Annotated in this window: 52 protein-coding genes (2 of these 52 cut by a window edge); 34 read left to right on the top strand and 18 right to left on the bottom strand. The window is 66.1% G+C overall.

Annotated features, from left to right (window positions below; translation table 11 throughout):
- From C6Y53_RS18560 to C6Y53_RS18495, 14 genes are all read left to right on the top strand, one after another.
- A protein-coding gene (locus C6Y53_RS18560; RefSeq protein WP_106473779.1) for an SDR family NAD(P)-dependent oxidoreductase crosses the window boundary here: on the top strand, positions 1-648 show its 3' portion. It extends 282 nt beyond the left edge of the window; only the last 648 of its 930 coding nucleotides appear in the window; the start codon falls outside the window, past its left edge; the stop codon is at positions 646-648.
- Positions 649-671: 23 nt separating this feature from the next.
- Positions 672-1,868: an acetyl-CoA C-acyltransferase gene (locus C6Y53_RS18555; RefSeq protein WP_106473778.1), complete on the top strand. Its 1,197-nt coding sequence runs from the start codon at positions 672-674 to the stop codon at positions 1,866-1,868.
- Positions 1,868-2,917 carry an NAD(P)H-dependent flavin oxidoreductase gene (locus C6Y53_RS18550; protein ID WP_106473777.1) on the top strand — a complete coding sequence of 350 codons (1,050 nt, stop codon included), beginning with the start codon at positions 1,868-1,870 and terminating at the stop codon, positions 2,915-2,917. The genes C6Y53_RS18555 and C6Y53_RS18550 overlap by 1 nt, the downstream gene beginning before the upstream one ends.
- Before the next feature lie 3 nt (positions 2,918-2,920).
- A complete protein-coding gene (locus C6Y53_RS18545) occupies positions 2,921-3,571 on the top strand; it encodes a histidine phosphatase family protein (protein ID WP_106473776.1) in 651 nt (216 codons plus the stop codon).
- Positions 3,572-3,583: 12 nt separating this feature from the next.
- The gene (locus C6Y53_RS18540; protein WP_106473775.1) at positions 3,584-4,609 is read left to right on the top strand and encodes a phosphotransferase family protein; all 1,026 of its coding nucleotides are present in this window, start codon (positions 3,584-3,586) and stop codon (positions 4,607-4,609) included.
- A 332-nt stretch (positions 4,610-4,941) separates the two neighbouring features.
- Complete coding sequence (locus tag C6Y53_RS18535) at positions 4,942-6,186, top strand: branched-chain amino acid ABC transporter substrate-binding protein (protein ID WP_106473774.1); 1,245 nt, start codon at positions 4,942-4,944, stop codon at positions 6,184-6,186.
- Between the two features lie 82 nt (positions 6,187-6,268).
- Positions 6,269-7,225, top strand: a complete 957-nt coding sequence (locus C6Y53_RS18530) for a branched-chain amino acid ABC transporter permease (RefSeq protein WP_106473773.1) — start codon at positions 6,269-6,271, stop codon at positions 7,223-7,225.
- Positions 7,222-8,511 carry a branched-chain amino acid ABC transporter permease gene (locus C6Y53_RS18525; RefSeq protein ID WP_106473772.1) on the top strand — a complete coding sequence of 430 codons (1,290 nt, stop codon included), beginning with the start codon at positions 7,222-7,224 and terminating at the stop codon, positions 8,509-8,511. The genes C6Y53_RS18530 and C6Y53_RS18525 overlap by 4 nt, the downstream gene beginning before the upstream one ends.
- Entirely contained in the window at positions 8,508-9,266 is a 759-nt protein-coding gene (locus C6Y53_RS18520) for an ABC transporter ATP-binding protein (protein ID WP_106473771.1), read from the top strand. Before C6Y53_RS18525 ends, C6Y53_RS18520 begins: the two co-directional genes overlap by 4 nt.
- Positions 9,263-9,967 carry an ABC transporter ATP-binding protein gene (locus C6Y53_RS18515; protein ID WP_211299425.1) on the top strand — a complete coding sequence of 235 codons (705 nt, stop codon included), beginning with the start codon at positions 9,263-9,265 and terminating at the stop codon, positions 9,965-9,967. Before C6Y53_RS18520 ends, C6Y53_RS18515 begins: the two co-directional genes overlap by 4 nt.
- Positions 9,968-10,123: 156 nt before the next feature.
- On the top strand, positions 10,124-10,933 hold the full coding sequence (locus C6Y53_RS18510; RefSeq protein WP_106474200.1) for an enoyl-CoA hydratase/isomerase family protein: 810 nt from the start codon (positions 10,124-10,126) through the stop codon (positions 10,931-10,933).
- Positions 10,930-12,171, top strand: a complete 1,242-nt coding sequence (locus tag C6Y53_RS18505) for a serine hydrolase domain-containing protein (RefSeq protein WP_244614890.1) — start codon at positions 10,930-10,932, stop codon at positions 12,169-12,171. Before C6Y53_RS18510 ends, C6Y53_RS18505 begins: the two co-directional genes overlap by 4 nt.
- Positions 12,168-14,144, top strand: coding sequence for an acetoacetate--CoA ligase (locus tag C6Y53_RS18500; protein WP_106473769.1), 1,977 nt, complete (start codon positions 12,168-12,170; stop codon positions 14,142-14,144). The genes C6Y53_RS18505 and C6Y53_RS18500 overlap by 4 nt, the downstream gene beginning before the upstream one ends.
- Before the next feature lie 5 nt (positions 14,145-14,149).
- The gene (locus C6Y53_RS18495) at positions 14,150-15,022 is read left to right on the top strand and encodes an acyl-CoA thioesterase (RefSeq protein ID WP_106473768.1); all 873 of its coding nucleotides are present in this window, start codon (positions 14,150-14,152) and stop codon (positions 15,020-15,022) included.
- 9 nt (positions 15,023-15,031) lie between these two features.
- Here C6Y53_RS18495 and C6Y53_RS18490 read toward each other — a convergent pair whose 3' ends face one another.
- Both C6Y53_RS18490 and C6Y53_RS18485 read right to left on the bottom strand, forming a co-directional pair.
- Positions 15,032-15,802, bottom strand: a complete 771-nt coding sequence (locus C6Y53_RS18490) for an SDR family oxidoreductase (RefSeq protein ID WP_106473767.1) — start codon at positions 15,800-15,802, stop codon at positions 15,032-15,034.
- A 52-nt stretch (positions 15,803-15,854) separates the two neighbouring features.
- On the bottom strand, positions 15,855-17,567 hold the full coding sequence (locus C6Y53_RS18485) for a class I adenylate-forming enzyme family protein (protein ID WP_106473766.1): 1,713 nt from the start codon (positions 17,565-17,567) through the stop codon (positions 15,855-15,857).
- 274 nt (positions 17,568-17,841) lie between these two features.
- On the opposite strand from C6Y53_RS18485, the gene C6Y53_RS18480 reads away from it, so the two are divergent.
- From C6Y53_RS18480 to C6Y53_RS18450, 7 genes are all read left to right on the top strand, one after another.
- Entirely contained in the window at positions 17,842-18,333 is a 492-nt protein-coding gene (locus C6Y53_RS18480) for a DUF2244 domain-containing protein (protein ID WP_106473765.1), read from the top strand.
- Between the two features lie 78 nt (positions 18,334-18,411).
- Positions 18,412-19,731 (top strand): glutamine synthetase family protein, encoded by a 1,320-nt coding sequence (locus C6Y53_RS18475; protein WP_106473764.1) that lies wholly within the window; start codon positions 18,412-18,414, stop codon positions 19,729-19,731.
- Positions 19,732-19,804: 73 nt separating this feature from the next.
- Entirely contained in the window at positions 19,805-20,485 is a 681-nt protein-coding gene (locus C6Y53_RS18470; protein ID WP_106473763.1) for a type 1 glutamine amidotransferase, read from the top strand.
- Complete coding sequence (locus C6Y53_RS18465) at positions 20,485-21,843, top strand: glutamine synthetase family protein (RefSeq protein ID WP_106473762.1); 1,359 nt, start codon at positions 20,485-20,487, stop codon at positions 21,841-21,843. The genes C6Y53_RS18470 and C6Y53_RS18465 overlap by 1 nt, the downstream gene beginning before the upstream one ends.
- Before the next feature lie 15 nt (positions 21,844-21,858).
- A complete protein-coding gene (locus C6Y53_RS18460; protein ID WP_106473761.1) occupies positions 21,859-23,163 on the top strand; it encodes an NAD(P)/FAD-dependent oxidoreductase in 1,305 nt (434 codons plus the stop codon).
- A 102-nt stretch (positions 23,164-23,265) separates the two neighbouring features.
- Entirely contained in the window at positions 23,266-24,495 is a 1,230-nt protein-coding gene (locus C6Y53_RS18455) for a DegT/DnrJ/EryC1/StrS family aminotransferase (RefSeq protein ID WP_244614889.1), read from the top strand.
- 114 nt (positions 24,496-24,609) lie between these two features.
- Complete coding sequence (locus tag C6Y53_RS18450) at positions 24,610-25,185, top strand: lipid-binding SYLF domain-containing protein (RefSeq protein WP_106473760.1); 576 nt, start codon at positions 24,610-24,612, stop codon at positions 25,183-25,185.
- 64 nt (positions 25,186-25,249) lie between these two features.
- Here the strand turns inward: C6Y53_RS18450 and C6Y53_RS18445 are convergent, their stop codons facing one another.
- The gene (locus C6Y53_RS18445; protein WP_106473759.1) at positions 25,250-26,122 is read right to left on the bottom strand and encodes an NAD(P)-dependent oxidoreductase; all 873 of its coding nucleotides are present in this window, start codon (positions 26,120-26,122) and stop codon (positions 25,250-25,252) included.
- Between the two features lie 112 nt (positions 26,123-26,234).
- Here C6Y53_RS18445 and C6Y53_RS18440 point away from each other — a divergent pair, with 112 nt between their 5' ends.
- Entirely contained in the window at positions 26,235-28,703 is a 2,469-nt protein-coding gene (locus tag C6Y53_RS18440) for a penicillin acylase family protein (RefSeq protein ID WP_106473758.1), read from the top strand.
- 13 nt (positions 28,704-28,716) lie between these two features.
- Here C6Y53_RS18440 and hflX read toward each other — a convergent pair whose 3' ends face one another.
- The 4 genes from hflX to trkA form a co-directional block, all read right to left on the bottom strand.
- Positions 28,717-30,003: a GTPase HflX gene (gene hflX, locus C6Y53_RS18435; protein WP_106473757.1), complete on the bottom strand. Its 1,287-nt coding sequence runs from the start codon at positions 30,001-30,003 to the stop codon at positions 28,717-28,719.
- Positions 30,000-30,239: an RNA chaperone Hfq gene (gene hfq, locus C6Y53_RS18430; protein WP_106473756.1), complete on the bottom strand. Its 240-nt coding sequence runs from the start codon at positions 30,237-30,239 to the stop codon at positions 30,000-30,002. Before hfq ends, hflX begins: the two co-directional genes overlap by 4 nt.
- Positions 30,240-30,352: 113 nt before the next feature.
- Positions 30,353-31,885: a TrkH family potassium uptake protein gene (locus C6Y53_RS18425; protein ID WP_106473755.1), complete on the bottom strand. Its 1,533-nt coding sequence runs from the start codon at positions 31,883-31,885 to the stop codon at positions 30,353-30,355.
- Positions 31,885-33,264, bottom strand: coding sequence for a Trk system potassium transporter TrkA (gene trkA / locus C6Y53_RS18420; protein WP_106473754.1), 1,380 nt, complete (start codon positions 33,262-33,264; stop codon positions 31,885-31,887). The genes C6Y53_RS18425 and trkA overlap by 1 nt, the downstream gene beginning before the upstream one ends.
- Before the next feature lie 107 nt (positions 33,265-33,371).
- Between trkA and C6Y53_RS18415 the strand changes: the two genes are divergently transcribed.
- Complete coding sequence (locus C6Y53_RS18415; protein ID WP_106473753.1) at positions 33,372-33,869, top strand: hypothetical protein; 498 nt, start codon at positions 33,372-33,374, stop codon at positions 33,867-33,869.
- A 15-nt stretch (positions 33,870-33,884) separates the two neighbouring features.
- On the opposite strand, the gene ntrX is transcribed toward C6Y53_RS18415, so the two are convergent.
- From ntrX to dusB, 5 genes are all read right to left on the bottom strand, one after another.
- Complete coding sequence (gene ntrX, locus C6Y53_RS18410) at positions 33,885-35,300, bottom strand: nitrogen assimilation response regulator NtrX (RefSeq protein ID WP_106473752.1); 1,416 nt, start codon at positions 35,298-35,300, stop codon at positions 33,885-33,887.
- Entirely contained in the window at positions 35,293-37,647 is a 2,355-nt protein-coding gene (locus C6Y53_RS18405) for a sensor histidine kinase NtrY-like (RefSeq protein ID WP_106473751.1), read from the bottom strand. The genes ntrX and C6Y53_RS18405 overlap by 8 nt, the downstream gene beginning before the upstream one ends.
- Positions 37,648-37,728: 81 nt before the next feature.
- Positions 37,729-39,099, bottom strand: a complete 1,371-nt coding sequence (locus C6Y53_RS18400) for a response regulator (RefSeq protein ID WP_106473750.1) — start codon at positions 39,097-39,099, stop codon at positions 37,729-37,731.
- Positions 39,099-40,193, bottom strand: a complete 1,095-nt coding sequence (locus C6Y53_RS18395; protein ID WP_106473749.1) for a two-component system sensor histidine kinase NtrB — start codon at positions 40,191-40,193, stop codon at positions 39,099-39,101. Before C6Y53_RS18395 ends, C6Y53_RS18400 begins: the two co-directional genes overlap by 1 nt.
- Positions 40,190-41,173, bottom strand: coding sequence for a tRNA dihydrouridine synthase DusB (gene dusB, locus C6Y53_RS18390; protein ID WP_106473748.1), 984 nt, complete (start codon positions 41,171-41,173; stop codon positions 40,190-40,192). The genes C6Y53_RS18395 and dusB overlap by 4 nt, the downstream gene beginning before the upstream one ends.
- Positions 41,174-41,356: 183 nt before the next feature.
- Here dusB and C6Y53_RS18385 point away from each other — a divergent pair, with 183 nt between their 5' ends.
- The 3 genes from C6Y53_RS18385 to C6Y53_RS18375 are packed head-to-tail and all read left to right on the top strand — an operon-like array spanning position 41,357 to position 43,472.
- Positions 41,357-42,505: a bifunctional 2-C-methyl-D-erythritol 4-phosphate cytidylyltransferase/2-C-methyl-D-erythritol 2,4-cyclodiphosphate synthase gene (locus C6Y53_RS18385; RefSeq protein ID WP_106473747.1), complete on the top strand. Its 1,149-nt coding sequence runs from the start codon at positions 41,357-41,359 to the stop codon at positions 42,503-42,505.
- Positions 42,502-43,002, top strand: coding sequence for a phosphatidylglycerophosphatase A family protein (locus C6Y53_RS18380; RefSeq protein ID WP_106473746.1), 501 nt, complete (start codon positions 42,502-42,504; stop codon positions 43,000-43,002). The genes C6Y53_RS18385 and C6Y53_RS18380 overlap by 4 nt, the downstream gene beginning before the upstream one ends.
- A gap of 44 nt (positions 43,003-43,046) precedes the next feature.
- Entirely contained in the window at positions 43,047-43,472 is a 426-nt protein-coding gene (locus C6Y53_RS18375) for a CinA family protein (protein WP_244615023.1), read from the top strand.
- A gap of 24 nt (positions 43,473-43,496) precedes the next feature.
- Here the strand turns inward: C6Y53_RS18375 and C6Y53_RS18370 are convergent, their stop codons facing one another.
- Together C6Y53_RS18370 and C6Y53_RS18365 are read right to left on the bottom strand one after the other, a co-directional pair.
- Positions 43,497-44,798, bottom strand: a complete 1,302-nt coding sequence (locus C6Y53_RS18370) for an MmgE/PrpD family protein (protein WP_106473744.1) — start codon at positions 44,796-44,798, stop codon at positions 43,497-43,499.
- 44 nt (positions 44,799-44,842) lie between these two features.
- Complete coding sequence (locus tag C6Y53_RS18365; protein ID WP_106473743.1) at positions 44,843-45,289, bottom strand: type II toxin-antitoxin system RatA family toxin; 447 nt, start codon at positions 45,287-45,289, stop codon at positions 44,843-44,845.
- 92 nt (positions 45,290-45,381) lie between these two features.
- Between C6Y53_RS18365 and hpt the strand changes: the two genes are divergently transcribed.
- The 4 genes from hpt to C6Y53_RS18350 all read left to right on the top strand — a co-directional run bounded on the left by hpt (position 45,382) and on the right by C6Y53_RS18350 (position 47,629).
- Positions 45,382-45,930 (top strand): hypoxanthine phosphoribosyltransferase, encoded by a 549-nt coding sequence (gene hpt, locus C6Y53_RS18360; RefSeq protein ID WP_106473742.1) that lies wholly within the window; start codon positions 45,382-45,384, stop codon positions 45,928-45,930.
- Between the two features lie 4 nt (positions 45,931-45,934).
- The gene (locus C6Y53_RS21090; RefSeq protein WP_211299424.1) at positions 45,935-46,096 is read left to right on the top strand and encodes a hypothetical protein; all 162 of its coding nucleotides are present in this window, start codon (positions 45,935-45,937) and stop codon (positions 46,094-46,096) included.
- 135 nt (positions 46,097-46,231) lie between these two features.
- Positions 46,232-46,717: a c-type cytochrome gene (locus C6Y53_RS18355; RefSeq protein ID WP_106473741.1), complete on the top strand. Its 486-nt coding sequence runs from the start codon at positions 46,232-46,234 to the stop codon at positions 46,715-46,717.
- Between the two features lie 30 nt (positions 46,718-46,747).
- Entirely contained in the window at positions 46,748-47,629 is an 882-nt protein-coding gene (locus C6Y53_RS18350; protein ID WP_425300367.1) for a c-type cytochrome, read from the top strand.
- Positions 47,630-47,693: 64 nt separating this feature from the next.
- On the opposite strand, the gene lipA is transcribed toward C6Y53_RS18350, so the two are convergent.
- Positions 47,694-48,644 carry a lipoyl synthase gene (lipA, locus tag C6Y53_RS18345; protein WP_106473739.1) on the bottom strand — a complete coding sequence of 317 codons (951 nt, stop codon included), beginning with the start codon at positions 48,642-48,644 and terminating at the stop codon, positions 47,694-47,696.
- A gap of 256 nt (positions 48,645-48,900) precedes the next feature.
- Here lipA and C6Y53_RS18340 point away from each other — a divergent pair, with 256 nt between their 5' ends.
- The gene (locus C6Y53_RS18340; RefSeq protein WP_106473738.1) at positions 48,901-49,815 is read left to right on the top strand and encodes a hypothetical protein; all 915 of its coding nucleotides are present in this window, start codon (positions 48,901-48,903) and stop codon (positions 49,813-49,815) included.
- 54 nt (positions 49,816-49,869) lie between these two features.
- Here the strand turns inward: C6Y53_RS18340 and C6Y53_RS18335 are convergent, their stop codons facing one another.
- Positions 49,870-50,967 (bottom strand): DUF6456 domain-containing protein, encoded by a 1,098-nt coding sequence (locus C6Y53_RS18335; protein WP_106474197.1) that lies wholly within the window; start codon positions 50,965-50,967, stop codon positions 49,870-49,872.
- Between the two features lie 230 nt (positions 50,968-51,197).
- Between C6Y53_RS18335 and C6Y53_RS18330 the strand changes: the two genes are divergently transcribed.
- Complete coding sequence (locus tag C6Y53_RS18330; protein ID WP_106473737.1) at positions 51,198-51,497, top strand: DUF6477 family protein; 300 nt, start codon at positions 51,198-51,200, stop codon at positions 51,495-51,497.
- 31 nt (positions 51,498-51,528) lie between these two features.
- On the opposite strand, the gene C6Y53_RS18325 is transcribed toward C6Y53_RS18330, so the two are convergent.
- Positions 51,529-53,073, bottom strand: a complete 1,545-nt coding sequence (locus C6Y53_RS18325) for a trimethylamine methyltransferase family protein (RefSeq protein WP_106473736.1) — start codon at positions 53,071-53,073, stop codon at positions 51,529-51,531.
- Between the two features lie 142 nt (positions 53,074-53,215).
- Here C6Y53_RS18325 and guaA point away from each other — a divergent pair, with 142 nt between their 5' ends.
- Entirely contained in the window at positions 53,216-54,775 is a 1,560-nt protein-coding gene (guaA, locus tag C6Y53_RS18320) for a glutamine-hydrolyzing GMP synthase (protein WP_106473735.1), read from the top strand.
- A gap of 287 nt (positions 54,776-55,062) precedes the next feature.
- Positions 55,063-55,764 carry an RlmE family RNA methyltransferase gene (locus tag C6Y53_RS18315; RefSeq protein WP_106473734.1) on the top strand — a complete coding sequence of 234 codons (702 nt, stop codon included), beginning with the start codon at positions 55,063-55,065 and terminating at the stop codon, positions 55,762-55,764.
- Between the two features lie 3 nt (positions 55,765-55,767).
- Here C6Y53_RS18315 and C6Y53_RS18310 read toward each other — a convergent pair whose 3' ends face one another.
- A protein-coding gene (locus tag C6Y53_RS18310) for a cytochrome c3 family protein (protein ID WP_106473733.1) crosses the window boundary here: on the bottom strand, positions 55,768-56,095 show its end. Its footprint extends 1,592 nt past the window's final position; the window shows 328 of its 1,920 coding nt (coding positions 1,593-1,920); its start codon lies beyond the right edge, outside the window; it ends in the stop codon at positions 55,768-55,770.

Raw genomic sequence — 56,095 nt, 5'->3', positions numbered from 1 at the left:
GACATCCTGATCAACAATGCCGGGATCCTGCGCGACAAGACATTCGCCAAGATGGCGCTGGACGATTTCCGCAAGGTGATCGAAGTGCACCTGATGGGGTCCACCACCTGCACCCATGCCTGCTGGCCGATCATGCGCGAACAGGGCTATGGCCGGGTGGTGCTGACCGCGTCCTCCTCGGGGCTCTACGGCAATTTCGGTCAGGCCGGCTATGGCGCGGCCAAGGCGGCGATGGTGGGGCTGATGAACGTGCTGCACCTGGAAGGCGCGCGCGACAACATCCGGGTCAACACCCTGGCGCCCACGGCGGCCACCCGGATGACCGAAGACCTGATCCCGCCCGATGCGCTGGCCCTGATGGCGCCCGAGAAGATCACACCCGGCGTGCTGTGGCTGGTGTCCGAGGACGGGCCGTCGCGGTTCATCATGGGCGCGGGCGCCGGGTGTTTCGCCCGGGCCCGGATCTTCGAGACCCCCGGCATCACGCTGACCGACGACGACCTGTCGCCCGAAGCCGTGGCCGCCGCCTTTGACGCCATGTCCGACACCGAAGGGCAGGAGGCGCTGGTCGATGCCTTTTCGCAAACCCGCAAATACGTCGCCAATGCAGCACGAGCCCGCGGGCTTTCGCTGGACTGGGGCAACTGACAGTTCCGAACGAGGAGAAACCCATGCGTGACGCAGTAATCGTATCGACAGCCCGCACCCCGATCGGCAAGGCCTATCGCGGGGCGTTCAACGCCACCACACCGCAGGCCCTGGCCGCGCATGCGGTATCGAACGCGGTTGCCCGCGCCGGTGTCGATCCCGCCGAGATCGCCGACTGCATCGTCGGCGCCGCGCTGCAACAGGGCCATTCCGCCGGCAACATCGCCCGCCAGACGGCGATCCGCGCCGGGCTGCCGGTCACGGTCGCGGGCATGTCGGTCGACCGCCAATGCGCCAGCGGCATGATGGCGATCGCGACCGCGGCCAAGCAGATCGTCCATGACGGCATGGACGTTGCCGTGGGCGGCGGGGTCGAAAGCATCTCGATGGTGCAGACCAACGACATGCGCGTCAGCCCCGATCCCTGGCTGATGCAGACCAAGCCCGACATCTACATGTCGATGCTGGAAACCGCCGAAACGGTGGCCGCGCGCTATGACATCAGCCGCGAGGCGCAGGACGAATACGCGGCCCAGTCGCAGGCCCGCACCCATGCGGCGCAGCAGGCGGGCCGGCTGGGCGATGAAATTGTGCCGATGACCACGGTGATGAAGATCCAGAACCGGGACACCGGCGAGATCAGCGACCACGAGGTGACGCTGGACAAGGACGAAGGCAACCGCCCCGGAACGACGGCCGAGTCGCTGGCCGGGCTGCAGCCGGTGTTCAAGAACGGGATGAAGATCAAGGAAGGCGGCTATATCACCGCGGGCAATGCCAGCCAACTGTCCGATGGCGCGGCGGCCAGCGTGCTGATGGAGGCCAGGCTGGCCGAACAGCGCGGGCTGGAGCCCCTGGGCCGCTATATGGGCGTGATGGCCGCGGGCTGCGAACCCGACGAAATGGGCATCGGGCCGGTATTCGCGGTGCCGAAGCTGCTGAATGCGCATGGGCTGAAGATGGACGATATCGGCCTTTGGGAACTGAACGAAGCCTTCGCCGTGCAGGTGCTCTATTGCCGTGACAGGCTGGGCATCCCGGACGAGTTGCTGAACGTCAATGGCGGCGCGATATCTATCGGGCATCCCTACGGCATGTCCGGCGCGCGCATGGTCGGTCACGCGCTGATCGAGGGCAAACGGCGCGGCGCGCGCTATGTCGTCTGCACCATGTGCGTGGGCGGCGGCATGGGGGCGGCCGGCCTCTTCGAGGTGCTGTGATGGACGGCTCGGCTATCTGGCGGCGAAACGACGACCATCTGCCCGCCGCGCTGCGCGGCCTGCGCCTGCCGCTGGTGGGTTCGCCGATGTTCATCATCTCGGGCCCCGAACTGGTGATCGCCCAGTGCAAGGCGGGGATCGTCGGGTCCTTTCCGGCGCTGAACGCGCGCGAGGCCGAGGGCGAGCCGCCCTTGCTGGAGGCATGGCTGCGGCAGATCACCGAGGAACTCGACCGCCACAACCAGGCCAATCCGGACAATCCGGCAGCGCCCTTCGCGGTGAACCAGATCGTGCACCGGTCGAATGCGCGGCTCGAGCGCGATCTCGAGATCTGCGCGCGCTGGAAGGTGCCGATCTGGATCACCTCGCTGGGGGCGCGCGTCGAGGTGAACGAGGCCGCCCATTCCTGTGGCGGCATTACCCTGCACGACATCATCAACAACACCTTCGCGAAAAAGGCGATCGAAAAGGGCGCGGACGGCCTGATCGCGGTTGCCGCCGGCGCGGGCGGTCACGCGGGGCCGCAATCGCCCTTTGCCCTGATCCGTGAAATCCGCGCCTGGTTCGACGGCCCGCTGCTGCTGTCTGGGGCCATCGCCTCGGGCGAGGCGTTGCTGGCGGCCCGCGCGGTGGGGGCCGATTTCGGCTATATGGGCAGCCCGTTCATCGCCACCAGCGAAGCCAATGCGCAGCCCGGCTACAAGCAGATGATCGTCGATTCAGGCGCCGAGGATATCGTCACTTCGTCCCTGTTTACGGGGGTTTCCGGGAACTACCTCAAGCCGTCGATCGCCGCGGCCGGGCTCGATCCCGACAACCTCGCCACCGCGACACCGGACAGCATGAATTTCTCGTCGGGGTCGTCCAAGCCGAAGGCCTGGAAGGAAATCTGGGGATGCGGGCAGGGTATCGGCGACGTGCACGACGTCACCGACGTGGCCACGCTGGTCAACCGGCTCGACCGTGAATACCGGGCCGCGGGGGCGCGGCTGGCGGCCGAGTTCGCGGCCGGTTTCGCGGCCGGGTTTTCGACCGGGGCCACGGACTGAGCGATGGCCGAACTGCTGGTCGTCCGGCACGGGCAGGCGTCGTTCGGCGCCGATGATTATGATCGCCTGTCCGAAACCGGGCACCGGCAGTCCGAACTGGCGGGTGCCGCGCTGCGCGGGGCGGGGTGGGTGCCCGACCGGCTGATCACCGGCACGCTCGCGCGGCAGCGCGACACGCTGGCCTCGATGGGCTTTGACGCGGAACCGGAAACGCATCCGGGTCTGAACGAATATGATTTCCACGACCTGCTGTCGGTCAGGTTCGGTGGCGATGTGCCCGATCCGGTGCGCCATGACCGCAAGACCCATTTCCGCACCCTGCGCGAAACCATCCTCGACTGGCAGGCGGGCGGCCTGACCGCAGCGCGGGAAAGCTGGGCCGATTTCGCCGGCCGGGTCGAAGCGGCGCGCGCGTTTGCCACCGACACCCCGGCCAGGCGGGTTCTGGTGATCAGTTCCGGCGGGCCGATCGGACAGCTCGTGGCCTCTTCGCTGGGGGCACCCGAGGCGCAGATGCTGGCGCTGAACCTCCAGGTAAAGAACACCTCGTTCACCCGGTTCATCTTTACCGGCAGCAGGTTTTTCCTGCACGAATTCAACACCACGCCCCATCTGATGGCGGCGGACCGCGACCATCTGCTGACCTACAGCTAGAAAGGACAGGCTATGACCGATACGCAGACGCTCGACCTCGATGCCGTCGGGGCCTATCTGAAGGACCATCTGGACGGGTTCGACGGCCCGCTGGAGGCGACGAAGTTCGAGACCGGCCAGTCCAACCCGACCTTCCTGCTGAAGACACCGGCGCGCGACTATGTCCTGCGCCGCAAGCCGCCCGGCGTGCTGCTGAAATCCGCCCATGCGGTCGACCGCGAATTCCGGGTTCAGAAGGCGCTGGCCGGCACCGATGTGCCGGTCGCGGCGATGCACCTGCTGTGCGAGGATGACGGCGTGATCGGCTCGGCCTTCTACGTCATGGATCATGTCCCGGGGCGCAACTTCAAGGACCCGGTGATGGAGGGTGAGACCAACGCCACCCGCACCGCGGTGATCGACGAGATGAACCGGGTGCTGGCGGCGCTGCACATGGTCGATATCGATGCGGTCGGCCTGTCCGACTATGGCCCCGAAGGCAGTTACTATGAACGCCAGATCAGCCGCTGGTCCCGGCAATACCGTGCGTCCGAAACCGAGGCTGTCCCGCAGATGAACCGGCTGATGGAGTTGCTGGTCGAACGGATGCCCGAGGATGACGGTCAGCGCACGCTGGTGCATGGGGACTACCGGATCGACAACATGATCTTCGACGCGGAATCGGCCGATTGCCGGGCGGTGCTGGACTGGGAACTTTCGACCATCGGGCATCCCTATGCCGATCTCGCGTCGGTGATCATGCAGTGGCAGATGCCGCAGGGTGGCATGGGGCGTGGGCTCGCCGGTGTCGACCGGGCCGAGCTGGGCCTGCCGTCGGACGAGGCCTTTGTCGCCGCCTATTGCGAAAGGCGGGGTTTGCCGGGCATCGAGAATTTCGGCTTCTACCTGTCCTTCTGTTTCTTCCGCATGGGTGCGATCCTGCAGGGCGTCCTGAAACGCGCGCTGGATGGCAACGCGTCCAACCCGGAGCGCGCGATGCGGCTGGGCGGCTTCGTGCCCGTGTTCGCTGAAAGCGGCATCGCTGCGCTCAAAGGTTAGGCATCCGGGCGGTCGCAGCCTGAAATGACGCTAGGTCACCCCCGCAGGGCGTCCCATGTGGCGCGTGCGGGGGCGTGCCAGAGCGCATCTCAACCGCTCCTCGGTTTGTGGCGGGGTGTCCTGAAATGGTCGGATTCCATATGGTTACGGACCATTCCTGAACTTGAATTCCGCGATCTCCGCACCGAACCCGGCACACCGCCGGGCGTGATGATCTTCCGTGGTGGATGCTTGACTTTGAACCGCGATGTGCAACTCTCGGTGCATGGGCCCCGGGGCGCGAATGGGAGCGTGCGAACGGAACCGGCCTGACATGAAGGGGAGGAAACCACATGAAGAAGAAAACGATTCTGGGTATGGGGACCGCTCTTGCCCTGACCCTGGGGGCATCCGCGGGTTTTGCCGAGAACATCAAGATCGCATTCATCGATCCGCTGTCTGGTCCGTTTGCAAGCACCGGCACCAATGGCCTGCACCAGTATGAATTCGCGGCGCAGGCACTGGTCAACGACAAGGGCGGCGTGCTGGGCGGCGACATGTTCGAGATCGTTCCCTTCGACAACAAGATCAGCCCCAAGGAATCCCTGATCCAGTTGCAGGTCGCGATCGACCAGGGCGTCCGCTATGTGGTGCAGGGGAATTCCTCCGGCGTTGCCCACGCGATCACCGACGCAGTGGCCAAGCACAACCGGCGCAACCCGGACAGCCGCGTGCTGTTCCTGAACTATGCGGCAGTCGATACCGCGCTGACCAACGAGAAATGCAATTTCTGGCATTTCCGGTTCGATGCCAATGCCGACATCAAGATGGACGCGCTGACCGACGTCATCGCCGCGAACGAGAACATAAAGAAGGTCTATGTCATCGGGCAGGACTATTCTTTTGGTAAGACCGTCGCCGAGGCGGCCGAGAAGAACCTGGCCGAGAAACGCCCGGATATCGAGATCGTCGGCAACGAGCTGCATCCGATCGGCAAGGTCAAGGACTTCACCCCCTATGCCCGCAAGATCGTGGCATCCGAAGCCGACGCGGTGATCACCGGCAACTGGGGCTCGGACATGCTGGGCCTCGGCAAGGCGGTGATCGAGAACGGGTTCAGCGGCCCGATTTACACCTATTATGCCGCCGGCAGCGGCATGACAGCCGCCTTTGGCGAAACCGGCAAGGGGTCGATCCGCCTGATCGGCGAGGGCCAGATCAACCCGCCGCCATCCGACGAGGCCACCGCCTATTACGAGGCGTTCAAGGCCAAATACCCCGATGGCAACATTGATCAGCCACGGATCAGCAACGTGATCGCGATGCTGGCCAAGGCGATCGAAGAGGCGGGAACCGCCACGGATGTGGTTGCCGTTGCCAATGCGCTGGAAGGCATGGAATTCGAGAGCATGTGGGGAACCAAGATCTACATGCGGCCGGATGATCACCAGGCGATCCAGAACCTGCATGTCGGCGCGCATACCGACGAGAACATCACCTTTCCCTACGACAATTCGGACTATGGTCTGCTGTCCGAGTCCACGGTCGAGATGGCCGGCATGGACAGTGCCACCACCTGCGACATGAAACGCCCGTGACAAGACATGCCGGCCCGCCCCGACCGAGGCGGGCCGCTGCCTTCATGCGTCGTCGTTCCAAACCTGATTACCGGAGGGGCCTATGGACCTCATACTCGTCAACCTGATTGACGGGCTCGTCACCGGGTTGCTGCTGTTCATGCTGTCGGCGGGCCTGACGCTGATTTTCTCGATGATGGGTGTTCTGAACTTTGCCCATGCCAGTTTCTACATGCTGGGCGCCTATTTCGCCTATCAGATCAGCCTGGGCCTGGGGTTCTGGATGGGGCTGCTGGTCGCGCCGATCATCGTCGGGGTGATCGGGGCCGGCGTCGAACGCTACGGTCTGCGCCGGGTGCACCAGTATGGCCATGTGCCCGAGCTGATTTTCACCTTTGGACTGGCGCTGCTGATCGAGGAGATCGTGCAGTTTTTCTGGGGCAAGAACCAGATGCCCTATTCGCCACCCGAGGCGTTGCAGTTCACCCTTTTCTCGATCGCCGGGAACGCGATCCCGGCCTACAAGATCTTCATGATCTTTGTGTCGATGGGCATTTTCATCGCGCTCCTCTATGTGCTGACACGCACCCGCGTCGGCATGGTGATCCAGGCGGCGCTGAGCTATCCCAAGACGGTCGAGGCGCTGGGGCATAACGTGCCGCTGGTCTTCATGGGCGTGTTCGGGGTCGGCACCGCGCTGGCCGGGGTGGCCGGCGTGATTGCCGGGCCGGTGCTCGGGACCTTTCCCGGCATGGCCTTCCTGCTCGGGTCGATCGTGTTCGTGACCATCGTGATCGGCGGGCTGGGGTCCTTGTGGGGCGCCTTGGTGGCATCGCTTCTGATCGGCTGGCTGACCACTTTCGCGGCCTCCTACAATGTCGAGTTCGCCGACATACTGATGGCTCTCGGCCTGCAAAAGCCCGAGGACATGGATACCGCGCTGCTGCGCGACCTGTGGTCGCTGACCCTGCCGCAGATCGGGCCGATCCTGCCCTACCTGCTGATGGTGCTCATTCTGGTGTTCCGGCCCTATGGCCTGTTCGGGAAGCGTGACGTATGAGCCGCGCCATCCGCACCGCGTCCGCCGCCGCACCCGATCACCTGTCGCTCAGATCGGCCGTCCCGTGGGTGATCGCCGGTCTGTGCCTGCTGGTGATGCCCTATGTCTTCACCTCGAACAGCGCCATCACCATCATGAACCAGATGGCGATCACCATCGTCTTTGCGCTGGCCTACAACATGCTGCTGGGGCAGGGCGGGATGCTGTCCTTCGGCCATGCGGTCTATATGGGGGCCGGGGGGTTTTTCTGCGTTCACATCATGAACATGGAGGATCTCTTTGCCCGGATGCCGCTGCCGCTGCTGCCGGTGTTCGGGGGCCTGTTCGGCATGGGGCTGGCAACCATCGTGGCGTCGTTTTCGACGCGCAAGGCCGGAACTGTGTTCGCGATGATTTCGCTCGGCGTGGGTGAACTGATCGCGGCCTGCTCGATCATCATCGTCGCGTTCTTCGGCGGCGAGGAAGGGGTGTCGGGCGACCGCACCTATGGCCTGCCGGTGTTCGACATCGAGTTCCTGCACCAGATCGAGGTCTATTACCTCACCGCCTTCTGGCTGCTGCTGTCGGCCCTGCTGATGTACCTGTTTTCGCGCACCCCGATCGGTCGGATGGCCAACGCGGTGCGCGACAATCCCGAACGGGCCGAGTTCCTGGGCTATTCCGCCCGCTGGGTGCGGTTCTTTTCCTTTGTCGCCAGCGGGTTCTTCTGCGGGATCGCGGGCGGGCTCTTCGCGATAAACTACGAGATCCTGACCGAGGAAAACCTGAACCTGGTGCAGTCGGGAACCATCCTGCTGATCACCTTCCTGGGCGGGGTCGGCTTCTTCTTCGGGCCGATCATCGGGGCGATCGTGTTCACGCTCTTGCAGACGGTGCTGAGCCTCGAGACCGAGCTTTGGCAGCTTTACGTCGGCGCTCTGTTCGTGTTGACGGTGATGTATTTCCCCGGCGGGCTGGCCGGCGTGCTGATGATGCATCTTCCGGCCTGGAAACTGGGCAAGCTGCGGCTGCTGCTGGTGCCGTATCTCAAGACGCTGCTGCCCGCGGCAATCGGCATCCTGGGGCTGGCATCGCTGATCGAGATCCTGTTCCACTTTCGCCACGCCTCGGTCGGGGACGAGGAAATGACCCTGTTCTGGATCACCTTCAACAGCCACGCGGTCCTGCCCTGGCTGGTGGCCGGCGCCGTGACGGTCGCGGGCTTCTGGCTGGCGCGGCGCGGGGCGCCCGACCTGGCGGCAACCTGGCATGAGGCGAACAGCACCGATGGAGGGCAGGCGGCATGACGGCGGCGCTAGAGATTGCGGGACTGCGCAAGAGCTTCGGCAAGACCGAGATCATCCGCGGTGTCGATCTTTCGGTCGGAAACGGCGAACGCCATGCGATCATCGGGCCGAACGGCGCCGGCAAGTCGACATTGTTCAACCTGATCACCGGGCGGTTCCCGCCCAGTTCCGGCACCGTTCGCCTGCATAGCCACGACCTGACCGGGCTGGCGCCGTTCCAGATCAACCGTATGGGCCTGAGCCGGTCGTTCCAGATCACCAACATCTTTCCCAGGATGACGGTGTTCGAAAACGTCCGCTGTTCGCTGCTGTGGTCGCGCGGATATCGCTATTCCTTCTGGAACATCGTCAGCCGGTCGCGCGACCTGACCGAGGCGGCCGATGAAATTCTCGAGCAGATCAACCTGACACAGCGCCGGAACCTGCCTGCGGGTGTGCTGTCCTATGCCGAACAGCGCGCGCTCGAAATCGGGATCACCATCGCCGGCGGCGCCAATGTGATCATGCTGGACGAACCCACCGCCGGCATGAGCCATTCCGAGACCGATTACATCGTCGACCTGATCCGGCAGGTCACCGACAACAAGACCCTGATCATGGTGGAACACGACATGGGGGTGGTGTTCGGGCTGGCCGACCGGATCTCGGTGCTGGTCTATGGCGAAATCATCGCCACCGGCCGCCCCGAAGAGGTGCGCGCCAATCCCAGGGTGCAGGAAGCCTATCTGGGCGCGGTGCTGGAGGCAGAGCATTGATGCTGAACGTTCGAGATCTTCACGCGTTCTATGGTAAATCGCACATCCTGCAGGGCGTGAACCTGTCCATCGGAGAAGGCGAGATCGTGGCCCTGCTGGGGCGCAACGGGGTCGGCCGGTCGACCACCTGCAAGGCCGTGATGGGCGAGGTCGCGCCGCAGGGAAACGTTGAATTCAAGGGCCAGCAGATCGCCGGCAAGAAGGCCTTCGAGATCGCCAATCTCGGGATCGGCTATGTCCCCGAGAACCGCGATATATTCCCCGGCCTGACCACGCGCCAGAACCTGGTTCTGGGGCTGAAACCGGGGCAGAAGGACGGGCAGGGGCGCTGGTCGATCGAGGACATGTTCGAAATGTTCGAGAACCTTCGCAAACGTGCCGATGTCGAGGCATCGGTGCTGTCGGGGGGCGAACAGCAGATGCTGACCATGTGCCGCACGCTGATGGGCGATCCCGATTTCATCATGATCGACGAGCCGACCGAGGGCCTGTCGCCGCAGATGACCCAGAAGGTCGCCGAACTGCTGCAGGAGATCGCCCGGCGCGGGATCGCGACCCTGCTGGTCGAACAGAAACTGGCCATCGCGATGGACATCGCGCACCGGGTCTATGTGATGGGCCACGGGCAGGTGGTGTTCGAAGGAACGCCCGACGATCTGCGCCAGCGGGCCGATATCCGCAAGGAATGGCTGGAAGTATGAGCCCCGCCTCGGCGCGCCGCACCCATGGCGATCCGCAACACCGCGCCCGCGGCCGGTCCTGACGCTTCGCGGGCGCGCAGCCTTGCGCATGACCCGCCATTGGGGTTCCATATGCGCATCGCGGCCGCGCCCGGCTCGACCGGCAGGAGAATTTGCATGTTATCGGATAACTGGATCCTGCGCAGCGATCATGGCGGCGGTGTCATCGAACTGTCCCTGAACCGCGCGCCCGTGAATGCGCTGAGCGCGGATTTCCTGATGTGTTTCGGCGAGATGCTGGACGATCTTGCAACCGAACAGGCGGTTCGTGCGGTGGTGCTGACCAGCCCGTTCGCGGTCTTTTCGGCGGGGCTCGATCTCAAGGAGGCGCCGGATTTCGACCTCGCCGGGCAACACGCGATCGTCGAGGGGCTGAATGTCGGGTTCCTGCACCTGTTCAGCTTTCCCAAACCGGTCGTGACCGCCATCGACGGCGCGGCGATTGCGGGCGGGCTGTTCTTCGTGCTGGCCGCAGATTACCGGGTCGCGGGGCCGCGCGCGCGGTTCGGACTGGCCGAGGTGCGTGTGGGCGCGGAGTTTCCGGTCGGCCCGCTGGAAATCGCGCGGGCGACACTGGGTCCGAACGATCTGCGCCGGCTGATGCTGACCGGCCGTCCCGTTGACGCCGGGACCGCCGCGCAATCGGGCATCATCGACGAATTGGTGGCGCAGGATGCGGTCGTCGCGCGCGCAATCGACGTGGCGCGGGATCTCGCCGACAATCCGAAAGCGACCTATGCCGCGATCAAGCGCCAGATCCGGGGCGCGGTGATCGAGCGGATCGAACTGGCGATGGCGGATGGCGCGAACGCACCCGATGGCGGCTGGTTCAACGACGAAACACGCGACGCGATGAAGCACATGATCGGTGCGGGGCGGCATGGCGACCAGAGGGCCGAAATGGGACGAAAGGACGACAGCGAATGAGACCAGTGGATGTGGGGCAGCGGGGGTTCGATCCGGGTCGGCTCGATCGGATCAACACATGGATGCAATGCTATGTGGATGAACGGAAATTCCCCGGTGCATCCCTGTTGATCGCGCGCGGGGGCGACGAGGTGCATTTCAACGCCTGCGGCCTGCGCGACATCGCGACCGGGGCGGCGTTTGAACGCGATACGGTGGTGCGGATCTATTCGATGACCAAGCCGGTGACAACGGTCGCGCTGATGATGCTGGTCGAACGGGGGCTGGTGCATCTCGATGCGCCGGTATCGGGCTTCATCCCCGCCTTTGCCGATGCGCGTGTGCTGGTGCCCGGCGCGGTGTCGATCGACCAGACCGAACCCTGCGACCCGCCGACCCTGCACCAGTTGCTGACCCATACCGGCGGGCTGAGCTATCCGTTCAATCCGGGGCTGCTGAGCCAGGCGATGGAGGAACAGAACCTTCTGTTTGCCCCCGACCAGGGGGATCTCGCTGGGATGTGCGACCAGGTCGCCGCCCTGCCGCTCGCGCATCGGCCCGGCACCGGGTGGGAATATTCCGTCGGCATCGACATTATCGGCCGGGTGGTGGAAATCGTATCGGGCAAACCGCTGGACCGGTACTTTGCCGATGAAATCCTTGCACCGCTCGGGATGACCGAAACCGCCTTTACCGTGCCCGCCGGTGCACGGGACCGGTTTGCCGCGCTCTATACGCCGCTGGCCGGCGATGCCATGGCGCTGAACGAGGCGGAAAAGGGCGGCGATCCGCTGCGGCTGGTGGATGCGCCCGAAGAGTCTCCATTTCTCGACACCGCGATGCGCTCGGGCGGCGGCGGGCTGGTCGGGACCATCGACGATTACATGAAATTCTGCGAGATGCTGCGCCGTGGCGGCGAATTGCGCGGCGAGCGGCTGCTCAGCCCGCTCACGGTGGCGTTCATGCGGCGCAACCATCTGCCCGGCGACATCGCGTCGATGGGTCCGCAGAGCTTTGCCGAACAGCCGATGGAGGGTGTCGGTTTCGGGCTCGGCGGGTCGGTCGTGCTGGAACCGGGGCGGACGCGTGTGCCCGGCAGCGTCGGCGATTTCAGCTGGGGCGGCATGGCTTCGACCTTCTTCTGGATCGACCCGGTGCTCGATCTCAGCGTGGTGTTCTTCACCCAGCTCGCGCCCTCCAGTTCCTACCCGGCGCGGCCGCAGCTCAAGGCGCTGGTCCACGGCGCGTTGGTCCGATGAGCGGCGGGCGTCCGATCCTGTGGACACCCGGCGCGGACCGCGCCGGTGCCACCCGCATGGCCGCGTTCATCCGCTGGCTCGACGAGGAACACGGGCTACGGTTCGAGGATTATGACGCGCTCTGGTCCTGGAGCATTCGCGACCTGGATGCGTTCTGGCAGGCGATATGGGATTTCTCCGACATTCGCGCCTCGGCCTCGCACAGCGCGGTTCTGGCCGAACGGAAGATGCCCGGCGCGGTGTGGTTTCCCGGCGCACGGCTCAACTATGCCGACCAGATGCTGCGGCAGGCCGAGATCACGCCCGACAGGCCGGCGGTGATCGTGCAATCCGAGACCTTTGGCCGGTCGGAACTGAGCTGGGCCGAATTGCGGGACCGGGTGGCCAGCGTCGCGGCGCGGTTCCGGGCCATGGGCGTGGGGCAGGGCGACCGGATCGTGGCGGTTCTGCCCAATACCGAAACCGCGCTGATCGCCAGCCTTGCCACCATCAGCATCGGCGCCATCTGGTCGCTCTGCGCGCCGGACATGGGCCATGTGGCAATTCTCGACCGGTTTCGCCAGATCGGGCCAAAGCTGCTGATCGCGCAGGACGGCTATGTTCATGCCGGGCAGTTGATCGACCGGCGCGCGGTGCTCGACACGATCCGCACGGGCCTGCCGACGCTGGAGGCGACGGTGATGGTGCCGGTGGCCGGGCCGCTGCCCGACGATGCCGTGGACTGGGCGTCGCTGACCGGCGATCAGGCGGTGCCCGATCACGCGCAGGTGCCGTTCGATCACCCGCTATGGGTGGTCTATTCCTCGGGGACGACCGGCAACCCGAAGCCGATCGTGCATGGCCATGGCGGCGTGCTGCTCGAGGGGGCCAAACAGGCCCTGCACCAGGATGTCGGACCACAGGACCGGTTCTGCTGGCTGACCTCGTCGGGCTGGATCATGTGGAACGCGCAGCTCGCGGTGCTGGGGCAGGGGGCGACGCTGGCGATGTTCGACGCGGCCCCGCACCATCCCGACCTGCTCGAACTCTGGCGGTTCGCCAGCCGCGAACGGCTGACCTATCTCGGGGCGGGTGCGGCGTTTTTCGCTGCCTGCCAGAAATCCGGCCTGCGGCCGCGCGACGCGGTGGACCTGGGCGCGCTGCGGTCGCTCGGCGCGACGGGGTCACCGCTGACCTCGGACAATTACGGCTGGATCTATGACGCCGTGAAACCCGATATCTGGCTGGCGCCGATCTCGGGCGGGACCGACCTGTGCGGCGCCTTTGTCGGCGGCAACCCGATGCTGCCGGTGCGCGCGGGCGAGATGCAGTGCCGGTTCCTGGGCAACGCCGTGCGCAGCTTCGACGCGGACGGCAATGACCTGATCGGCGAGGTCGGTGAGCTTGTCTGCACCGAGCCGCTGCCCTCGATGCCGCTGTTCTTCTGGGGCGACGACGACGGATCGCGCCTGCATGACAGCTATTTCGACACCTATCCGGGCATCTGGCGGCATGGCGACTGGATCGAGATCACGCCCGAAGGCGGCGCGGTGATCTATGGCCGGTCGGATGCCACCATCAACCGCAAGGGGCTGCGGCTGGGCAGTTCCGAGATCTATCAGGCGGTCGAAGGACTGAGCGCCGTGATGGATTCGCTGGTGGTGGATCTCGAATTCCTCGGCCGCGATAGCTTCATGCCGCTCTTCGTGGTGCTGGCCGAAGGCGTGGACCTGGACGACGCCCTGCGCGACCGGATCAACACCGTGATTCGGGATCAGGTTTCGCCGCGTTTCGTGCCCAGTGACATCATCCGGATCGACGAGGTGCCTCGCACCCTGTCGGGCAAGAAGCTCGAGGTGCCGGTGAAGAAGCTGTTGCTGGGCGGCGACCCGGAGCGGGTGGTCAACCGCGACTCGATGGCCAATCCCGGCAGTTTCGATTACTTCATCGCCTATGCGGCGGACCGCGCGGGACCGCCTGAAAACGGGACGTAGGACACATGGATGCAAGTGCGCGCGAGCTGCTCGAACTGCTGGATATCGAGCAACTGGAGGTCGATCTGTTCCGGGGCGACGGGGCCGGCGGGGAAACTCCGCTTCGGATCTTCGGGGGGCAGGTGATCGCGCAGGCGCTGGCCGCGGCCTATCGCACCGTGCCCGACCGGCTGTGCCATTCGCTGCACGCCTATTTCATCCGGCCGGGCGATCCGTCGATCCCGGTGATCTACCAGGTGGATCGGGCCCGCGACGGCGGCAGTTTCACCACCCGGCGGGTGGTGGCGATCCAGCACGGGCGGCAGATCCTGAACATGAGCGCCTCCTTTCATGTCGAGGAGGAAGGCTGGGATTTCCAACATCGGATGCCGGATGTTGCGGGCCCCGAAGGCCTGCAGAACCGCGCCGACCAGAGGCAGGAACAGGTTCATCTCGTTCCCGGTAAATTCCGCGGCGATTTCCTGCGCCCGCGCCCGATCGAGATTCGCGAGGTTGCCCCTTACGATCTGTTCAACCCGGCGGCGACGGGGGACGAAAACCAGCTGTGGTTCCGGATGCAGGCGGCGGCCGGCGCCAGCCCGCAGATGCAGCATATCCTGCTGGCCTATGCCTCGGACATGAACCTGCTGGGGTCGTCGCTGCGCCCGCACGGGCTGAGCTGGTTCACCGGCAACGTGATGACCGCGAGCCTCGATCACGCCATGTGGTTCCACGCGCCGATCCGGTTCGATCAATGGCATCTCTACGCGATGGACGCCCCGTTCACCGGCGGCGCGCGCGGGTTCAATCGCGGGTTGATCTACAACGCCGACGGCACGCTGGTTGCGAACGTGGCGCAGGAAGGGCTGGTTCGGCCGATAAAGCCACGGAAAACCTGACCAAAGACCCTATGTCTTGCTGCCATAGACGCGGTTGAGCTTGCGCATTCCACCGATCCAGCGGTCGTAATTCTCGGCCTTGTTGCGCAGGTAGCCCAGCACCTCGGGATGCGGCAGCACGAGGAAGGTTTCATCGCGAATGGCCTGCACGCAGGCCTCGGCCACCGAATCGGGCTCGATCATCCCGTCGATGGCCGCGACGTGATCTTCGTGACCGCGGGTCATGTCGGTGCGCACGGCCTGCGGGCAGAGCACGGACACCTTGATGCCGTCATCGCCATAAGTCATCGCCAGCCATTCCGCCAGGCCGACCGCGGCATGTTTGGTGACCCCGTAAGGCGCCGATCCGACCTGGTTCAACAGGCCGGCGGCCGAGGCGGTGTTGAGCAGGTAGCCGCCGCCGCGGGTGGCCATGCGCGGCACCAGATGGCGGGCGGCCCAGACATGGGACATGACGTTGATATCCCAGAGCCGCTGCCAGTCCTCGTTTGGTATCTCGACACCACCCGCCGCCAGAACGCCCGCGTTGGAACAGAACAGGTCGATCGGTCCGGTTTCGGTTTCGACCCGCTCGATCAGTGCCGCGATCTCGGTTTCGCTGGCCACGTCAACCCGCAGGCCGGTCCCGCCGATCTCCGCGGCGGTGGCCTCGGCGCCCGGACCGTTCAGATCGGTGCAGACAACATGGCTTGCGCCTTCGCGCGCAAATCTCAATGCCATGGCCCGACCGATGCCACCGGCCGCGCCGGTGACCACGATGATCTTGTCTTTCAGTTCCATTTCATATCCTTGCAACCTGTTCCTGAGGTTTATCCGGATCGGAAAAGGCCGCTCACGCCTGCCTCTCCGCCGCCAGTTTCTGCAGACAATCGCGCGCCAGTACGCGGCGGTCGGTCTTGTCGGTGGCGCCACGGGGCAGGGGGTCGTGACCGATCCAGTAATGGTCCGGAATCTTGAACCGGGCGATCCGCTGGTCGAGCCAGCCGGAAATGTCGCTTTCCGTTGCATCGGCACCAGGGCGCAGCTGGATCGCCGCTCCGACGACCTCGCCCAGCCGGGCATGGGGAACCGGGAACACGCAGGCTTCGGCCACGGCCGGATGGTGATGCAGCGCACCCTCGACATCCAGGCACGAGATGTTCTCGCCGCCCCGGATAATGATGTTCTTCTTGCGGTCGACGATGGTGACCACGCCATCGGCATCGACATATCCCAGGTCGCCCGAATGGAGCCAGCCGTCGCGCAACACCTCGGCGGTGGCTTCGGGCTTGTTGAGATAGCACCGCATGATATTCGGCCCCTTGATCGCGATCTCGCCGACACTGCCGACGGGCAGCTCGGCGCCGTCATCATCCACGATCTTCAGGTCCTGCAACGGCGGATAGGGCCGGCCCGCCGCGTCGGGATGCGCCTCGTATTCCGCGCCGCCCAGCCCGATCCCCAGCGCATTGGTTTCCGTCATGCCCCAGCCGGTGGCCACCTGGGCGCGCGGGAAACGCCGCGCCAGTTCGGAAACCTGCGCCGCTGGCCGTTTCGCGCCGCCCGAGCCAAGGAATTCAAGCGTTTCCAACGATGTATTCATCCTGTCTGCCGCGTCGATCAGGTCGGCGCATTGGGTGGGCACGCCTAGGAACCGGGTGACCGCTTCGGCCTCGATGATCCGTGCCGCCTCGTCCGCATCCCATTTCGACATCAGCACCACCTTGGCGCCGGCCGGCAGGCTGAGCAGGAACATCGGATGCGACGCGGTGACATGAAAGAGCGGCGTGACGATCAGCACGCAGGGTCGTGGGGCAGGAGGTGCATCCTCGGGCGGCGGGTCGATCAACGGCGCGAGAACCGCCTGCATCAGCCAGGAAAACACCGCGTTGATCGCGCCCCGATGGGTCAGGACCACGCCCTTGGGATCGCCCGTGGTGCCCGATGAATACATGATCGCAAAATCATCTTCCGGATCGACCGCGACATCGGGCCAGTCCGCATCGGGTGCATGTTCGCACAGCGCCGCATATCCGGGCGCCGTCATGGCATCGCCATCGCGCAGCCCGATCAGGGTCAGGCCGTAACGGTCGACCAGCGGCGCAATACGTTCGACACGCGCGCCGTCGGCAAAGACGCAGCGTGCGCGGCTGTCTTTCAGCGCGTAATCGAGCTCTTCCGTGGTCCACCATGCGTTCAGCAGAACGGCCACCGCACCGACCGAGGCGACCGCCATCATGATGATCGTAAACTCGGGGCTGTTGCGGCTGGCGATTGCGACCGGATCGCCTTTGCCGATCGCCAGATCATGTTGAAGGACATAAGACAGGCGCTTGATATCCCGACAGAACTCGTCATATGTCCAGCGTTCTTCGCCAAACACCAGATACTCGGCGTCACCGCCGCCCTGGGCTTCGCGCGATGCCTGCAGCAGCGCGCGCAGGTTCGGCGGGACGTTGCGAAAGATGCGCGTCTCAACCCCATGAAGCGTTTCGGTGCCGACCTCGAATGTCGGGTTGGTCGTCGTCACATGGGCGATTGCCTCGTCGAGCGTCATGGCCGTCATCAGCCAAAGCCCCCATGCCTTGGTCCGGCACACGGATCTGCAAACATTCCGGATTGTCCTCCCATCACCACAGGAACTGTGATGGGGAAAGCCTAGACCCGAAAACCGGATTGTTCCAATAGCGTAGCGCGATACAATACGCGGCATGACGTAACGGCAAACATGTTTTACCATAATACCGATTACAAGATGAATAGCAGCGACCAATACACCGCTCGCACCCCGGCATGCACAATGCTTCCGTCGGGTGGCTCAGCATCCAGGTAGAAATCACTTGCCCTATCGTTGGCGCGAAACCGATGGCTCGGATGAGCGGAACTGGTCGCTGGAGCTTTGGGCCCATCGGTCATTGCCGCCACGCGGGCGCGCCGCGTTCGTCCTGATCACCTTCGTCCTGCTGCTGTTGCCGCTTGCGCCCGTCATCGGCACGGTATTGCTCTGGGGCCTGCTTCCGTTTCTGATGCTCGCGCTGTTCGGCCTGTGGTTCGCGCTCGAGCGCAGCCATCGCGATCGTGGCGTCCGCGAGGTGCTGACGCTGACCGACACGCACGCCCGGCTGCGACATCATGATGCAGCTGGACGCGAACATCGCTGGGACTGCAACCGGCATTGGGTTACGGTGCATTTACATGAACATGACGGGCCGGTTCCGTATTATGTTACCCTTCGCGGTGAAGGCCGCGAGGTCGAGATTGGCGCGTTCCTGAGCGAAGACGAACGTTTGGACCTGTATCACGACCTGCGGCTCCGCCTGCGACCAGACTGAGACGGGCCATAATTTGATCAAATTGCGTGACAGGTGGCGACTGTTGCGATAGTGCTGCCTCAAACAGGAGCCTCGACGATGGATCTTTCGACATTGCCGACCTTCCGTGTCGCGACCTGTGATCTCAACGGGCAGATGCGCGGCAAACGCGTGCCGGGCAGCTACGGACCCAAGCTGGATCGCGGCGCGGTTCGGATGCCGCTGTCGACGCTGAATGTCGATCTCTGGGGCGCGGACGTTGCCGACAGCCCGCTCGTGTTCGCCACGGGCGATGCCGATGGCGTGCTCCGCCCGACGGATCGCGGCCCGGTCCCGGTGCCGTGGATCGACACGCCGACGGCGCTGGTGCCGATGGTGATGCAGCTCGATGACGGCACCCCTTTTGACGGCGACCCGCGTCACGCGCTGCGCTCCGTGCTCGATCGCTATGCCGAACGCGGCTGGCAGGTGATGGCGGCGACCGAGATGGAGTTCACCCTGCTCGACGATACCGGCGATGCCCCTGCCCCGCCATGCAACCCGCTGACCGGCCGCCAGCTCGCGGCCGAGGCCGTGTTGTCCGTGGCCGAAATGGATGCGTTCGACGCCTTTTTCACCGATCTCTATGATGGCTGTTCGGCAATGGGCATTCCGGCGCAGGCGGCCATTTCCGAAAGCGGCCTGGGCCAGTTCGAGATCAATCTGCTGCATGGCCCGGCCATCCGTGCCGCCGATGATGCGTGGCTGTTCAAGGGGTTGGTGCGGGGTCTGGCCCGCAAACATGGCTTTGCCACCACCTTCATGGCCAAGCCCTATCCGGATGATGCAGGAAACGGGATGCATGTGCATTTCTCGGTGCTGGATGCCGAGGGTCGCAACGTGTTCGACGATGGTGGCGATGCCGGCAGCGCCGCGCTGCACGCGGCGGTCGCGGGCTGTCTCGCCGCGATGCCGGCCAGCACGCTGATATTCGCGCCGCATGGCAATTCCTATGACCGGCTCGTTCCCGGCGCGCATGCCCCCACGGGCGCGGCCTGGGGCTATGAAAACAGGACGGCGGCCATTCGCATTCCTGGCGGCGCGGCCACGGCGCGGCGGATCGAGCATCGGGTCGCGGGCGGTGACGTGAACCCCTACCTGATGTTGTCGGTGATCCTGGGCGCCGCGCTGACCGGGATCGAGGACGGCATGTCGCCCCCTGCCCCGGTTGCCGGCAACGCCTATGACGTTGCGGGCGTTCCGCAGCTCGCCGACAGTTTCGGCGCCGCCATCGACCTGTTCGAAACCGATCCGCTGATCGCGCGCATCCTGCCGGCGCAGCTGATCGAGAACCTCGTTCTGACCAAGCGGCAGGAACGGCAGCGGTTTTCCGAGATCCCGCCCGAACAGCGCTGGCTGCACTATCTCGACGCGCTCTGACTGCCCTCTTGCCCAGTCACGCAACCTCGGCTACGCTCGGATTTGATCAAATTACGCGACCTCCCGGTGAACCATGAGAATCGGAATTCTGCAGACCGGTCACGCCCCGGACGACCTGATGGAGGCGACCGGCGACTATGACGCGATGTTTCGCCGCCTGCTCGCCGGCAACGGCTTTGATTTCGACACCTACGCGGTGGTGGATGGCGATTTTCCCGAAAATGCCGGGTCTGCCGATGGTTGGCTGATCACCGGCTCGAAACATGGCGCCTATGACGATCTGCCGTGGATCGCGCCGCTGGAACGCCTGATCCGGGCCATCCGCGACAGCGGCCGTCCGCTGGTCGGCATCTGTTTCGGCCACCAGATCATCGCACAGGCGCTGGGGGGGCGGGTCGAGAAATTCGCCGGCGGCTGGTCGGTGGGCGCGACCGACTATGACAGGGGCGACGAGCGGCTGACGCTCAACGCCTGGCACCAGGACCAGGTGACCGCCCTGCCCGACGGGGCGCAGGTGATCGCCGGAAACGATTTCTGCGCCAATGCGATCCTCGCCTATGGCGACACGATCTGGACCGTGCAACCCCATCCCGAGTTCGGCAGCGACTTCATCGACGGTCTGTTGCGAACCCGGGCGAAGGGCGTGGTGCCCGAGACGATCCAGGCCCGCGCCGCCGCCCGGCTGGACATCCCGACCGACAGCCGCCGCATCACTGATGAGATCGCGGCATTCTTCATGAAAGAGAGGGCCTGATGGCCGACTGGACCGACAATATCCCCGACGCCGCCCGCGCCTATCTCGACGGCCGGCGGCTGGACGAGGTGGAATGCATCATCTCCGATCTTCCGGGCATCGCGCGGGGCAAGGCCGTGCCGGCGAGCAAATTCGCGCGGCAGGACTATTTCCACCTGCCCGACAGCATCTTCTTCCAGACCATCACCGGCGACTGGGGCGAGGCCGCCGGCGACGAGGGCTTCATCGAACGTGACATGATCCTGCGCCCCGATTTCGGCACCGCCACGGCGGCGCCGTGGACCGGCGACTGGACGTTGCAGGTGATCCACGACGCCTATGACCGCGAAGGCGTGCCGATCCCCTGCAGCCCGCGCAACGTGCTCAAGCGGGTGGTGAAACTCTACCATGATCGCGGCTGGAAACCGGTCGTGGCACCGGAGATGGAGTTCTTTCTGGTCGCCCGCAATCTCGACCCGGCCAAGGAAATCGAACCGATGATGGGCCGGTCGGGCCGTCCGGCGGCCGCGCGGCAGGCCTATTCGATGACCGCCGTGGACGAGTTTGGCCCTGTCATCGACGACATCTATGACTTTGCCGAGGCGCAGGGTTTCGAGATCGACGGCATCACCCAGGAGGGCGGCGCCGGCCAACTCGAGATCAATCTGCGTCACGGCGATCCGGTCAAGCTGGCCGACGAGGTGTTCTATTTCAAGCGCCTGATCCGCGAGGCGGCGCTGCGGCATGATTGTTTCGCCACCTTCATGGCCAAGCCGATCGCCGACGAACCCGGGTCGGCCATGCATATCCACCATTCGATCATCGACATCGAAACCGGACAGAACCTGTTTTCCGGCCCGCAGGGTGGCGAAACGGACGCCTTCTATCACTTCATCGCGGGCCTTCAGAATCACCTGCCCTCGGCGATCGCGGTCTTTGCGCCCTATGTGAATTCCTTCCGCCGCTATGTGAAGGATCACGCCGCCCCCATCAATCTCAGCTGGGGCCGCGACAACCGCACCACCGGCATCCGCATCCCGTTGTCCGGCCCCGATGCGCGGCGCATCGAAAACCGTCTCGCCGGCATGGATTGCAACCCCTATCTGGGCATCGCCGCCAGCCTTGCCTGCGGCTATCTCGGGCTGCTCGAGGAACGCCGGCCCGAACGCCAGTTCAGGGGCGATGCCTATGACGGCGACGAGGCCCTGCCCCGCGACATGGGCCGGGCGCTCGACCTGTTCGACGGCGCGGTGGACCTGCACCGGGTTCTGGGCGAGGATTTCGCCCGCGTCTACGGCATCGTCAAGCGCACGGAATACGAAGAGTTCCTGCAGGTGATTTCCCCCTGGGAACGCGAACACCTGCTGCTGAACGTCTGACCGGGTGAGCGCCGCATGAACCTCCTTCACGCCAATGACCGGCAGGGCGAATACCCGGCCAGTTGGTATACTGCCACCGCCACCGCGCTCGACCCCTTCCCGCCCCTGCGCGGCGAAACCCGCGCCGATGTCTGCGTGATCGGCGGCGGCTATACCGGGCTGTCGGCGGCGCTGCACCTGGCCGAGGCCGGGCTGGATGTGGTGCTGCTCGAGGCGCAGCGCGTCGGGTTCGGCGCGTCGGGGCGCAATGGCGGCCAGCTGGGCAGCGGCCAGCGGATGACCCAGGACGGGCTGGAAAAGCTGGCGGGCGATGCCGATGCCGCCAGGCTCTGGGACCTGGCCGAGGATGCCAAGACGCTGGTGAAATCCCTCGTCGCGCGGCACCGGATCGCGTGCGACCTGAAACCGGGGGTGGCCTGGACCGGCTTCAGCGCCCGCGAAACCGTCGACCTGCATCGCTATGCCGGACATCTCGCCGATCGCTATGGATATGACCGGATCGAGCTGCTGGACCGCGATGCCATGCAGGCGCTCTGCCCGTCGCCGGCCTATGCGGGCGGCATTCTCGACATGGGCGCGGGGCATCTGCACCCGCTGAACTTTGCCCTCGGGCTGGCCCGGGCGGCGCGGGATGCCGGCGTGCGCATCTTCGAGGGCGCCGAAGTGCATCACATCGCGCGCGGCCAGCCGCTCGTGATCCAGACCGGACAGGGGCGGGTCGTGGCCGACCATGCGATCCTTGCCTGCAACGGCTACATGTCCGGGCTCGATCGCGCGGTCGCGGCGCGGGTCATGCCGATCAACAACTTCATCGCCGCCACCGAGCCGCTGGGATCCGAGGTTGCTCGCGTTCTGACCCGCGACGTGGCGGTGGCCGACAGCAAGTTCGTGGTCAACTATTTCCGCCTGTCGGCGGACGGGCGGCTGCTGTTCGGCGGCGGCGAAAGCTATGGCTACCGGTTCCCGTCCGACATCGCCGCGCTGGTGCGCAAACCCATGACCGAGATCTTCCCGCATCTGCGGGAGGCACGGATCGACTATGCCTGGGGCGGTACGCTCGCCATCACCATGAAAAGGATGCCCTATCTGGCGCGGCTCGGCCCCAACCTGCTGTCCGCTTCGGGATATTCCGGCCACGGGGTCGGCACCGCCACCCATGCCGGTCAACTGATGGCGCTGGCCATACAGGGCGAAACCGACGGGTTCGACACCATGGCGCGCATTCCGGCCCCGCCATTTCCGGGCGGCGCCGCCATGCGCACACCGCTGCTGGCTCTGGCGATGACCTGGTTTTCCCTGCGCGACCGCCTCGGCATCTGATCGTGGTGCAATCGGCTGATTGCAGCCCATGGCACGGGTTTCACTTGGCAGTTACATTCATCTGATTTAGAATTTCCAAAGATTCAATTCAGGAAATCCAAAATGATGGCGACGCCCCGGACCCTGCCCCCCAATGTCCATGACGCAGAACCCATCCCCGAGGCCGCGCGGGCCGCGATAGATGCGCTGATGCAGTCAGGCGACCTGTTCCGCTACACCGCCCCGCAGGATGCGCCGGTTTCCCTGCTCGAGGGTGAATTCGCGAAGCTCCTGGGCAGCAAATACGCGCTGGCGGTGTCGTCCTGTTCGGCGGCCCTGTTCCTGTCGCTGAAGGCGCTGGACCTGCCCCGCGATGCCCGCGTGCTGATCCCCGGCTTTACCTTCGCGGCGGTTCCGTCTTCGGTGATCCATGCGGTTTGCGTGCCGGTCCTGTGCGAGGTCGGCGACAATTACCGCGTCGATCTGGCCGATTTCGAATCCCGGCTCGACGACGTTCAGGCGGTGATCATCAGCCACATGCGCGGCCATACCTCGGACATGGACGCGATCATGGCGCTGTGCGACGCGCGCGGCCTGCCTGTGATCGAGGACGCGGCCCACAGTCTCGGCACCACCTGGAACGGCCGCAATATCGGCACCATTGGCGCGATCGGCTGTTTTTCCTTCCAGTCCTACAAGATGATCAATGCCGGCGAAGGCGGCATCCTGATCACCGACGACGCCGACCTGGTGGCGCGCGCGGTCATCATGTCGGGCGCCTACGAACATAACTGGCAGAAACACAAGGGCCCGCGCGGCGACAATACCGGCGCGCTCGACGCCGCCTTTGCCCGCTGGCAGAACCGGCTGCCGCTCTACAACCTGCGCATGTCGAACCTCAGCGCGGCGGTGATCCGGCCGCAGCTTCCCGAACTGGCCCGGCGCGTGCGTGACGGCCTGGTCAATCACGACTATGTGGCCGACAGGCTCAACACCTCCGCGCATCTCCATGTGCCGCCGCCGCTCGCCCCCGAACGCCGGGCACCGGATTCGATCCAGTTCAACCTGGTCGGCATGGATGATGCCGAGGTTGTCGCCTTCGCCGATGCGGCCGCCGCGCGCGGGGTCAAGGTGCAGGTTTTCGGACATAGCGAGGACAATGCCCGCGCGTTCTGGAACTGGCGGTTCCTCGACGAGCTGCCGGACTTGCCGCAGACCCGCGCCATGCTGATGCGGGCCTGCGACGTGCGCCTGCCGGTGCGGCTGACCCGGGCAGAGCTCGATTTCATCGCCGATGCGCTGCTGGGCGCCGTTGCCGATGTCACCGACCCCCTGCCCGCCTTCGGAACCTGATCGCGGCGCAACGACGCCCATCCCGGCCCTTTCAGGTGACAGCGGCGCCGCGAACGCCTATATACCCTGCCAAGGCCGGCAAACCGGCCATGACAGGCAATGACAGGCAGACCCATGAGCAGACACAGCAATTCCCCGATTTCGCGCCGCGTCTTCACGCTTGGCGCATTGGCAGGCGCGGGCGTCCCCGCCGCCTGCGGCAACCCGGTGGGCAGCGACGCCGCCGCCAAGATCGACGCAAGGGTGACCTCCACCCTCGACCAGATGTACAGGCTCTATCCCAACACGGTGGGCCTGTCCGAAAAGGCCGCCGGCATGCTGGTCATGCCGCTGGTGACCGAAGCGGGCTTCGGCTTTGGCGGCGCCTACGGGCGCGGCGCGCTGCGCATCGACGGTGTCACGGTCGACTATTACTCCACGGTCAAGGGCAGCGCCGGTTTCCAGATCGGGGCGCAGCAATATGCCCATGTGCTGTTCTTCATGACCGAAGAAGCCCTGCGCGATTTCCGCCACGCCTCGGGCTGGGCGGTTGGCGCGGACGTGGAATATGTGGTCACCGATCAGGGCAGCTCCATCGCCGCCGATACCAACACGCTGCTGTCGCCGGTGCTGGCGGCGGTGTTCGGCCAGGCCGGGCTGCGCGTCGGGGCCACGCTGGAAGGCACGAAATACACGCGAATCATTCCCTGATCGCGGCTTCCTCTTGCCGGAAATATCCCGGGGGTGAGGGGGCAGAGCCCCCTCTTCCGCCCGTCTATCCCGTCGCGCGCAGGCGCTTGATCAGGCTCGACGTGTCCCAGCGCCCGCCGCCGAGTTTCTGCACATCCTTGTAGAACTGGTCGACAAGCGCCGTGACCGGCAGGCTGGCGCCATTGTCATCCGCCGCGTCCAGGCAGATGCCCAGGTCCTTGCGCATCCAGTCCACGGCGAAACCGTGATCGAACTCGTCATCCAGCATGGTCTGGTACCGGTTCGACATCTGCCACGACCCGGCCGCCCCCTGGCTGATCACCTCGACCACGGCGTGCCCGTCCAGCCCGGCCTTGTCGGCGAAATGCAGCGCCTCCGAAAGCCCCTGAACCAGCCCGGCAATGGCGATCTGGTTGCACATCTTGGTCATCTGGCCCGCGCCGCTCTCGCCGATCCGCCGACAGATGCGCGCATAGGCGGAAATCACCGATTCAGCCCGGTCATAGGCGCCCTGGTCGCCGCCGCACATCACGCTGAGCACACCGTTTTCCGCACCCGCCTGCCCGCCCGACACCGGCGCGTCGACAAAACTGATCCGGGCCGCGCTGGCGGCCTCGAACAACTCTGCGGTGACGCGGGCCGATACCGTTGTGTGATCGACGAAAACGCTGCCCGCGCCCATGCCCGCGAACGCCCCGTCGGCGCCCTGGCAGACCGAACGCAGATCGTCGTCATTGCCGACACAGGCCATGACGAACTCGGCGCCGTCCGCCGCGGCACGCGGGGTCGGAGCGGCGGTGCCGCCATGCTGTTCCACCCAGGCCTCCGCCTTGGCTGCCGTGCGGTTGTAGACCGTCACCGCGTGGCCGGCGGCCTGCAGGTGGCCCGCCATCGGGTATCCCATCACGCCCAGTCCAAGAAATGCCAGCTTTGCCATCCGCTTCCCCCTTGATTGATGCCCGGCTACATAGGACATCTACCTACCAGCCACGGGCGCGGGGTCAATCGATCCACTGCAGCCGCTGGCCAGAACGGCAGATGGAGACAGGATGGGCAAGCTGTTTCGCTGGTTGATGCGAATCGCGACGGCGCTGGTGGCGCTGGGGGTCGCGGCGGTGATGCTGGTCTGGTTCCTGGCCAGCCAGTCCCTGCCCGATTACGACCAGACGCTGACGGTCGAGGGGCTCGACGCACCGGTCGAGATCCTGCGCGACAATGCCAACGTGCCGCATATCCTGTCGGCCAGCGACGGCGGCGTGTTCTTCGGGCTGGGCTATGCCCATGCGCAGGATCGCCTGTGGCAGATGATGGTGCTGCGGCGCACGGCACAGGGCCGCCTGTCCGAGGTTTTCGGCGCCGCGACGGTGCCGGTGGACCGGCTGATGCGGCGCTACGACCTCTATCGTCTGGCCGGGCAATCCGTGGGCGCGCAGGACGACCTGGCGCTGGCGGCGCTCGAAGCCTATGCCGCCGGCGTGAACGCACGGCTGGCCGAGATCAACGACCGTGCGCTGGGCCGCGGCGCGCCCGAAATGTTCCTCTTCGACATGCCGGTGGCCCCGTGGCGGCCGGCGGATTCGATCGCGGTGATCAAGCTGATGGCGGTGCAGCTCTCGGGCCAGTTCCGCAACGAGATCCTGCGCGCCCGCGTGTCGCTCGCCCTCAGCGATCCCGCCCGGCTCGTCGACATCATGCCCGACATGCCCGGACAGGGCGTTGCAGCGCTGCCCGAATATGCCGATCTGGCGCCGGGTGTCCGGCGGCAGGCCTTGGCGGTTCCGGACCTGCCGCGGCATCCGCTCGACCCGGTTGCAGCAATCGGCCTGGCCGGCGCCTCGAATGCCTGGACGGCGGCGCCCACCCGATCCGCATCGGGCGGCACTCTGCTGGCCAATGACCCGCATCTGGGCTTTACCGCCCCGTCGATCTGGTATCTTGCGCGGCTCGAACTGCAATCGGGCGGCGTCATCGGCGGGACCATCCCCGGCATTCCCGCCGTGCTCACCGGGCGCAGCGCGCGGCTTGGCTGGGGCCTGACCTCGGCCTATGTGGATGACCAGGATCTGCATATCGAGAAACTCAACCCGGACAATCCCGAGGAATACCTGACCCCCGACGGCTACAAGCGGTTCGAAACCCGGCCGTCGATCATCGAGATCCGGGACCAGCCCGCCATCACCCTGACCCTGCGCTGGACCGAGAACGGCCCGGTGCTGCCGGGCGGCCGGTTCGGACTGGATGCGATAACGCCGCCGGGCCATGTGGTCAGCCTGTCCTGGACCGCGCTCAGCCCGAACGACACCACGATGTCGGCGGCGCTGGCGCTGCTGGAATCGGACAGCGTCAACGCGGCGATGGACGCCATCGAACCCTTTGTCGCTCCGGCGCAGAACCTGTCGCTGGTGGATCACGACACGATCGCCCTGAAACTCGTTGGCGCGATACCCGCCCGAGATCCCGGCCACCAGAGCAAGGGACGCCTGCCCAGCCAGGGCTGGAGGGCCGAGAACCGCTGGACCGGCACCCTGCCCTATGCCGACAATCCCGAATTCGTGGCCCCTGCCGGCGGCATTCTCGGCAACACCAACAACAAGATCGTCGACCGCCCCTTTCCCGACCATGTGTCCTATCTCTGGGGCGACAGCCAGCGGATCCAGCGCTGGCAGCGGCTGATGCAATCGCGCGAGGTCCATACCCGCGACAGCTTCATCGAGGCGCAGCTCGATCCGGTCAGCGTCACCGCCCGGACCCTGCTGCCGCTGATCGGCGCCGATCTGTGGTTCACCGGCGAAGCCGCGCCCGAAGGCACATCCGAACGGCAACGGCAGGAGGCGCTGAAACTGCTGGCCGAATGGAACGGCGAGATGAACGAGCATCTGCCCGAACCGCTGATCTATTCCGCCTGGTTGCGCGCGCTGCAGAAACGCCTGATCGAAGACGATCTCGGCCCCGTGGCGCAGGAGTTCGCGCATGTCGAACCGCTCTTTATCGAACGGGTGTTCCGCGACGTGGACGGCGCATCCGCATGGTGCGACGTGCGGCTGAGCGCGCGGGTCGAAACCTGCACCGACATGGCCCGGCTGGCGCTGGACGATGCGCTGGTCTGGATCGGCGACACCTATGGCACGGCGCTGGAATCCCTGCGCTGGGGGGATGCGCACCAGGCCACCCATGACCACCCGGTCCTGGGTGATGTGCCGGTCCTGCGGTATTTCGTGAACATCCGCCAATCGACATCGGGCGGCGACAACACGTTGCTGCGGGGGCGCATGTCGGGCCAGGATCCCGACCCGTTCGAAAACGTGCACGGGGCGGGCTATCGCGGGGTCTATGATTTCGCCGATCCCGACAGTTCGGTCTTTGTCATCTCCACCGGCCAGTCCGGGCATTTCCTGTCACGCCATTATGACGATCTCGCCCAGCTCTGGCGGCGCGGCGAATACATCCCGATGTCGCTCGATCTCGACCTGGCGCGGGCCGCCTCCGTGGGGGTGACGACCCTGTTGCCCGCGCAGTAACGCGCAGGAGCACTCAGAGCGCGGCGAAGCGCTCCGCCTGCCTAGCGGTCCAGTTCACCGTGATCTCGAACCCGGTCTCGGTCTGGCGTTCGTCCTGCACCACGTCCTGATCGTAGAGCCACGCGCGCTGCCGCCCGTCGCCGAACCCGAGCGTCAGCGTCTCCACATGGCGCACCCCCTGCAGGGCGGCGGCCATCGCGGCAACCAGCCTGTCCAGCCCGTCACCCGACAGGGCCGACACCGCCTGCACGCCGTCGTCCCGCGCGGCCCGCGACCGGGCGGCGGCACGGTCCTCGTCGCTCAGCAGGTCGAGCTTGTTCCAGACCTCCATGCGGGCCCGGTCGTCGCCGACACCGAGCGAGGTCAGGATCGCCTCGACATCGGCGGCCTGCGCCTCGGTCTCGGCGTGGCTGACATCGCGGACATGCACGATCAGATCGGCGGCCAGGACCTCTTCGAGCGTGGCGCGGAACGCGGCGACAAGCTCGGTCGGCAGGTCCGAGATGAACCCCACGGTGTCGGAGACGATCACCTCGGGGCCGTCGGGCAGTTCGACCCGCCGCATCGTCGGGTCAAGCGTGGCGAACAGCATGTCCTTGGCGACCACATCGGCGCCGGTCAGGCGATTGAACAATGTCGATTTGCCGGCATTGGTATAGCCCACCAGCGCGACGATCGGATACGGCACCTTGGCCCGCGCGGCGCGGTGCAGGGCACGGGTCTTGACCACCTTGTCCAGCTGCCGGCGCAGCCGCACCAGCTGTTCGTCGATCGCCCTGCGGTCCGCTTCGATCTGGGTTTCCCCCGGCCCGCCGACAAAGCCCAGCCCGCCGCGCTGGCGTTCCAGGTGGGTCCAGGCCCGCACCAGCCGCGTGCGCTGATACGAGAGCGCCGCCATTTCCACCTGCAGCACGCCTTCACGGGTGCGGGCGCGGTCGCTGAAGATTTCGAGGATCAGCCCCGTGCGGTCGAGGATCTTGACCTCCCAGGCCCGTTCCAGGTTGCGCTGCTGCACCGGGGTCACCGGCCCGTCGATCAGCACCAGCTCCACATCCTGTTCCGCGAACAGCGCCTTCAGTTCGTCGATCTTGCCGGAGCCGAAGAGCAGGCCGGCCCGCGCCCGCGGCAGCGCCACCACGTCGGCCCCGACCACGTCGAGCCCAGGCAATGCCGCCGCCAGCGCAACGGCTTCCCCGAGCGCCGGTCCGGCGCTGCGTCTTGCCGCGTCGCTGCGTATGTCGGGATGCAGCACCCAGGCGCGGGTGGGCGCGTGGTCGTTGCCGGTCGGTTCCGCCGTCAAGCGCCGTTTTCGCCTTCATACAGGTTGATCGGCTGCGACGGCATCACGGTCGAGATCGCGTGCTTGTAGACAAGCTGTGACTGACCGTCCCGGCGCAACAGGACGCAGAAATTGTCGAACCATGTGATCACGCCCTGCAGCTTGACGCCGTTGATCAGAAAGATCGTCACCGGCACCTTGGTCTTGCGAACATGGTTAAGAAAAGCGTCCTGCAGGTTTTGTTTGTCAGAGGCCATTTATTCTTTTTCTCTCTAAAAATCGCGCTGCGGACCAGCGCCTCCCTCTGCGTAAGTATGAAACGCCAAATCGGGAGATTCCACCCCCAAATGGCACCCTTGCGAAAACAAGCTCATACGCGCCACAGATCGCGGGTGAACAGCGCGATGATGGCCAGCGTTTCGAGTCGGCCCAGAACCATCGCGCTGCACAGCACCGCCTTTGCCCCCAACCCCAGTTCCACCAGCTGGATCGGCGCGGCCGATGCCAGTTCGATCACCGGGCCGGTGGTCGACAGGGTCGCGACCGCGAGTATCATCGCCTGCTCGAACCCGATCCCCAGCAGCGACAGCGCGAGACAGACCGCGGCCAGCGAGGTCGCCAGCAGCATGAACGACACCCAGGCGATGAAGGCCCCATCGCGCTGGATGCGCCGGTTGCCGCCGCGGAACACGCTGACCGAATTGGGATAGACCAGCCGTTCCAGTTCGCGCAGCCCGTGCAGGTAGAGCGCATAGACCCGCAGCAGCTTGACCCCTCCGGCCGTGGTGGCGACGCCGCCGCCGATCAGCGTCAGGCCCATCAGGATCAGCCCCGGCGTTTCCAGCCCCGACCATTGCTGCGCCTCGGCCCAGTCGGCGCTTTCGAACCCGGTCGTCGTCAGGAACGACATCACCGTGAACATCGCGCCCCACAGCGCCCGCAGCGCCAGGGTGAAGTTCTCGCCCTGGTCGATGTCGAAGGAGGCCAGCCAGTGCCGGGCAAACAGCACCACGGGAATGGTCAGGACGATGAACAGGCCGACGCGGAACTCGGGGTCGCGGTCGAGCCGCCCGCCGCCGCGCTGCACGGTATCGTTGGAAAAGGTCAGGCGCGACAGCGCGAAGAACAGGAACAGGAACAGCACCGCCTCGCCGGCAACGCCGGTCTGTGCCCCCTGCAGCCCGCCAACCGGCGAGATGCCCGATGTCGCCATCACCGACATCGCATGGCACAGCGCCGTCAGCGCGGTTTCGCCCAGCACCATCTGCAGGATCCACAGCAGCCCGGTCAGCCCCGCATAGAGCGGCCCCAGCACATAGGCGACCTGCAGCAGGCGCGCGCGCGGGTGCATCGGCCCGCCCTGCGTCGGCAGTTCCTCGGAGCGACCGGGTTCGCCGCGTGCGGTCACCTCGAACCCGCCGAGGCTCAGCGGGGCCATGATCGCCGAGGCACCGATCCACATCAGCAGCCCGCCGAGCCAGCCCACCTGCGCCCGCCACAGGTGCAGCACCGGGTCCAGCCGCGACGGATCGCCGAACATGTCCGCACCCGTGGTCGTGATCGCGCTGACCATGTCGAAATAGGCATTCTCGAATGCGGTGGTCCTGAGCGCGTCATGGAACGGCACGGCCAGGTAGAGCGGCAGCACCGTGAAGGCCGCAAAAAAGGCCAGCAACTGCCCCAGCGCCCCGAAGCGCGACTTTCGCCCTCCCATGGCGGTGGCGATCATGGTCACGCAGAACAGCCCCAGCGTGCCGGAATAGAAAAACGACTGCGAGGCCGGGTGATTGTCGCGGATCAGCGCGTATGTGGCCGGCACATACATCGACATCGCCGCCACCCCGCAGATGACCAGGAACAGCGGCAGCCGCATCAGCAGGCCATGGCCATCCCTGTCAGCCATCACAGCACATAGTCATGCGCGACCAGCATCAGCTGCTCGACCGCGGGTATGTCCTCGGACAGCGCGAAGATCGCCACAGTGTCGCCGACCTCGACCCGCAGGCCGCCGCTGGGCCGCAGCACCTCGCCGTTCTTCATCACGCCGCCGACCAGCGCGCCTTCGGGAAACGCCACGTCGCGCAGCCGCGCGCCGGCCATCGGCGAGGTGGGCAGAACCTCGGCCTCGATGATCTCGGCCTCGCTGTCACCGATGGAATAGACCGATTTCACCCGCCCGTGGCGGATATGCCGCAAGATCGATCCCACGGTGGTCGCGCGCGGGTTGATATGGGCATCGATGCCAAGCGGTCCCATCATCGGCTCGAGCGACGGGTCGTTGATCAGGGCGATCGCCATCGGGCAGCCGGCATGTTTTGCCCGGACAGCCGCGAGGATGTTGGTCTTGTCGTCATTGGTGACCGCCAGCATCGCGTCGGCGCGGGCGATGCCGGCCTCGTTCAGCAACTGTTCGTCGAGCCCGTCGCCATGCAGCACGATGGTGCGCTCCAGTTCCTCAGCCGCCTCCTCGGCGGTTGTGCGGCTGCGCTCGATCATCTTGGCGCGAACGCGGCCGGGGCTCTCCTCGAGCCGATGCGCCACCATCCGCCCGACATTGCCGCCGCCCACGATGACCATGCGCTCCAGCTTGCGCTGGCTCTTGCCGAACGCCTCGAGCGTGCGTTCGACATCGTCGGAATGACAGAAGATATAGCAATCGTCGCCGGGCAGGACCTGATCGTTGGGTTCGGGGGCGAACAGCTTGCGGTTGCGCCGGATCCCCACCACCACCGAGCGCAGCGTCGAAAACAGGTCGGTGAGCTGGCGCAGCGCCGTGTTCACCAGCGGGCAGTCCTCGCCGATGCTCAGCCCCAGCAACTGCGCCTTGCCGTCCATGAAGATCTCGGTGTCGAAGGCCGCCGAGGCAGAAAGCCGCCGCATCGCCGCCTCGGCCACCTCGCGTTCGGGGCTGATGATGACCTCGATCGGCAGGTGGTCGCGCATGTAGAGATCGCCATATTCGGGATCGTTGTAGGACTTGGCCCGCAGCCGCGCGATCTTGCGGTCGATGTTGAAGATCGAATGCGCCACCTGGCAGGTGACCATGTTCACCTCGTCCGAATGGGTGGCCGCGATGATCATGTCCGCGTCCTCGGCCCCGGCCGTCTTCAGCACGTCGGGATAGCTGGCATAGCCGGTCACGCCCTGGACATCGAGCGTATCGGTGGCATGGCGCACAAGGTCCGCGTTGACATCGACGACGGTGACATCGTTCTGTTCACCGGCCAGGTGGCGCGCGATCTGCAGGCCCACCTGCCCCGCGCCGCAGATGATCACCTTCATGCTGCATCCCCCTGCATCAGCCCGGCTGTCGGACCCTTTGCATGGCAGAAGGCCCCGATACGGTCAAATGAATTGTCCCGCCCATCCGGATCGGCCAGAATGGCCCCATGAACAGGACCTTGCCCCTCGCGCTTGCCGCGTCTGCCCTGCTGGCTGCCTGCGGCGGCCCGATGACGATCTTCTACCGGCCCGACGCCCCGGTCAGCCGGATGCAGAGCGATACGCTCGATTGCGAGGTCAAGGCGGTGAACCAGGCTCCGGTGGCAAACCAGATCCGGCAGAACCCGCCGATCTATTTCCCCGGCAACCGCTATTGCAACGCCAACGGCTGCTACAGCACGCCGGGCTACTGGATGGATGGCGGCATCTACAGCGTCGATGTCAATGCGTCGCTGCGCCGGCGGATCGTCTATGCCTGCATGGCGAACAAGGGCTATGCGCCGCAGACCCTGCCCCGGTGTTCGCAGCAGATCGCGTCGCGCGTGCCCAGACAGCAGACGCTGCGGCTGCCACCCCGGATCGACGGCGCCTGCGTGGTGCGTCATGACGATGGCAGCTGGCAGATCGTGCCCCCGCAGCCCGGCACCACCGCATCCTCCGGCTGAGGAGACGCGGGCGCCCTACTCCGCCGCCTCCGAGACCGCCTCGGCATGGGCCGTCCGCCCGCCACCGGCCTTGGCCCCGGTCACCACGCCCAGCGATTTCAGCTTGCGGTGCAGCGCGCTGCGCTCCATGCCCACGAACTGAGCCGTGCGGCTGATATTGCCGCCGAACCGGTTGATCTGGGTCAGCAGGTATTCGCGTTCGAACGCCTCGCGCGCCTCGCGCAGCGGCAGCGTGGCCAGCGCGCCGGACAGCACCACGCGATCGCCGTCGGAGTCGCGATCTTCGTTGCTGAGCAGCTCGCGGGTTTCGATCGGCCCGGTCTCGTCGCCGAGGATCAATACCCGTTCCACGAGGTTCTTGAGCTGCCGCACGTTGCCGGGCCAGGACATCGTCTGCAGCAGCGCCACCGCCTCGTCGCCGAGGTCGCGCAGCGGCAGGCCCTGTTCGGCATTGCAGCGTTCGATGAAATGCGCGGCCAGCACCGGGATGTCCTCGCGCCGCTCCTCGAGCGACGGCACCGCGATCGGAACCACCCGCAGCCGGTGAAACAGCTCTTCGCGGAACCGGCCGGCGCGGATTTCGGTGTCGAGATCGCGATTGGTCGACGACACCACCCGCAGATCCACCCGCACCTTGTCGCCGCCGCCGACGCGCTGGAACTGCTGGTCCACCAGCACCCGCAGGATCTTGGACTGGGTGCCGATGGGCATGTCGGCGACCTCGTCGAAATAGACCACCCCGCCATGGGCCTCTTCGAGCAGGCCGGATTCGACGCCGCGTTCGGGGGATTCGCGCCCGAACAGCACCTCCTCCATCCGCTCGGGCGCCACGCCCGCGCAATTCACCGTCACGAAGGGCCCGCTGGCGCGGTTCGACTGGGCGTGAATGTAGCGGGCGGCGATCTCCTTGCCGGCGCCGGCCGGCCCGGTCAGCATGACCCGGCTGTTGGTCTTGGCCACCTTGTCGAGCTGCCCGACCATCGTGCGGAAGGTGGGGCATTCGCCGATCAGCTCGGTCGCCGAGGCCTCGCCCCGCTTCAGCGCGCTGTTTTCGCGCCGCAACCGCGAGGTTTCCATCGCCCGGCGGATCACCACCATCAACTGGTCGATATTGAACGGCTTCTCGATGAAATCATACGCGCCCTGCTTGATTGCGGCCACGGCGATCTCGATATTGCCATGGCCCGAGATGATCACCACCGGCACGTCCGGGTTGTCCCGCTTGACCGCCTTGAGGATGTCGATCCCGTCCATGCGGCTGTCCTTGAGCCAGATGTCGAGGATCAACAGCGCCGGCGGCGCCGCGTTGATCTCGGCCATGCAGTCGTCGGAATTTCCCGCGAGGCGGGTCTCGTAGCCCTCGTCCTCGAGGATATCCGCCACCAGTTCGCGAATGTCGCGTTCGTCGTCAACGATCAGAATGTCACTCATGTCGATCCTGCTCCGTGTGTTTCCTGCTCAGTGATTTGCCGGGGTCGAGCGCCGATGCCCCGATCGGTTGTTTCCTGCGGCCGTCCGGTTCGGCGCCGTCGGCCCTGCCCGCCCCGGTGATCGGCAGACGGATCACCGCCATCGCGCCCACGCGGCCGCTGTCGTCAAAGGCGGGCGCATCCTCCAGGACCAGGCTGCCGCCATGTTCCTCGATGATCTTCCTGACGATCGGCAAACCCAGGCCGGTCCCGGCATCGCGGGTGGTCACATAGGGCTCAAACAGCCGCGCCCGGTCCTCGGGCAGACCGATGCCGTTGTCGGCAACGGTGATGACGCCGCTGTTGCCCTCGGTCTTCAGGGTGACGCGAATTTCCGGTTCGAACCCCTGCGGCACACCGGTTTCCTTCAGGGTATCAATGGCTTCGCCTGCGTTCTTGATAAGGTTGGTCAGCGCCTGCGACATCATCGTGGCATCGACCTCGGCCCCCAGCGGGGCGTCTGGCAGATCGGCGGAAATCCTGACATCCGGCTGCCCCGTCTGCTGCAACAGCACCGCGTCCCCGACGATCTGCACCAGGTCCTCGGCGCGGCGCTGCGGTTCGGGCATTCGCGCAAACCGGGAAAACTCGTCCACGATCCGGCGCAGGTCGCCGGTCTGGCGCACGATCACGTCGGTCATGTTTTCCAGCTTCTCGCGGTCTTCCCCCACCGCCCTGCCGAACTTGCGCTTGATCCGTTCCGCCGACAGCTGGATCGGCGTCAGCGGGTTCTTGATTTCATGGGCGATGCGGCGGGCCACGTCGCCCCAGGCCGCCATCCGCTGGGCGCTGACCAGATCGGTCACGTCGTCGAACGCGATCACATAGCCTTCCAGCCCGCCATCGGCGCCGCGGCGGGTCGCCAGGCGCACCAGCAGGATCTCCTGCCGGCCCTGCCGCGTCACCTTGATTTCGCCCTGCGCAACCTCGCGGTCATCCGCGCGCAATTCGTCATAGAGCGGGCCGAATTCGGGCACCGCCACCTTCAGCGCCAGCGATTGTTCGTCGCCGGACCAGTCCAGCAACCGTGCGGCGGACCGGTTCACAAAGGTCACATGGCCATCCGGGTCCAGCCCGACCACGCCCGATGTCACTGAGCTCAGCACGGAATCGAACAGCCGCTGCCGCCCTTCGATCTGTCTCGTGTAATCCAGAAGAGCTTCGCGCTGACCTTTAAGTTGCCGCGTCATCTGGTTGAAATAGCGTGACAACATGGCGATTTCGTCATCGCCTCTTTCTTCCTGCACCTGCACGTTGAGATCACCGGCGCCCACCTTCTGCGCCGCGTCCGTCAACCGTCCGACCGGCCGTGACAGGCGTTCCGCGAACCACAGGCCCAGCCAGATCGCAGCAAGGATCAGGATCACCGCAAAGCCGATGTATAGCAATCCGAACTCGAACAGCACCCGCCCGCGTTCGCTCTCCAACTGCTGATACAGCCGCACCGTTTCCTTGGTGTCGTCCAGCAGGTTGAGGATCGCGCCATCGACATCGCGGCTGACATAGAGATAGCGGTCCACGAAGGCCGCAAGCGGCACCAGCGCCCGGAATTCGTTGTTGTTCCAGTCCTGTATGATCAGGATCTCGTTTTCCGACGCCTCCCTGATCTGATCGGGATCGGGGCGTTCATAGTTGAACAGATAGGATTGTTCGCCGCGCGCGCGGATCTCGCCGCTGCCGTCGATCACATAGGCCTCGCGCAGCCCGCGCTGGATCTGTGCCTGCCCCTGGGCCAGGAACTGCCGCAGCTCGGCATCGCCGGCAAAGAAGGTCACCTCGCGGCTGGCATCCAGGAACTCGGCCAGCGCGGTGGCATCCTCGACCAGCCCCTCGCGGTGTTCGGCCTCATAGGCCTGCGCGGCGGACAGGGACGACCCGACCACCTGCCGCACCCGGTCCGAGAACCAGCCCTCGAGGCCGATATTCACCGTCAGCCCGGCAAAGACCGCCACCGTCACCGCCGGAATCAGCGCCAGCAGGGCGAACACACCGATCAGTCTCAGGTGCAGCCGTGCGCCGGCCGATTGCGCCCGGCGCGCCGCGACGAGCCGCGCCACCTGGCCCAGCACCAGCGTCGCCACGACCAGGATATAGACGAGATCGGCCAGCAGGATCGACCGCAGCGCCGGGGCGGATGATCGCAGATCGAACGGGCCCAGCACCATGTAGGTGGCAAAGGCCAGCAACGGGCCCAGCAGCACCATCCCCAATGTGCCGAGATTGCGCGCCCGCCGCGTGCGCCGCCAGGTATTAAAGGCTGATACCGGCCTGCCTTGTGACCAGGTCGCCACTGCTGCCCTCGTTTTCATGCGCCGCTTTCGCAGCCAACCGCCATATGTTGTGGTCGTCCACAGGCGGTGAAGCCCGTGCGCCACGCTTATGTGGCCTTTTTACATCAACTTGCGGCGGCGTGTCACCTGAATATCGAGGCCGAGAATTTTCTTGCGCAAGGTATTGCGGTTTATCCCGAGCAGATCGGCACATTTTGCCTGATTACCGCCGGTTGCGTCCAGCGCGATCTCGATCAGCGGCTGTTCCATTTCCCGCAGGATGCGTCCGTACAGCCCCGGCGGCGGCAACATCTTGCCATGCAGGTCGAAATAGCGCCGCAGGTGGCGCGCGACCGATGCCGACAGCTTGTCGCCATCCTGCGCCCCCAACAGCGGCTCCATGTCCGGCTGGTCGGCCAGCAGGGTTTCGGCCTCGGCACGGGTGATCTCGGCGTTGCGGCCGGTCAGCATCAGCCGGCGCACGGCGTTTTCGAGCTGGCGCACATTGCCGGGCCAGCTATAGGCGCGGAACAACTCCGCCGCCTCGCGCCCCAGCCGCCGCTCGGCCAGGCCCTCGCGCGCGCCGCGTGACAGGAAATGCGCGGTCAGCAGCGGGATGTCATCGACGCGTTCGCGCAGCGCGGGGACGTGCAGGCTCGCCCCGCCGAGCCGATAGAACAGGTCGTCGCGCACCCGGCCCGCGCCCACGGCGGCCACCGGATCGCCCTGGGATGTGGACATGAACCGCGGCGCATGGTCGCCGGGGCTGTCGATCATCCGCACCAGCCGCCCCTGCATCTCGTCGTCGAGATCGCCGATCTCCTCGATCAGCAGCGTTCCGCCGCGCACCCGCGCCAGCAGGCGCGCCGGGCCTTCGAGGTCGCGCAGGTCCGAGGCCGTGGCGGAAACGAACGGCATCGCGCGCCGGTCCGAGAAATCGTGCAGCGCCCGCGCGATCAGGGTCTTGCCTGTGCCGCTCTCGCCATGGATCAGCACCGGAAGCTCGGTGTTCATCACCCGCGCGACCAGCCGGTAGAGTTCCTGCATGACCGGGGTGCGGCCCACCAGCGGCAGGTCCTCGGGACGGTCCTGTTCGGGCGGCACGGCGGCGCTGCGCCGGGTGCGGCTGCCGATCTCCAGCGCCTTTGCGGTGCGTTTCATCAGGTCCGGCAGGTCGAACGGCTTGGGCAGGTAATCATAAGCATCCGCCTCGGCGGCCTGGATCGCGGTCATGATCGTGTTCTGCGCCGAAATCACGATCACCGGCAGGCCGGGCCGGTCCTGAGAAATCTTCGGCAGCATTTCCAGCCCGTTGCCATCGGGCATGACCACGTCCGAGATCACCACATCGCCCTTGCCTTCGCCGACCCAGCGCATCAGCGTCGTCAGCGAACTGGTGGCATGCACCTTGCACCCCGCCCGCGTCAGGGCCTGGGTCAGAACGGTGCGGATCGTGCGGTCGTCATCGGCGACGAGAACGGTGCCATCCATCAGATCGTTTCCTTGTTTTCTGTCGAAGTCATGCGGGCCCGCGGCAAGGAGAGGCGGAACACGGTCCGGCCCGGCACCGAGGTGACCGAGATCCAGCCGCCGTGGTCGGACAGGATCTTGCCGACCAGCGCCAGCCCCAGCCCGGTGCCGTTCTCGCGCCCCGACACGAACGGGTCGAACACGCGGTCGCGGATCGTATCGGGCAGCCCCGGCCCGTCATCGATGATCTCGACCTGCAGCGGCAGGGAATGGCCGGACCCGTCGGACCGCCGCAGGCGGAAGGAATGCTCGAAATAGGTTCGCAGCCGGATCGTGCCGCCCTGGCCGCTACTGGCTTCGGCCGCCTCAGCGGCGTTCTTGAGCAGGTTCAGAACCACTTGCAACAGCTGGTCCGCATCGCCGCAGGCCATCGGCAGCGACGGATCGTAATCCTCGATGATGGTCATGTGGGCCCCGAACCCGACCAGCGCCGACCGCCGGGCGCGGTCGAGTACGTCATGCAGGTTGACCGGCGCCAGTTCGGGCGGGCTGAGATTGCCGAACTGCTCGACCCGTTCGAGCAGTTTGACGATGCGGCGGCTCTCGGACACGATCAGGTCGGTCAGTTCGAGGTCGTCGCGGTCGAGATTCATGCTCAGCAGCTGGGCGGCGCCGGTGATCCCGGCAAGCGGGTTCTTGATCTCATGCGCCAGCATCTCGGCCATGCCGATCGCCGATTGCGCGGCGGAACTGACCGCGTGCGGACCGGCCATCCGCCCGCTCAGTTCGCGGGGCGAGATCAGCAGGATCATCTCGCCGTCGCCGGCCGCCAGCGGCGCCACCTGCAGCGAACATTCCATCGGCGCCCGTTCCCCGGTGCCGATCTGCACGTCATTGACAAAGAGCGGCGTGCCGTTGCGCCGCGACCGCGCCAGCGCGGCCTCGATCGGGGCATCGACGGCGACCTGATCCCAGACTGGCTGGCCCGCCACCGCACGGCATGACGCGTTCAGGAACCCTTCGGCGGCGGGGTTCACGTCGACAATGCGATCCTGCCCGTCGATCCGGAACGCCGGCACCGGCAGCGATGCCCAGATCACGCTGTCGGGGGTCATGCCGCCACCTGCCCGGATGATGCCAGCGCATCGCCCAGAAGCCGCAGCACCGCACCGGGGTCGCGCCCGGTCAGCACGGCGCGGCGCAGCGCCGGGATCGTGCCCGCCCCATCCATGTACCAGCCCAGATGCTTGCGCGCGACGCGCAGCCCCAGGTCGCGCCCGTAAAAGCCGAGCATTGCTTCGTAATGGGTCGCAACCATGTCGGTGAACGCCCCGCCCCGCGGGATCTGGGGCGCGGGCGTGTTCCAGAGATCATGGGCGATCTGCGCCAGCAGCCACGGTTTCCCCTGCGCCCCGCGCCCGACCATGACGCCGTCCGCCCCCGACGCCTCGAGCGCCCGGCGCGCCGCCGCGCCGTCGGTGATGTCGCCATTGGCGATCACCGGGATCGTGACCGCGTCCCGCACCGCGCGGATCGCGTCCCAATCGGCGGTGCCCTTGTAGAACTGGCACCGGGTGCGGCCGTGGATCGTGACCATCCGCACCCCCGCCGATTCGGCGCGGCGCGCGATGTCGGGCGCGTTGAGCAGATCCTCATCCCAGCCCAGCCGGGTCTTCAGCGTCACCGGCAGGTCGACCGCCGCCACCACCGCCTCGATCAGGCGCAGCGCGTGATCCGGCGTCTTCATCAGCGCCGAGCCCGAATAGCCGTTGGTCACCTTCTTGGCCGGGCAGCCCATATTGATGTCGATGATCGCCGCCCCCTGCCCCGCCAGACGCCGCGCCGCCTCGGCCATCCACCCGGCATCGCGCCCGGCGATCTGGACCGCGGTGCGGGCCGCCTCGACGCCCAGTTCGGCCCGTTCGCGCACCCCCGGCTTGGCCTGCACCATTTCCTGGCTGGCAACCATTTCGCTGACCGCCAGCCCGGCGCCGAACCGTGTCACCAGGTCGCGATAGGGACGGTCGGTGATACCGGCCATCGGGGCCAGGATCACGGGCGGGGTCAGATTGGCGGAACCGAGCGTGACGGGCATGAGCCTCAACCTTGTGCAACAGGGACGGTTCTAGCGCCCGGCCGGCGCGTCCACAATGCGCGGCCCCCGTCTTTCCGCCACGTTTTCGAGCGCATGCCTATTTTTTGGGCGGTGGTTCGGGGGCAATTGCCTGTCCCGGACACAGGGCCTAAACCGGACCCGATTTACGGAACGGACCTGCCCATGACCATAGCCGCATTGATCGTCGCCGCGGGACGCGGAACGCGGGCCGGGGGCGATTGCCCGAAACAATGGCGCGAGATCGCGGGCCGGCCGATGCTGGCTCACACCATCGCCGCCCTGCGCGCCGCGCGGCGTGTCGGACCGGTGGCGTTGGTGCTTCATCCCGACGATATGGCGCGTGCCGCCGGGCCGGATTTCGAGGGCTGCGTGATCGCGCAGGGCGGCGCCGACCGGGCGGCGTCGGTGCGCAACGGACTGGCGGCGCTGGCGGCGTCCGCACCGGACAAGGTGCTGATACATGACGCGGCGCGGCCATGCGCGGGCCTGCGGGTGATCGACGCGGTAATCGACGCGCTGGAACATGCGCCCGGCGCGGCCCCGGCGCTGGCGGTGACCGATGCGCTCTGGACCGGGGCCGATGGCCGGGTGACCGGCACCGGCGACCGGTCGGGGCTCTATCGGGCGCAGACGCCGCAGGGGTTCGATTTCGAGGCGATCCGCGCCGCCCATGCGGCCCATCCCGGCGGTGCCGCCGACGATGTCGAGGTGGCACGGCTGGCCGGGATCGAGGTTGCCATCGTTCCCGGCGACGAGGACAATCTGAAGGTAACCCTGCCCGGCGATTTCGCCCGGGCGGAACAAGTGTTGCGAGGGCGTCATATGGCGGGGCCGGATATCAGGCTGGGAAACGGGTTCGACGTGCATCGGTTCGGACCGGGCGATCGGGTGACCCTGTGCGGCGTGGATGTGGCGCATGACCGGGGATTGCAGGGGCATTCGGACGCGGATGTGGGCATGCATGCGATCACCGACGCGATCTATGGCGCGTTGGCGCAAGGCGATATCGGCCAGCATTTCCCGCCCTCCGATCCACAATGGAAAGGCGCGGCCAGCGATATCTTCCTGCGCCACGCGGTCGATCTGGCGGCCCGGATGGGCTATCGCATCGGCAATGTCGATTGCACCCTGATCTGTGAATATCCCAAGATCGGGCCACATGCGCAGGCCATGCGCGATGCGCTGGCCGGCATCATGGGGCTGGACCGGGCCCGGATCTCGGTCAAGGCGACCACGTCGGAACGGCTGGGCTTCACCGGCCGGGGCGAGGGGATCGCCGCGCAGGCCACCGCGCTGCTGGTGCCGGCATGAAGGGCTGGGCGCGGCTGATCGCGACGGCGGGCGGGGTCGGCTATCTGCGCCCTGCCCCGGGCACCTGGGGCTCGCTCGCCGCGCTGCCGCTGGCCTGGCTGTTCCATGTGATCGGCGGCTTTCCCCTGCTGCTGCTCGCCACCATCGCCGGGTTCGCCAAGGGCTGGTGGGCCACCGCCGAGACCACCCGCGGCAGCGACGATCACGACCCGTCCGAGATCGTGATCGACGAGGTGGTCGGCCAGTTCATCGCGCTGCTGCCGCTCAGCTATGCCGCCTGGGCCCATGGCCTGTCGGTCACCGCGCTGTGGCCCGGCTGGGTCGCGGGCTTTGCGCTGTTCCGGCTGTTCGACATTCTCAAACCCGGCCCGGTGGGCTGGGCGGACCGGCGCGGCGACGCGCTGGGGGTGATGCTCGACGACGTGATCGCGGGCGTCTTTGCCGGGCTTGGCGTGATGCTGCTGGCGGGGCTCTGGCACGGGGTCCTGGGGCTGTGACCCCGGCCGCCGCCATTCTCGATGCCGCCCGCGCGCAGGGTGTGATGATCGCTACGGCCGAGAGCTGCACCGGCGGCATGGTCGCGGTGGCGCTGACCGATATCGCCGGGGCCTCGGATGTGATCGACCGGGGGTTCGTCACCTATACCAACGCCGCCAAGCGCGACATGCTGGGCGTGCGCGCCGAAACGCTTAATGCCTTCGGGGCCGTGTCGGAACAGGTGGCGCGGGAAATGGCGGAGGGCGCGCTGTCGCGGTCAGGCGCCACGCTGGCGGTGTCGATCACCGGGATCGCCGGGCCGGGCGGGTCCGAATTCAAGCCCGAAGGCCGGGTCTGTTTCGGCCTCGCCATGTCCGGGCGGGATAGCCTTGCCGAGACCGTCGATTTCGGCGCTCTGGGACGCGGCAGCGTGCGCGCGGCGGCCCGCGATCACGCGCTTGGCCTACTGGCGCGGGCGCTGGCGGCCTGACCCGGCAGCGCCGGCCCAGCCGGGTCAGGCCGACATCAGCGCGGCGAAACCGGCCACATCCCCGCCGCCGCTCAGCATCGACCAGACCTCTTGCGCCATGTCGGCGCCGATCAGCCCCGCCGCCTTGCCGCGAACCCGGTCTTCCCGCGTCTCGGGCGTCATCGGCGCGGACAGATCGTGCCGCGCCTCGAACCGCGCGCCGTCCCGGCGCAGCACTTCCAGCCGCGCCTCGGTCTCGGCCAGCGACCCGTCCACTTCGACCATGATGCGATCCCGCAGGTCGATCACCCTTGGATCGGCGCAGAGGTGGTCCGCATAGCTGTCGAGCCGCGCGGTGTCATGTCCGAGCGCCTGCATCGCCAGCACGGTGCGATAGCTGAACTTGGCCCCCAGACCGGTGATGGGCGCGGGCTGGTTGCAGACCGACATCCAGCGCGGATGGGTCCGCACCGTCAGCCGCGCGATCTCGGGCGCGGCCACGTCAAGCTCGCGCCCCGCCTCGAGCGCGGCATGCAGCCCGTGGCAGCAGGCGTGGAATTTATGGCTGACCTGTTCGAACAGCCAGTCCCGCCCCAGCCCGGCCAGCGCGTCGTCGCGACCGGACTGGCCGTGATGGGTGGCCCCGAACCCGAACTCACCCTCGAGCGCGACCGGGTTGGCGACAAATCCCCGCTGCACCAGCAGAACCGATTCGATGCCGGTGCTGGCGGCGATCCCGGCATTGTAGGGCTTGCCCATTGTGCCGAACTGCGCCTTGAGCCCGGACGCCCGTGTCGCGGTCAGCCCCAGCGCCATCGCGGTGGCCGCCGCATCCAGCCCCGCCAGCCGGGCCGCGGCGGCGGCGGCGCCAAAGGCACCGGCGGTCGCGGTCATGTGAAACCCGGCCTGGTAATGCGGCCGCCCGAGCCAGAGGCCCAGCCGCACCGACAACTCCATGCCGACCAGCGCCGCTTCGAGCATTTCGGCGAGCCCGGCCCCCCGCGCCTCGCCCATCGCCACCGCCGCCGAAAACACGGCCACCGACGGGTGGCCGATATGGGCGAAATGGGTGTCGTCATAATCGAGCGCGTGGGAAATCGTGCCGTTGACCAGCGCCGCCTGACGCAGCGGCGCCATGGTGGCGGTGCCGAACAGATGCGCCGCGCCGGCGCCGCCATCGTCCAGCGCCATGTCGCGGACGATGCGCGACACCGGTTCACCGGCGCCCGCGCGCCCGACCGCGATCCAGTCCAGCGCCGACAGTTGCGTGACCAACCGCGCCAGCGGCGTGGTTTCGACCGGGCCGGCGGCAAGACCGGCCAGCGTTTCCGTGAAGCTATCTGTCATGGCGCCAGTCTAGCCCCGCCCGCGCCCGCGTCCATCGGCAAGTGTCAGCCGTGAAGCTCTTTTGCCCGGGCCTCGAAGGCCGCCACGATCCGGTGCATGGCCTCGTGGAACACGACACCGATCATCTTTTGCAGGATCGCGTTGCGAAACTCGAAATCGACAAAGAACGAGACCTCGCAGCGGCCATCGGGCAGGTCGGCAAAGGCCCAGTTCGACCGCATGTATCGGAACGGCCCGTCCAGGTATTCGGTGTCGATCCGCTTGCGATCCGGCCACAGGGTGACCCGGCTGCCGAACCGTTCGCGGAACACCTGGAACCCGATCACCAGGTCGGCCTCCATCACCTGCGCGTCGCCCTGCGGGACGACCTGGCGCACGCGCGCGGCCACGCACCATGGCAGGAACTCGGGATACGCCGCCACGTCTGCCACCAGATCGTACATCTGCTGCGCGCGATACGGCAGCGTTCGGGTTTCGGAATGGGTCGGCATATGTTCGGTTCTGTTGGCGCGATCCGGGGCGAATGGGGGTGACAGTGGCGCGTTCTGTCGTATGGTTGGCCCGGAAAATCAAGGGGGCAGCCATGGCGAAGCGGCCATATGTCATAGATGAGATGATCTCGGCCAAGACCATCGCCGCGCGAATCGAGGGGCTTTCCCACGAAATCCGTGCCCAGTTCGGAGATACCGACAAGCTGGTGGTGGTCGGCCTGCTGCGTGGCTCGTTCGTCTTCATCGCCGATCTCGTTCGCGAACTGGATCTGCCGATCGAGGTCGATTTCCTCGAAGCTTCGTCCTATGGCGATTCGACCGAAAGTTCGCGCGAGGTGCGCATTCTCAAGGACCTGCGCAGCCCGGTCGAAGGGCGCGACGTGCTGGTGGTCGAGGACATCGTGGACACCGGCCACACCATGCACCACGTTCTCAACCTGCTGGCCAGCCGCGGCCCGGCGCGGCTGAAATCCATCGCCCTGCTGGACAAGCCGTCCCGGCGCGAGGTCGATTGCCGCGCCGACTGGATCGGGTTCGAGATACCGGACGAATTCGTGGTCGGCTACGGGATCGACTATGCGCAGCGCGACCGCAACCTGCCCTTTATCGGAAAGGTGCGATTCACCGACGGCGCAGGCTGACCCGATGCGCTGGCTCTTGCACATGTCCCGCTGGGCGCGCACCCCGCCGTCGCCGCGCAAGGTGCTGCTGGTGTTCGGCGTGATCGCCCTGTGCCTGGCCCTCTACGGGCTGGAAAAGGCCGGGGTCTGGCCCGACTGGGCGCAGGCGGAACGGCTGCGGCGCTAGGCTGTCGCCGCCCTGATCATCCGCACGCGGCTTGTGCAAAAATTCACACCACCCCACCGGAAAGTGATGGTGACCGCCGCACACAACTGTGTAATCTGACCCTGCGTTAGCCAACAAAATCAGGAGCCAGCCAGCATGAAACGGGGACTTCTTCTCGCAGCCGGGATTCTCACCGCCGGGATCGCCGCCACATCCGCAATCAGCGACAATGCCGCCGACAAGGCCGCGCTCGCCGCCGTGAAGGCCCGGCAATCCTACATGCAGCTCAATGCGTTCAACATCGGGCTGCTGGGCGGGATGGCCAAGGGCGAGATCGAGTATGACGCCGATGCCGCCGCCGGCGCCGCCGGCAACCTGGCCGCGCTGGCAGAGATGAAGCAGTTGCGGTTCTGGCCGGAGGGAACGGACAATGCGACCCTGGGCGACGAGGCCACCGAGGCGCTGCCGGCAATCTGGGCCGACGGCTCGAAGATCGGCGAGGCCGCGCAGGCCTATGCCGATGCCGCCGCGGCGATGAACGAGGCCGCCGGTGGCGGGCTCGAGGCGCTGCGCGGCGCGATGGGGCCGCTGGGCAAATCCTGCGGCGGCTGTCACGAAAATTTCCGCAAGCCGAGCAACTGACCCGTCGCGCGGGCAGGATCGTCTGACATGATCGGCAAGGCCATTCGCGTGCTCATTGCGCTATCGGTGCTGGCGGCGGCGATGTTCTGGGTGTTCACGCGCCCGCAGCCGCTGCCTCCCGATGCCATGGCCGGCCTGACCGGCGACAGCGCCCGTGGCGAAACCGTGTTCTGGGCCGCCGGCTGTGCGGCCTGCCACGCGGATCCCGAAGCCAAGGATGACGACGCCCGGCTGGTGTTGTCGGGCGGCTACCGCATGGTGTCGCCCTTCGGCACCTTCGTGGCGCCCAACCTGTCGCCCTCGCCCGCGGGCATCGGCGGCTGGAGCGCGCAGGACCTGGCCAATTCTCTGATCGCCGGCCTGTCGCCCGACGGGACGCATTACTATCCAGCCCTGCCCTACGGCACCTACGCGCATATGGAATTGCAGGATGTGGCCGATCTCAAGGCGTTCCTGGACACGCTGCCGCCCTCGGACGCGCAGAGCCAGCCGCATGAGCTGGGCTTTCCCTTCACGCTGCGGCGCGGGCTGGGCCTGTGGAAACTGGCCAACATGACCCCCGATTGGGTGCTGGAGGACGCGCCGACACCCCAGCTCGAACGCGGGCGGTATCTGGTCGAGGCGCTGGGTCACTGCGCCGAATGTCACACGCCGCGCAATGCGATCGGCGGCCTGGACCGGTCGCTCTGGATGACCGGCGCACCGAACCCGTCCGGCAAGGGCAAGATCCCCGGCATCGACCCGGTATCGCTGAAATGGAGCGAATCGGACATCGCCTATTACCTGGAGACCGGCTTTACCCCGGATTACGACAGCGCCGGCGGGCAGATGACCAAGGTGATCGCCAACATGGCGCATCTCTCCGGCGAGGACCGCGCCGCCATCGCCGCCTATCTCAAGGCGTTGCCCTGACGGCAATCACGGCCGCTGCACGGGGCCGGCCCTTACCGCGATTTCAGAGGCGCAGGGCGGCCGTTCAGGCCTGCCCCAGCTTTGCCATCCGGGCGTCGCGCAGCCGGGCGAAATCGTCACCGGCATGATAAGAGGACCGGGTCAGCGGCGTGGCCGAGACCATCAGGAACCCCTTGCCGAACGCCGCCTTTTCATAGGTGGCAAATTCGTCGGGATGCACGAACCGCGCCACCGCATGGTGTTTCGGGGTCGGTTGCAGGTATTGTCCGATGGTCAGGAAATCCACGTCCGCGGCGCGCATGTCATCCATCACCTGCAGCACCGCCTGCCGGTCCTCGCCGAGCCCCACCATGATACCGGATTTGGTGAACACCGTTGGGTCGAGTTCCTTCACCCGCTGCAACAGTCGCAGCGAATGGAAGTAACGCGCGCCCGGACGCACCTCGGGATAGAGCCCCGGCACGGTTTCCAGGTTGTGGTTGAACACATCCGGTTTCGCCTCGACCACGGTCTGCAGGACCTCCGGAGCGCATTTCAGGAAATCCGGGGTCAGGATCTCGATCGTGGTCGCGGGGCTGCGATGGCGGATGGCGCGGATGGTCTGCGCGAAATGATCGGCCCCGCCATCCGCGAGATCGTCACGGTCGACCGAGGTGATCACCACATGGTTCAGCCCCAGTTTCTCGACCGCATGCGCCACCCGCCCCGGTTCGAACACGTCGAGCGCGTCGGGCCGCCCGGTGGCGATGTTGCAGAAGGTGCAGCCACGGGTGCAGATCTCGCCCATGATCATCATGGTGGCGTGGCCCTGGCTCCAGCATTCGCCCACATTGGGGCACCCGGCCTCTTCGCAGACGGTGACGAGATTGTTGTCGCGCATGATCCGGCGCGTGTCCGCATAGCCCTGCCCGCCCGGTGCCTTGACCCGGATCCATGCGGGTTTCTTGGGCTGCGCATTGTCGGGCCGGTGGGCTTTCTCCGGGTGGCGCTGCTCGGGTATCTTCAGATCTCGCATGGTCGGGGGTCCCGGGTTGGAATGACGTAACGTCCCTAGCATATTCGCGGCCCGAGGGAACCACCAATGCGGCATGGGCGCGCTGCGCGGCAGGGTCATCGCGGGCCCGGGCGGCTGTTGGCAGTTTGTTCAGATTTCCGGCGCTTATGTGAACCAGGCACTTGCCCGAACGGGTTTTCTGCCCCGATAGTTGGCCATTGCCATTTACCCGTATGTTCCGTGACCCATTTTCAGCACTCACATGAAAGGATCCGTCATGGCCAAGGCCTGGGACGAATTTCGCAAGGAATATGACGACAAGACTCTGAAAGCTATGGAAAACTCCGTCAAGGAGGTTGCCAAGATCAAACAGCAGATGCTGAAGTTTCTCAACGACGCCTACACCAGGGAGGACGCGCTGGCCGATACGATCCCCAAGGCGAGGATGGCGGGAATCACCGGCAAGAGAACCGATGATTTTCGCGCCAACAAGGAATTTTCCAAGGCGCTGGGGCTGTGGAAGAAGGCGGTTGAAACCTATCAGGACGAACTCGCCGCGCTGTCGGCCTATTGCGATGCCGCCGAAAAAACCCATGCCGCGCTGAAGCGCAAGCGGGATGCCGCCGACAAGGAGTTCAAGAAGACAAAGGCGTCGATGGACGCCAAGGCCCAGAAGGACGGCCTGGTTGCCCTGAAGAAATCGGCGGCGGTTCTCGACGGGTTGAAGAAATCCGCCGGCACCTATGGCACCCTGAAAACGCACGAGGTGTTCTATGCGGCGCGCCTGAAAGCTTCGATCGACGGTATCGTCGCCAAGGCGGTGAAAGACTGCGAAGGCGAGGAACTGCCCGAGATCCTCGAGGACGCCAAGCGCAACAAGAACATCAAGGCCGCGCTGCGCATGGTCAAGAGCATCGGCAAATACTCGAAATTCGCCGGTGAACTGGCCGAGAGCGATGTCGACAAGGCCAAAAAGAGCCTGAAAGAGGCGTCCAAACACATGACGACGCTGGCGGCGATGAACAAGGATTACCAGGCGGCGTTCAAGAAACAGAAGAAATTCATCAACGCTCATAACGACAAGAAGGCGATGATCGAGGTGATCTCGAAAATCGCCAAGGCCCACAAGACCTGCACCAGGATCTACGAGGATGCCGAGGACAAGGTCGAGGATGCCGTGTCGGCCAGTTGATCGGCGCGGCCGGAGGCGTTCCGCCCGCGCCTGTCGCCGCTGTCAGCCGATCATTCAGCCGATCATGCGATCCGTTCCGGCCTGTTCGTCGTAGTGACGCTTGAGGCGTTGCAGCGCGATGCGCAGCACGATCTTGCCGGAACGGGCCGACCAGCCCATCCGCTTTTCGGCCAGTTCCAGCCCTTCGAGATAGCAGCAGCACCGCAGCGCCACGTCGGACAGGCCCGGCCCCAGGTCGGTCAGGGCGCGTGCCACCCGGTCGCGGGCACCGCTGGGGCCGTCGCCCACGCCGCTGTCGGGAACGAAGCCACCGCGCCCGCCTCCGGTCAGGAACCGGTCCCAGTTCTGGGCCACGCGCGGCCCCATCTGCGCCAGTTCGAAATCCTCCCGCAGCCGTTCCCCGGCGGCGACGAGATCGGCGCTCAGGAACAACCCGCCGTCACGGTCCTTGCGGCGGGCCAGCGCCAGCAGCGGGCTTTCGGACATGTTGTAACGCACGCGGCGCAGGTTCCCGTCGTCGCCCCGCACCTGTTTTTCGGCAAAGGCGCGGTGCTGGTCGCCGAACGGCGTCTGCGCCTCGGCAAAGCCCTGGTCGGATTGCGCACGCGCGCGGTTTTCACGATCCGCCAGCATCCGCGCCAGTTCGCTGCGCCCGCTGGTGGTGATCCGGTAGCGGCTGACGCGGCCCGGATTGTCGCAGGTGATCCAGTCCCGCAGCGCCAGCACGCGGGCGATTTGGGTATCGACCACAGCGGTTCTCGTGCCCGCGGCGGCGCCGTCGTCGCGCACCACCACCGCCTTATCCATGCCTTCGGCCACCGCCAGCACCGCACCGGATTCGCACAGGCGCCGCATGACCCGTATCGCCTCCGCCTCCAGTGCCGTGGCATCGGGCGGCGCGTCGCCTCCGGTGTCCCCGGATGAGCCCGGCATCGTCTTCAGCGTGGCCGCCAGCGCGGTCAGCGCCGCGTCGACCAGCGGATCGTCGCGCCGCAATTCGACGCGCCGGACCTGGCGCATGATCGTCGAGGCGTGACAGCCGGCAACGCGCGCCAGTTCCCTGATCGACAGCCCGGCCTCGGTATGCGCCAGGTAGCGTTGCGCCCCTTCCGGCACCCAGGGCGGCAGCGCCCCGGCAAGTTTCGGTTCCATCCCCATATGTCCCCGTCTTCTGTTCTTTCGGGTTTGGAGCAGATCAAACCCAAGCACAACCTAAGGGCGAGTTTATTACCTGATCGTTAATAAGTCGCCCGATGTTCAGCATTGTTTCTAAAAGATAAACACTCATGAAACCAACGAACGGTGGACAGCGAACCTTCGCAACACCCGCTCAGGTTGAGTTACATCTCGGGCAACGACGATTGCAGATGGAAGGATCACCCATGCAAGACCTGTTCACCATGCTCACCACCCTGCGCCGCCCGCGCCTGCTGATCCGCGCCGCCCGCATGGGGGTGCAGGACTATCGCCGCGACCGGCACCTGCAGCGGTTGCTGGGCTATGGCACGCTGCCCCGGCCGGCCGCCGCGCTGATGCGCCTGATCGAGATGGAACGGGCGATGAACGAACAGCGCCGGGACGACGATGCGGGATATTCCCTGCCCCGCCATCTCGACGTGTTGATCGCGATGATGGGCGAGGCGCAGCTGCTGCGCGCCGCCCGCCCCGCCGCGGTGGCCTGACCGCCGCCTGCCGGGCCGGGCGGCTCCGGCCCTACATGAAGGCGTCGGGCATGGACGCCTTCTTTTCTGCCACATAGGCGGCCAGCGCCTCGGCGATGGCCGGGTCCAGCGCCGGCTGCTGGTAGTTGGCCAGAAGATATTCGACCCGGCGGGCGGCCAGGGCCTGCGTATCCGGCGCGCCGGCTTCGTCCCAGGTTTCGAACGGCCGGTAATCCAGCACCTCGGATCGCCAGAACGCGGTCTTGAAATTGGCCTGGGTATGGGCACATCCCAGGTAATGCCCGCCCGGCCCCACCTCGGCGATTGCATCCATGGCCTGGGCGCTTTCGTCAAAGGCGACGCCCTGGGCCAGCCTGTGCAGGACGCCGAGCTGGTCCGCGTCCATCACGAATTTCTCGAAACTGCTGACCAGCCCGCCCTCGAGCCAGCCGCAGGCATGCAGCATGAAATTCACGCCCCCCATCAGCGCCGCGTTGAGGGTATGGGTGGTTTCGTATGCGGCCTGCGCATCGGGGAGCTTCGAGGCGCACAGCCCGCCGCCCGACCGGAACGGAAGCCCCATCCGCCGCGCCAGTTGCCCAGCGCCGTAGAGGATCTGGCTGGCCTCGGGCGTGCCAAAGGTCGGCGCCCCGGAATTCATGTCGATGGATGTCACGAAGGCGCCGAAGATCACCGGCGCGCCCGGGCGCACCAGCTGGGAATAGGCGATACCCGCCAGCACCTCGGCCAGGACCTGCGTCAGCGTCCCCGCGACCGAAACCGGCGCCATCGCCCCGCCCACGATGAAGGGCGACACGATGCTGGCCTGCCCCGCCTCGGCATAGACCTCGAGCGCGCCCATCATCACGTCGTCAAAGGTCATCGGCGAGTTGATGTTGATCAGCGATGTCATCACCGTGTTTTCAGCCACGAAATCCCTGCCGAACAGGATTTCGCACATGTCGACCGAATCGCGGGCGCGGGACGGTTCGGTGACCGATCCCATGAACGGTTTGTCGCTGAGCGTCATATGCGCCAGCAGCATGTCCAGGTGGCGCTTGTTCACCGGCACATCGGTGGGTTCGCAGACGGTGCCGCCGGAATGATGCAGCCATTTCGACATGTAGCCCAGCTTCACGAAGGTCTCGAAATCCGCCATCGTGGCATAGCGGCGCCCGCCGGCGGCATCGCGGACAAAGGGCGGGCCATAGACCGGCGCGCAGACCAGCGTCTTGCCCCCGATCACCACCGATTTCTCCGGGTTGCGCGCATGTTGGGTATAGGAGGACGGCGCGGTTTCGCACAGCTTGCGGGCCAGGCCGCGCGGGATGCGCACCCGTTCGCCTTCGATCTCGGCACCCGCATCCCGCCACCGCTCCAGCGCGGCGGGATTGTTGACGAAATTCACGCCGATCTCGGCCAGCACGGTTTCGGCATTGGTTTCGATGATCTCCAGCGCCTCGTCGGTGAGGATCTCGAAATTCGGGATGTTGCGCTCGATGTATTTCGCGGTCTCGATCCGGACGCTGGTGCGTTCGGCGCGCCGCGCCGCCCCGCCGCCGCCACGTCCCCGCCGCCGGGTGCCTGCTTCCGCCATGTTGTTTTCCTTGTCCGATCAGCCAGTGCTGGCCGTTTCCTAGCGCAGTATCCGCGCAAGGCGGATCACGGTTGCGGCGCATAAGGGGAAAAAGCGACATAGGCCGCTTGTCAGCGACCCGCCCGCGCCCTAAAGGCAGACCATGACCCAGACATCGCATGACCGCCTCCTGATCATCGACTTCGGCAGCCAGGTGACCCAGCTGATCGCGCGCCGCCTGCGCGAGCTGAACGTCTATTGCGAAATCCACCCCTACCAGGGCATCACGATGGATTTCGTGCGCGCCATGGCCCCGCGGGCGATCATCTTTTCGGGCGGGCCGGACAGCGTGACCCGCGAAGGATCGCCCCGCGCCCCGCAGGAGATTTTCGATCTCGGCGTCCCGATCCTGGGGATCTGCTATGGCCAGCAGGTGATGATGGAGCAGCTCGGCGGCAAGGTCGTCAGCGGTGACGGCACTGCCGAGTTCGGCCGCGCCTATGTCACGCCCGAGGGTCGGCTCGATCTGCTGGCCGGATGGTTCGACGAGGGCCGGGAACAGGTCTGGATGAGCCATGGCGACCATGTCAGCCAGATCGCACCCGGTTTCGCGGTCTATGGCACGTCGCCGAACGCACCGTTCGCGATTACCGCCGATCCCGCCCGCCATTTCTATGCGGTGCAGTTCCACCCCGAGGTTCACCACACGCCGAATGGCCGGAAGCTCTATGAGAATTTCGTGCGGCTCGCCGGGTTCAGCGGCGACTGGACCATGGGCGCCTACCGCGACGAAGCGGTGGCGAATATCCGCAAGCAGATCGGCGACAAACGGGTGATCTGCGCCCTGTCCGGCGGCGTCGACAGTTCGGTCGCGGCGGCACTGATCCACGAGGCGGTCGGCGACCAGCTGACCTGCGTCTTCGTCGATCACGGCCTGCTGCGGCAGGGCGAGGCCGACGAGGTCGTCGGCATGTTCCGCGATCACATGAACCTGCAGGTGATCCATGCCCAGGAACAGGATCTGTTCCTCGACGCGCTCGAAGGCGTTTCCGACCCGGAAACCAAGCGCAAGACCATCGGCCGGCTGTTCATCGACGTGTTCCAGAAATATGCCGACCAGATCGACGGGGCCGAATTCCTGGCCCAGGGCACCCTGTATCCCGATGTCATCGAATCGGTGTCGTTCTCGGGCGGCCCCTCGGTCACGATCAAATCGCACCACAACGTGGGCGGCCTGCCCGAAAAGATGGGGCTGAAGCTGGTTGAACCGCTGCGCGAACTGTTCAAGGACGAAGTGCGGGACCTGGGCCGCGAACTGGGCCTGCCCGCTCATTTCATCGGCCGGCACCCCTTTCCCGGTCCCGGCCTCGCGATACGCTGCCCCGGCGAGATCACCCGCGACAAGCTGGATATCCTGCGCAAGGCCGATGCGGTCTATATCGACCAGATCCGCAAGCACGGGCTTTATGACGAGATCTGGCAGGCATTCGTGGCGATCCTGCCGGTGCGGACGGTCGGCGTCATGGGCGACGGGCGCACCTATGATTATGCCTGCGCCCTGCGCGCGGTCACCTCGGTCGATGGCATGACCGCGGATTACTACCCCTTCAGCCACGAATTCCTCGGCGAGACCGCGACGCGGATCATCAACGAGGTCAAGGGGATCAATCGCGTGACCTATGACGTGACCAGCAAACCGCCGGGCACGATCGAATGGGAATGATCCCGGCTGCGGTCTGACCCGGACCGGCATCCGCGCCGGGCGGCGATCCGCCCCATCACCGCCAATGCCACGGGGATGATGGGGCTTCGCGTCGTGCAGTCGTCAGCGCACCATTCTGACCTGCCGTGACAGGCCAGCATGAGTCTGGTTAAGAACAGGTTAACATTGCCGCTCGGATTTTTCCTATCCGGCCCTGCGGCAAACGACCGGCCGGGCCCGGATTGCGGCATCCGCCTTGCCGGGTGATGCCGTTGGGTTTATCCACGACAGGAACGGAGACGCGGCATATGGCCAAGAACACATCCGGACGCGGACAGCGCGACCTCAAGGTCAAGGTAAAGACCGCGCGCGGGCGCAAGCTGTCCTCGACGCGCTGGCTGCAACGGCAGCTGAACGATCCCTATGTGAAACGGGCGCAGGCCGAAGGTTATCGTGGCCGCGCCGCCTTCAAGATCCTCGAACTTGACGACAAGTTCCGCTTTCTGGTGCCCGGCGCGCGGGTGGTGGATCTGGGCTGCGCGCCCGGCGGCTGGTGCCAGGTCGCCGTCGACCGCGTCAACGCGCTGGGTGAAAAGACCGGCAAGAAGGTGGGCGCCGTTCTGGGCATCGACCTGCAGGAGGTCGAACCGATCCCCGGCGCCGAAATCCACCAGCTCGATTTCTTGGCCGACGATGCCGACGAAACGGTCAAGGGCTGGCTCGGCGGCAAGGCGGATGTGGTGATGTCGGACATGGCCGCGGCGTCGTCGGGCCACAAGCAGACCGACCACCTGCGCATCATCGCGCTCTGCGAAACCGCCGCGTGGTTTGCTTTTGACGTGCTCGAAGAGGGCGGCACGTTTGTCGCCAAGGTGCTGGCGGGCGGCGCCGAGGGTGAATTGCAGAAGCTGCTGAAGCAGAAATTCACGAAAGTCGCCAATGTGAAGCCGCCGGCATCGCGGTCGGACAGTTCCGAGAAATTCGTGGTCGCGACCGGGTTTCGCGGCTGAGTATCAGCGCCCCATCGTCGCTCTCAGCTGCAGCAATCCGGGATCCACCGGCAGCCGCGCCAGCGCGCGGTCCAGAACCCGCAGCGCCGCCGGCCGCCCCTCCACCGCATCCGCCAGCCGCACCAGCATCGTCCAGGCCTCGACCCGTTGCGGGTCGAGCCGCACCGCTTCGGCAAAGGCCGCCTGCGCGGCGGCGGCATTGCGCTGGGTCAGCGCCATGCCCCCCAGCACCAGGTGGGTTTCGGGAAAATCCATCCGCGACATCAGGCTGCCCTGCCAGTCCGCCATGGCCGCGCCCAGTTCTGCCCGCTGGCCGGGTTTCAGCATCGCG

Origin of the sequence: Pukyongiella litopenaei (assembly GCF_003008555.2) — a bacterium.
In the GTDB taxonomy this organism is placed as follows: domain Bacteria; phylum Pseudomonadota; class Alphaproteobacteria; order Rhodobacterales; family Rhodobacteraceae; genus Pukyongiella; species Pukyongiella litopenaei.
The sequence above is the reverse complement of the archived record's forward strand: the minus strand, read 5'-3'. Positions and strand labels throughout refer to the sequence as shown.

What these genes read in the sequence shown, in the direction of transcription:
- C6Y53_RS18555 (WP_106473778.1), top strand. Translation starts at nt 672, where the DNA reads ATGCGTGACGCAGTAATCGTATCGACAGCCCGCACCCCGATCGGCAAG.
- C6Y53_RS18550 (WP_106473777.1), top strand. Translation starts at nt 1,868, where the DNA reads ATGGACGGCTCGGCTATCTGGCGGCGAAACGACGACCATCTGCCCGCC.
- C6Y53_RS18545 (WP_106473776.1), top strand. Translation starts at nt 2,921, where the DNA reads ATGGCCGAACTGCTGGTCGTCCGGCACGGGCAGGCGTCGTTCGGCGCC.
- C6Y53_RS18540 (WP_106473775.1), top strand. Translation starts at nt 3,584, where the DNA reads ATGACCGATACGCAGACGCTCGACCTCGATGCCGTCGGGGCCTATCTG.
- C6Y53_RS18535 (WP_106473774.1), top strand. Translation starts at nt 4,942, where the DNA reads ATGAAGAAGAAAACGATTCTGGGTATGGGGACCGCTCTTGCCCTGACC.
- C6Y53_RS18530 (WP_106473773.1), top strand. Translation starts at nt 6,269, where the DNA reads ATGGACCTCATACTCGTCAACCTGATTGACGGGCTCGTCACCGGGTTG.
- C6Y53_RS18525 (WP_106473772.1), top strand. Translation starts at nt 7,222, where the DNA reads ATGAGCCGCGCCATCCGCACCGCGTCCGCCGCCGCACCCGATCACCTG.
- C6Y53_RS18520 (WP_106473771.1), top strand. Translation starts at nt 8,508, where the DNA reads ATGACGGCGGCGCTAGAGATTGCGGGACTGCGCAAGAGCTTCGGCAAG.
- C6Y53_RS18510 (WP_106474200.1), top strand. Translation starts at nt 10,124, where the DNA reads ATGTTATCGGATAACTGGATCCTGCGCAGCGATCATGGCGGCGGTGTC.
- C6Y53_RS18505 (WP_244614890.1), top strand. Translation starts at nt 10,930, where the DNA reads ATGAGACCAGTGGATGTGGGGCAGCGGGGGTTCGATCCGGGTCGGCTC.
- C6Y53_RS18500 (WP_106473769.1), top strand. Translation starts at nt 12,168, where the DNA reads ATGAGCGGCGGGCGTCCGATCCTGTGGACACCCGGCGCGGACCGCGCC.
- C6Y53_RS18495 (WP_106473768.1), top strand. Translation starts at nt 14,150, where the DNA reads ATGGATGCAAGTGCGCGCGAGCTGCTCGAACTGCTGGATATCGAGCAA.
- C6Y53_RS18490 (WP_106473767.1), bottom strand. Translation starts at nt 15,802, where the DNA reads ATGGAACTGAAAGACAAGATCATCGTGGTCACCGGCGCGGCCGGTGGC.
- C6Y53_RS18485 (WP_106473766.1), bottom strand. Translation starts at nt 17,567, where the DNA reads ATGACGGCCATGACGCTCGACGAGGCAATCGCCCATGTGACGACGACC.
- C6Y53_RS18475 (WP_106473764.1), top strand. Translation starts at nt 18,412, where the DNA reads ATGGATCTTTCGACATTGCCGACCTTCCGTGTCGCGACCTGTGATCTC.
- C6Y53_RS18470 (WP_106473763.1), top strand. Translation starts at nt 19,805, where the DNA reads ATGAGAATCGGAATTCTGCAGACCGGTCACGCCCCGGACGACCTGATG.
- C6Y53_RS18465 (WP_106473762.1), top strand. Translation starts at nt 20,485, where the DNA reads ATGGCCGACTGGACCGACAATATCCCCGACGCCGCCCGCGCCTATCTC.
- C6Y53_RS18460 (WP_106473761.1), top strand. Translation starts at nt 21,859, where the DNA reads ATGAACCTCCTTCACGCCAATGACCGGCAGGGCGAATACCCGGCCAGT.
- C6Y53_RS18455 (WP_244614889.1), top strand. Translation starts at nt 23,266, where the DNA reads ATGATGGCGACGCCCCGGACCCTGCCCCCCAATGTCCATGACGCAGAA.
- C6Y53_RS18450 (WP_106473760.1), top strand. Translation starts at nt 24,610, where the DNA reads ATGAGCAGACACAGCAATTCCCCGATTTCGCGCCGCGTCTTCACGCTT.
- C6Y53_RS18445 (WP_106473759.1), bottom strand. Translation starts at nt 26,122, where the DNA reads ATGGCAAAGCTGGCATTTCTTGGACTGGGCGTGATGGGATACCCGATG.
- C6Y53_RS18440 (WP_106473758.1), top strand. Translation starts at nt 26,235, where the DNA reads ATGGGCAAGCTGTTTCGCTGGTTGATGCGAATCGCGACGGCGCTGGTG.
- hfq (WP_106473756.1), bottom strand. Translation starts at nt 30,239, where the DNA reads ATGGCCTCTGACAAACAAAACCTGCAGGACGCTTTTCTTAACCATGTT.
- C6Y53_RS18425 (WP_106473755.1), bottom strand. Translation starts at nt 31,885, where the DNA reads ATGGCTGACAGGGATGGCCATGGCCTGCTGATGCGGCTGCCGCTGTTC.
- trkA (WP_106473754.1), bottom strand. Translation starts at nt 33,264, where the DNA reads ATGAAGGTGATCATCTGCGGCGCGGGGCAGGTGGGCCTGCAGATCGCG.
- C6Y53_RS18415 (WP_106473753.1), top strand. Translation starts at nt 33,372, where the DNA reads ATGAACAGGACCTTGCCCCTCGCGCTTGCCGCGTCTGCCCTGCTGGCT.
- ntrX (WP_106473752.1), bottom strand. Translation starts at nt 35,300, where the DNA reads ATGAGTGACATTCTGATCGTTGACGACGAACGCGACATTCGCGAACTG.
- C6Y53_RS18405 (WP_106473751.1), bottom strand. Translation starts at nt 37,647, where the DNA reads ATGAAAACGAGGGCAGCAGTGGCGACCTGGTCACAAGGCAGGCCGGTA.
- C6Y53_RS18400 (WP_106473750.1), bottom strand. Translation starts at nt 39,099, where the DNA reads ATGGATGGCACCGTTCTCGTCGCCGATGACGACCGCACGATCCGCACC.
- C6Y53_RS18395 (WP_106473749.1), bottom strand. Translation starts at nt 40,193, where the DNA reads ATGACCCCCGACAGCGTGATCTGGGCATCGCTGCCGGTGCCGGCGTTC.
- dusB (WP_106473748.1), bottom strand. Translation starts at nt 41,173, where the DNA reads ATGCCCGTCACGCTCGGTTCCGCCAATCTGACCCCGCCCGTGATCCTG.
- C6Y53_RS18385 (WP_106473747.1), top strand. Translation starts at nt 41,357, where the DNA reads ATGACCATAGCCGCATTGATCGTCGCCGCGGGACGCGGAACGCGGGCC.
- C6Y53_RS18380 (WP_106473746.1), top strand. Translation starts at nt 42,502, where the DNA reads ATGAAGGGCTGGGCGCGGCTGATCGCGACGGCGGGCGGGGTCGGCTAT.
- C6Y53_RS18375 (WP_244615023.1), top strand. Translation starts at nt 43,047, where the DNA reads ATGATCGCTACGGCCGAGAGCTGCACCGGCGGCATGGTCGCGGTGGCG.
- C6Y53_RS18370 (WP_106473744.1), bottom strand. Translation starts at nt 44,798, where the DNA reads ATGACAGATAGCTTCACGGAAACGCTGGCCGGTCTTGCCGCCGGCCCG.
- C6Y53_RS18365 (WP_106473743.1), bottom strand. Translation starts at nt 45,289, where the DNA reads ATGCCGACCCATTCCGAAACCCGAACGCTGCCGTATCGCGCGCAGCAG.
- hpt (WP_106473742.1), top strand. Translation starts at nt 45,382, where the DNA reads ATGGCGAAGCGGCCATATGTCATAGATGAGATGATCTCGGCCAAGACC.
- C6Y53_RS21090 (WP_211299424.1), top strand. Translation starts at nt 45,935, where the DNA reads ATGCGCTGGCTCTTGCACATGTCCCGCTGGGCGCGCACCCCGCCGTCG.
- C6Y53_RS18355 (WP_106473741.1), top strand. Translation starts at nt 46,232, where the DNA reads ATGAAACGGGGACTTCTTCTCGCAGCCGGGATTCTCACCGCCGGGATC.
- lipA (WP_106473739.1), bottom strand. Translation starts at nt 48,644, where the DNA reads ATGCGAGATCTGAAGATACCCGAGCAGCGCCACCCGGAGAAAGCCCAC.
- C6Y53_RS18340 (WP_106473738.1), top strand. Translation starts at nt 48,901, where the DNA reads ATGGCCAAGGCCTGGGACGAATTTCGCAAGGAATATGACGACAAGACT.
- C6Y53_RS18335 (WP_106474197.1), bottom strand. Translation starts at nt 50,967, where the DNA reads ATGGAACCGAAACTTGCCGGGGCGCTGCCGCCCTGGGTGCCGGAAGGG.
- C6Y53_RS18330 (WP_106473737.1), top strand. Translation starts at nt 51,198, where the DNA reads ATGCAAGACCTGTTCACCATGCTCACCACCCTGCGCCGCCCGCGCCTG.
- C6Y53_RS18325 (WP_106473736.1), bottom strand. Translation starts at nt 53,073, where the DNA reads ATGGCGGAAGCAGGCACCCGGCGGCGGGGACGTGGCGGCGGCGGGGCG.
- guaA (WP_106473735.1), top strand. Translation starts at nt 53,216, where the DNA reads ATGACCCAGACATCGCATGACCGCCTCCTGATCATCGACTTCGGCAGC.
- C6Y53_RS18315 (WP_106473734.1), top strand. Translation starts at nt 55,063, where the DNA reads ATGGCCAAGAACACATCCGGACGCGGACAGCGCGACCTCAAGGTCAAG.